The sequence below is a fragment of the Mesorhizobium sp. BR1-1-15 genome (genome assembly GCF_020165475.1).
Classification (GTDB): domain Bacteria; phylum Pseudomonadota; class Alphaproteobacteria; order Rhizobiales; family Rhizobiaceae; genus Mesorhizobium.
Genome location: NZ_JAIUIF010000025.1, coordinates 1 through 54,243 on the forward strand (window position 1 = coordinate 1; position 54,243 = coordinate 54,243).

At 61.4% G+C, this 54,243-nt stretch carries 54 protein-coding genes and 7 pseudogenes; 39 read left to right on the forward strand and 22 right to left on the reverse strand.

What is annotated here, in order from left to right:
* Nucleotides 1-360: 360 nt before the first annotated feature.
* From LB541_RS27075 to LB541_RS27115, 9 genes are all read left to right on the forward strand, one after another.
* A complete protein-coding gene (locus LB541_RS27075; protein WP_140671290.1) occupies nucleotides 361-642 on the forward strand; it encodes a helix-turn-helix transcriptional regulator in 282 nt (93 codons plus the stop codon).
* A 17-nt stretch (nucleotides 643-659) separates the two neighbouring features.
* Nucleotides 660-1,715 (forward strand): replication initiator protein A, encoded by a 1,056-nt coding sequence (locus tag LB541_RS27080; RefSeq protein WP_140671383.1) that lies wholly within the window; start codon nucleotides 660-662, stop codon nucleotides 1,713-1,715.
* The gene (locus LB541_RS27085) at nucleotides 1,712-2,203 is read left to right on the forward strand and encodes a DUF2840 domain-containing protein (protein ID WP_140671292.1); all 492 of its coding nucleotides are present in this window, start codon (nucleotides 1,712-1,714) and stop codon (nucleotides 2,201-2,203) included. The genes LB541_RS27080 and LB541_RS27085 overlap by 4 nt, the downstream gene beginning before the upstream one ends.
* Entirely contained in the window at nucleotides 2,200-2,745 is a 546-nt protein-coding gene (locus tag LB541_RS27090; RefSeq protein ID WP_140671294.1) for a S26 family signal peptidase, read from the forward strand. Before LB541_RS27085 ends, LB541_RS27090 begins: the two co-directional genes overlap by 4 nt.
* A 35-nt stretch (nucleotides 2,746-2,780) precedes the next feature.
* Entirely contained in the window at nucleotides 2,781-3,110 is a 330-nt protein-coding gene (locus tag LB541_RS27095) for a DUF736 domain-containing protein (RefSeq protein ID WP_140671295.1), read from the forward strand.
* An 89-nt stretch (nucleotides 3,111-3,199) separates the two neighbouring features.
* Nucleotides 3,200-3,883 carry a lytic transglycosylase domain-containing protein gene (locus tag LB541_RS27100; protein ID WP_411969822.1) on the forward strand — a complete coding sequence of 228 codons (684 nt, stop codon included), beginning with the start codon at nucleotides 3,200-3,202 and terminating at the stop codon, nucleotides 3,881-3,883.
* A gap of 243 nt (nucleotides 3,884-4,126) precedes the next feature.
* Nucleotides 4,127-5,866 carry a relaxase/mobilization nuclease domain-containing protein gene (locus LB541_RS27105; protein WP_140671299.1) on the forward strand — a complete coding sequence of 580 codons (1,740 nt, stop codon included), beginning with the start codon at nucleotides 4,127-4,129 and terminating at the stop codon, nucleotides 5,864-5,866.
* Between the two features lie 21 nt (nucleotides 5,867-5,887).
* On the forward strand, nucleotides 5,888-7,876 hold the full coding sequence (locus LB541_RS27110) for a conjugal transfer protein TraG (RefSeq protein ID WP_140671301.1): 1,989 nt from the start codon (nucleotides 5,888-5,890) through the stop codon (nucleotides 7,874-7,876).
* A 5-nt stretch (nucleotides 7,877-7,881) separates the two neighbouring features.
* A complete protein-coding gene (locus tag LB541_RS27115; protein ID WP_140671303.1) occupies nucleotides 7,882-8,325 on the forward strand; it encodes a CopG family transcriptional regulator in 444 nt (147 codons plus the stop codon).
* 186 nt (nucleotides 8,326-8,511) lie between these two features.
* On the opposite strand, the gene LB541_RS27120 is transcribed toward LB541_RS27115, so the two are convergent.
* The gene (locus tag LB541_RS27120; protein ID WP_140671305.1) at nucleotides 8,512-9,837 is read right to left on the reverse strand and encodes a type II toxin-antitoxin system HipA family toxin; all 1,326 of its coding nucleotides are present in this window, start codon (nucleotides 9,835-9,837) and stop codon (nucleotides 8,512-8,514) included.
* Nucleotides 9,837-10,091 carry a helix-turn-helix domain-containing protein gene (locus LB541_RS27125; protein WP_140671306.1) on the reverse strand — a complete coding sequence of 85 codons (255 nt, stop codon included), beginning with the start codon at nucleotides 10,089-10,091 and terminating at the stop codon, nucleotides 9,837-9,839. Before LB541_RS27125 ends, LB541_RS27120 begins: the two co-directional genes overlap by 1 nt.
* A 408-nt stretch (nucleotides 10,092-10,499) precedes the next feature.
* Between LB541_RS27125 and LB541_RS27130 the strand changes: the two are divergent.
* Nucleotides 10,500-10,781, forward strand: a pseudogene (locus LB541_RS27130) (type IV secretory system conjugative DNA transfer family protein); the annotation flags it as partial.
* A 61-nt stretch (nucleotides 10,782-10,842) separates the two neighbouring features.
* Here the strand turns inward: LB541_RS27130 and ehuB are convergent.
* Complete coding sequence (gene ehuB / locus LB541_RS27135) at nucleotides 10,843-11,715, reverse strand: ectoine/hydroxyectoine ABC transporter substrate-binding protein EhuB (RefSeq protein ID WP_140671308.1); 873 nt, start codon at nucleotides 11,713-11,715, stop codon at nucleotides 10,843-10,845.
* Between the two features lie 250 nt (nucleotides 11,716-11,965).
* A complete protein-coding gene (locus LB541_RS27140) occupies nucleotides 11,966-12,433 on the reverse strand; it encodes an Lrp/AsnC family transcriptional regulator (protein WP_140671310.1) in 468 nt (155 codons plus the stop codon).
* Between the two features lie 126 nt (nucleotides 12,434-12,559).
* Here LB541_RS27140 and LB541_RS27145 point away from each other — a divergent pair, with 126 nt between their 5' ends.
* The 3 genes from LB541_RS27145 (at nucleotide 12,560) to LB541_RS27155 (ending at nucleotide 17,076) form a co-directional block, all read left to right on the forward strand.
* On the forward strand, nucleotides 12,560-14,941 hold the full coding sequence (locus tag LB541_RS27145; protein WP_224619994.1) for a transketolase: 2,382 nt from the start codon (nucleotides 12,560-12,562) through the stop codon (nucleotides 14,939-14,941).
* A gap of 129 nt (nucleotides 14,942-15,070) precedes the next feature.
* Nucleotides 15,071-16,009, forward strand: a complete 939-nt coding sequence (locus tag LB541_RS27150; RefSeq protein ID WP_224619996.1) for a kinase — start codon at nucleotides 15,071-15,073, stop codon at nucleotides 16,007-16,009.
* A complete protein-coding gene (locus LB541_RS27155; protein WP_224619998.1) occupies nucleotides 16,003-17,076 on the forward strand; it encodes a PLP-dependent cysteine synthase family protein in 1,074 nt (357 codons plus the stop codon). The genes LB541_RS27150 and LB541_RS27155 overlap by 7 nt, the downstream gene beginning before the upstream one ends.
* Here LB541_RS27155 and LB541_RS27160 read toward each other — a convergent pair.
* Entirely contained in the window at nucleotides 17,071-18,333 is a 1,263-nt protein-coding gene (locus LB541_RS27160; protein WP_140671385.1) for a threonine synthase, read from the reverse strand. The genes LB541_RS27155 and LB541_RS27160 overlap by 6 nt on opposite strands.
* A gap of 201 nt (nucleotides 18,334-18,534) precedes the next feature.
* Between LB541_RS27160 and LB541_RS27165 the strand changes: the two genes are divergently transcribed.
* The 4 genes from LB541_RS27165 (at nucleotide 18,535) to LB541_RS27180 (ending at nucleotide 21,197) form a co-directional block, all read left to right on the forward strand.
* Nucleotides 18,535-18,801, forward strand: a complete 267-nt coding sequence (locus tag LB541_RS27165) for a helix-turn-helix domain-containing protein (protein ID WP_224620000.1) — start codon at nucleotides 18,535-18,537, stop codon at nucleotides 18,799-18,801.
* Between the two features lie 168 nt (nucleotides 18,802-18,969).
* Nucleotides 18,970-19,698, forward strand: coding sequence for a LuxR family transcriptional regulator (locus LB541_RS27170; RefSeq protein ID WP_224620002.1), 729 nt, complete (start codon nucleotides 18,970-18,972; stop codon nucleotides 19,696-19,698).
* Between the two features lie 66 nt (nucleotides 19,699-19,764).
* Nucleotides 19,765-20,379 (forward strand): acyl-homoserine-lactone synthase, encoded by a 615-nt coding sequence (locus tag LB541_RS27175; RefSeq protein ID WP_140671320.1) that lies wholly within the window; start codon nucleotides 19,765-19,767, stop codon nucleotides 20,377-20,379.
* Between the two features lie 119 nt (nucleotides 20,380-20,498).
* On the forward strand, nucleotides 20,499-21,197 hold the full coding sequence (locus LB541_RS27180; RefSeq protein WP_140671322.1) for a winged-helix domain-containing protein: 699 nt from the start codon (nucleotides 20,499-20,501) through the stop codon (nucleotides 21,195-21,197).
* Nucleotides 21,198-21,258: 61 nt separating this feature from the next.
* On the opposite strand, the gene LB541_RS27185 is transcribed toward LB541_RS27180, so the two are convergent.
* Genes LB541_RS27185 through LB541_RS27195 form a run of 3 tightly spaced genes read right to left on the reverse strand, consistent with a single transcriptional unit; the run spans nucleotide 21,259 to nucleotide 23,338 of the window.
* Nucleotides 21,259-22,035 carry an amino acid ABC transporter ATP-binding protein gene (locus LB541_RS27185; RefSeq protein ID WP_140671323.1) on the reverse strand — a complete coding sequence of 259 codons (777 nt, stop codon included), beginning with the start codon at nucleotides 22,033-22,035 and terminating at the stop codon, nucleotides 21,259-21,261.
* Complete coding sequence (ehuD, locus tag LB541_RS27190; RefSeq protein WP_140671325.1) at nucleotides 22,035-22,694, reverse strand: ectoine/hydroxyectoine ABC transporter permease subunit EhuD; 660 nt, start codon at nucleotides 22,692-22,694, stop codon at nucleotides 22,035-22,037. The genes LB541_RS27185 and ehuD overlap by 1 nt, the downstream gene beginning before the upstream one ends.
* Before the next feature lie 14 nt (nucleotides 22,695-22,708).
* On the reverse strand, nucleotides 22,709-23,338 hold the full coding sequence (locus LB541_RS27195; protein WP_210241281.1) for an amino acid ABC transporter permease: 630 nt from the start codon (nucleotides 23,336-23,338) through the stop codon (nucleotides 22,709-22,711).
* Between the two features lie 430 nt (nucleotides 23,339-23,768).
* Here LB541_RS27195 and trbB point away from each other — a divergent pair, with 430 nt between their 5' ends.
* The 11 genes from trbB to LB541_RS27250 are packed head-to-tail and all read left to right on the forward strand — an operon-like array spanning nucleotide 23,769 to nucleotide 33,399.
* Nucleotides 23,769-24,752: a P-type conjugative transfer ATPase TrbB gene (trbB, locus tag LB541_RS27200; protein WP_140671327.1), complete on the forward strand. Its 984-nt coding sequence runs from the start codon at nucleotides 23,769-23,771 to the stop codon at nucleotides 24,750-24,752.
* Entirely contained in the window at nucleotides 24,749-25,081 is a 333-nt protein-coding gene (locus LB541_RS27205) for a TrbC/VirB2 family protein (protein ID WP_140671329.1), read from the forward strand. Before trbB ends, LB541_RS27205 begins: the two co-directional genes overlap by 4 nt.
* Nucleotides 25,081-25,362 carry a VirB3 family type IV secretion system protein gene (locus LB541_RS27210; RefSeq protein WP_140671330.1) on the forward strand — a complete coding sequence of 94 codons (282 nt, stop codon included), beginning with the start codon at nucleotides 25,081-25,083 and terminating at the stop codon, nucleotides 25,360-25,362. Before LB541_RS27205 ends, LB541_RS27210 begins: the two co-directional genes overlap by 1 nt.
* A 10-nt stretch (nucleotides 25,363-25,372) precedes the next feature.
* Nucleotides 25,373-27,799 carry a conjugal transfer protein TrbE gene (gene trbE, locus LB541_RS27215; protein ID WP_224620004.1) on the forward strand — a complete coding sequence of 809 codons (2,427 nt, stop codon included), beginning with the start codon at nucleotides 25,373-25,375 and terminating at the stop codon, nucleotides 27,797-27,799.
* Between the two features lie 21 nt (nucleotides 27,800-27,820).
* The gene (gene trbJ / locus LB541_RS27220) at nucleotides 27,821-28,579 is read left to right on the forward strand and encodes a P-type conjugative transfer protein TrbJ (RefSeq protein ID WP_140671334.1); all 759 of its coding nucleotides are present in this window, start codon (nucleotides 27,821-27,823) and stop codon (nucleotides 28,577-28,579) included.
* A gap of 11 nt (nucleotides 28,580-28,590) precedes the next feature.
* A complete protein-coding gene (gene trbK-alt / locus LB541_RS27225; protein WP_140671335.1) occupies nucleotides 28,591-28,917 on the forward strand; it encodes a putative entry exclusion protein TrbK-alt in 327 nt (108 codons plus the stop codon).
* Between the two features lie 2 nt (nucleotides 28,918-28,919).
* Nucleotides 28,920-30,290: a P-type conjugative transfer protein TrbL gene (gene trbL / locus LB541_RS27230; RefSeq protein WP_140671337.1), complete on the forward strand. Its 1,371-nt coding sequence runs from the start codon at nucleotides 28,920-28,922 to the stop codon at nucleotides 30,288-30,290.
* A 2-nt stretch (nucleotides 30,291-30,292) separates the two neighbouring features.
* The gene (gene trbF / locus LB541_RS27235; RefSeq protein ID WP_140671339.1) at nucleotides 30,293-30,982 is read left to right on the forward strand and encodes a conjugal transfer protein TrbF; all 690 of its coding nucleotides are present in this window, start codon (nucleotides 30,293-30,295) and stop codon (nucleotides 30,980-30,982) included.
* Nucleotides 30,979-32,043 carry a P-type conjugative transfer protein TrbG gene (trbG, locus tag LB541_RS27240; protein WP_224620006.1) on the forward strand — a complete coding sequence of 355 codons (1,065 nt, stop codon included), beginning with the start codon at nucleotides 30,979-30,981 and terminating at the stop codon, nucleotides 32,041-32,043. The genes trbF and trbG overlap by 4 nt, the downstream gene beginning before the upstream one ends.
* Complete coding sequence (locus LB541_RS27245) at nucleotides 32,040-33,176, forward strand: TrbI/VirB10 family protein (RefSeq protein ID WP_140671341.1); 1,137 nt, start codon at nucleotides 32,040-32,042, stop codon at nucleotides 33,174-33,176. Before trbG ends, LB541_RS27245 begins: the two co-directional genes overlap by 4 nt.
* 1 nt (nucleotide 33,177) lies before the next feature.
* A complete protein-coding gene (locus tag LB541_RS27250; protein WP_140671343.1) occupies nucleotides 33,178-33,399 on the forward strand; it encodes a DUF2274 domain-containing protein in 222 nt (73 codons plus the stop codon).
* Nucleotides 33,400-33,592: 193 nt separating this feature from the next.
* Here the strand turns inward: LB541_RS27250 and LB541_RS28585 are convergent, their stop codons facing one another.
* The 3 genes and pseudogenes from LB541_RS28585 to LB541_RS28665 all read right to left on the reverse strand — a co-directional run bounded on the left by LB541_RS28585 (nucleotide 33,593) and on the right by LB541_RS28665 (nucleotide 34,909).
* Nucleotides 33,593-33,811 (reverse strand): DUF982 domain-containing protein, encoded by a 219-nt coding sequence (locus tag LB541_RS28585; protein ID WP_140897394.1) that lies wholly within the window; start codon nucleotides 33,809-33,811, stop codon nucleotides 33,593-33,595.
* A gap of 442 nt (nucleotides 33,812-34,253) precedes the next feature.
* Nucleotides 34,254-34,505, reverse strand: a pseudogene (locus LB541_RS27260) (type II toxin-antitoxin system HipA family toxin); the annotation flags it as partial.
* Between the two features lie 164 nt (nucleotides 34,506-34,669).
* A complete protein-coding gene (locus LB541_RS28665) occupies nucleotides 34,670-34,909 on the reverse strand; it encodes a DUF4142 domain-containing protein (protein WP_246675685.1) in 240 nt (79 codons plus the stop codon).
* On the opposite strand from LB541_RS28665, the gene LB541_RS28670 reads away from it, so the two are divergent.
* Nucleotides 34,835-34,990 carry a hypothetical protein gene (locus LB541_RS28670; RefSeq protein WP_246675686.1) on the forward strand — a complete coding sequence of 52 codons (156 nt, stop codon included), beginning with the start codon at nucleotides 34,835-34,837 and terminating at the stop codon, nucleotides 34,988-34,990. The two genes, LB541_RS28665 and LB541_RS28670, sit on opposite strands and share 75 nt — an antisense overlap.
* Before the next feature lie 216 nt (nucleotides 34,991-35,206).
* Here the strand turns inward: LB541_RS28670 and LB541_RS27270 are convergent, their stop codons facing one another.
* On the reverse strand, nucleotides 35,207-35,764 hold the full coding sequence (locus LB541_RS27270) for a DUF1003 domain-containing protein (RefSeq protein WP_140671349.1): 558 nt from the start codon (nucleotides 35,762-35,764) through the stop codon (nucleotides 35,207-35,209).
* 227 nt (nucleotides 35,765-35,991) lie between these two features.
* A complete protein-coding gene (locus LB541_RS27275) occupies nucleotides 35,992-37,002 on the reverse strand; it encodes an alpha/beta fold hydrolase (protein WP_140671351.1) in 1,011 nt (336 codons plus the stop codon).
* 515 nt (nucleotides 37,003-37,517) lie between these two features.
* On the opposite strand from LB541_RS27275, the gene LB541_RS27280 reads away from it, so the two are divergent.
* From LB541_RS27280 to LB541_RS27305, 6 genes and pseudogenes are all read left to right on the forward strand, one after another.
* Nucleotides 37,518-38,093: a hypothetical protein gene (locus tag LB541_RS27280; protein WP_140671352.1), complete on the forward strand. Its 576-nt coding sequence runs from the start codon at nucleotides 37,518-37,520 to the stop codon at nucleotides 38,091-38,093.
* A gap of 41 nt (nucleotides 38,094-38,134) precedes the next feature.
* Nucleotides 38,135-38,530, forward strand: a complete 396-nt coding sequence (locus LB541_RS27285; protein ID WP_140671354.1) for a phage holin family protein — start codon at nucleotides 38,135-38,137, stop codon at nucleotides 38,528-38,530.
* Entirely contained in the window at nucleotides 38,527-39,441 is a 915-nt protein-coding gene (locus LB541_RS27290; RefSeq protein WP_140671356.1) for a hypothetical protein, read from the forward strand. The genes LB541_RS27285 and LB541_RS27290 overlap by 4 nt, the downstream gene beginning before the upstream one ends.
* A 260-nt stretch (nucleotides 39,442-39,701) precedes the next feature.
* Nucleotides 39,702-40,046 (forward strand): SemiSWEET family sugar transporter, encoded by a 345-nt coding sequence (locus LB541_RS27295; protein WP_224620011.1) that lies wholly within the window; start codon nucleotides 39,702-39,704, stop codon nucleotides 40,044-40,046.
* 80 nt (nucleotides 40,047-40,126) lie between these two features.
* On the forward strand, nucleotides 40,127-41,041 hold the full coding sequence (locus LB541_RS27300) for an NAD(P)/FAD-dependent oxidoreductase (protein ID WP_224620013.1): 915 nt from the start codon (nucleotides 40,127-40,129) through the stop codon (nucleotides 41,039-41,041).
* A gap of 546 nt (nucleotides 41,042-41,587) precedes the next feature.
* A pseudogene (locus LB541_RS27305) lies at nucleotides 41,588-42,776 on the forward strand (IS3 family transposase).
* A 158-nt stretch (nucleotides 42,777-42,934) separates the two neighbouring features.
* Here LB541_RS27305 and LB541_RS27310 read toward each other — a convergent pair.
* Nucleotides 42,935-43,159 carry a hypothetical protein gene (locus LB541_RS27310; RefSeq protein ID WP_140516719.1) on the reverse strand — a complete coding sequence of 75 codons (225 nt, stop codon included), beginning with the start codon at nucleotides 43,157-43,159 and terminating at the stop codon, nucleotides 42,935-42,937.
* Nucleotides 43,160-43,932: 773 nt separating this feature from the next.
* Between LB541_RS27310 and LB541_RS27315 the strand changes: the two genes are divergently transcribed.
* The 3 genes and pseudogenes from LB541_RS27315 (at nucleotide 43,933) to LB541_RS27325 (ending at nucleotide 44,917) form a co-directional block, all read left to right on the forward strand.
* Nucleotides 43,933-44,103: a hypothetical protein gene (locus LB541_RS27315; RefSeq protein ID WP_224620015.1), complete on the forward strand. Its 171-nt coding sequence runs from the start codon at nucleotides 43,933-43,935 to the stop codon at nucleotides 44,101-44,103.
* An 18-nt stretch (nucleotides 44,104-44,121) separates the two neighbouring features.
* A complete protein-coding gene (locus tag LB541_RS27320) occupies nucleotides 44,122-44,316 on the forward strand; it encodes a Na+/H+ antiporter NhaA (protein ID WP_210239747.1) in 195 nt (64 codons plus the stop codon).
* Between the two features lie 197 nt (nucleotides 44,317-44,513).
* Nucleotides 44,514-44,917: pseudogene (locus LB541_RS27325) on the forward strand (host attachment protein).
* Nucleotides 44,918-45,675: 758 nt separating this feature from the next.
* Here LB541_RS27325 and LB541_RS27330 read toward each other — a convergent pair.
* The 8 genes and pseudogenes from LB541_RS27330 to LB541_RS27365 form a co-directional block, all read right to left on the reverse strand.
* Nucleotides 45,676-46,062, reverse strand: a complete 387-nt coding sequence (locus LB541_RS27330) for a hypothetical protein (protein ID WP_181175339.1) — start codon at nucleotides 46,060-46,062, stop codon at nucleotides 45,676-45,678.
* Nucleotides 46,063-46,128: 66 nt separating this feature from the next.
* Nucleotides 46,129-46,499, reverse strand: a pseudogene (locus tag LB541_RS27335) (acetyl-CoA C-acetyltransferase); the annotation flags it as partial.
* A 13-nt stretch (nucleotides 46,500-46,512) separates the two neighbouring features.
* Nucleotides 46,513-47,982: pseudogene (gene ctaD / locus LB541_RS27340) on the reverse strand (cytochrome c oxidase subunit I); the annotation flags it as partial.
* Nucleotides 47,983-48,031: 49 nt separating this feature from the next.
* Nucleotides 48,032-48,217, reverse strand: a pseudogene (locus LB541_RS27345) (GNAT family N-acetyltransferase); the annotation flags it as partial.
* 74 nt (nucleotides 48,218-48,291) lie between these two features.
* Nucleotides 48,292-48,657, reverse strand: coding sequence for a response regulator (locus tag LB541_RS27350; RefSeq protein WP_140518341.1), 366 nt, complete (start codon nucleotides 48,655-48,657; stop codon nucleotides 48,292-48,294).
* A 106-nt stretch (nucleotides 48,658-48,763) separates the two neighbouring features.
* Entirely contained in the window at nucleotides 48,764-51,466 is a 2,703-nt protein-coding gene (locus tag LB541_RS27355) for a PAS domain S-box protein (RefSeq protein WP_140672735.1), read from the reverse strand.
* 252 nt (nucleotides 51,467-51,718) lie between these two features.
* The gene (locus LB541_RS27360) at nucleotides 51,719-52,477 is read right to left on the reverse strand and encodes a Crp/Fnr family transcriptional regulator (RefSeq protein WP_140672736.1); all 759 of its coding nucleotides are present in this window, start codon (nucleotides 52,475-52,477) and stop codon (nucleotides 51,719-51,721) included.
* Nucleotides 52,478-53,181: 704 nt separating this feature from the next.
* Nucleotides 53,182-53,526, reverse strand: coding sequence for a hypothetical protein (locus tag LB541_RS27365; protein WP_224620017.1), 345 nt, complete (start codon nucleotides 53,524-53,526; stop codon nucleotides 53,182-53,184).
* A 273-nt stretch (nucleotides 53,527-53,799) separates the two neighbouring features.
* Here LB541_RS27365 and LB541_RS27370 point away from each other — a divergent pair, with 273 nt between their 5' ends.
* The gene (locus LB541_RS27370) at nucleotides 53,800-54,126 is read left to right on the forward strand and encodes a low affinity iron permease family protein (protein ID WP_140499798.1); all 327 of its coding nucleotides are present in this window, start codon (nucleotides 53,800-53,802) and stop codon (nucleotides 54,124-54,126) included.
* The last annotated feature ends 117 nt before the right edge of the window (nucleotides 54,127-54,243 follow it).

The window sequence follows — 54,243 nt, forward strand, 5'->3', positions numbered from 1 at the left end:
AAGGCGAGGGCCACAGCCTCATCTGGTCGCGCCCCAACCGCCGCAACGGCGAGTGAACTGGCCAACGCCTCGCCCGGTATCGGGCGAGGCGTCTTCTGCCGGTGACCCGCGGAGGCTTTCCGCACCGCCGGCCGCCATCACCGGCCTTCCTGTCATCGGATGCCTTGCTTGATACGCGATGGCGCGATGATGGTTGAGCACTGCTACCGCCCAGTGGTGCGCGTGCGATGGCGCCACTCCTGAATGCTCTTGGTGGTGCGAAATAGCGCCCCTCAATTGCGCACCTGATCACCGTCCCCACGCTCCTCCATCCTGGCCATCGATCGCCGTTCAATCGCGACGACGCCAAGGAGACACCCGATGAACACCGACGCAGCGCCATTGCCGCCGCGCTACCTGCGCACTTCGGAAGCAGCGCATTTCCTCAGTCTTTCCGCGCGTACGCTGGAGAAACACCGCACCTACGGCACCGGGCCTGCCTATCGAAAACTCGGCGGCCGCGTCGTCTACGCCGTCGACGACCTCCAGGCCTGGGTCCAGCGCGGCGCAATGACGTCGACATCGGACCCGCAAGGCTCTGTGCTGCCCGCCAAGCCTCAAGCCGCCCGCCTGATCGCCTATGCCGGGCGCGAAAGGCGTTGACCCGGCTGATCTCCCCTATGTCTGCAGGACCACGCCTGCCGTCGGAACGTGGACAGCTTGATCTGTTCCACGCTCTGCCCGGTGTCGTCGCGCCACGCGATGCGCAGGACCTCATGGCCTATCCCTTCTTCTCGCTTGCCAAATCCAGGCGCATCGCGCCGATCGATTTTCGCGCTAGCGATATCGCTATCCGTGTCGAAGCCATGCCCGACCACGGCATGGCGACGATCTGGGATGCCGATATCCTGATCTGGGCCGCAAGCCAGATCGTCAACGCGCGGGACGCTGGATTGCGCACGTCGCGCCTGATGGCCGCGACGCCATACGAAATGCTCACCTTCGTCGGCCGCGGTGTCTCGAAGCGAGACTATTTGCGCCTCAAGGCGGCGCTCGACCGCCTGCAGTCGACAAGCGTCGTCACCTCCATCCGCCAGCCCGCCGAAGGCCGGCGGCATCGCTTCTCGTGGATCAATGAATGGCAGGAGCGTTTCGATCGAAACGGCCGCCCGCTTGGCGTCGAATTGATTTTGCCGGATTGGTTCTATCGCGCCGTCATGGATGACGCGCTGATCCTGACAATAGACCGGGCTTATTTCGGGCTGACGGGCGGCCTGGATCGGTGGCTCTATCGGCTGGTGCGCAAGCATGGCGGACGCCAGCGCGCTGGTTGGCGTTTCGACATCCGGCACCTGCATCAGAAGTCCGGCAGCCTCTCGCCGCTCAAGCGCTTCGCCTTCGAGCTGCGCGATATCGTGCGCCGCCAACCTTTGCCTGGATATCTGCTGTTCACGGAGGTCGAAGCCAGCGGCCGTGTGCTGCTGGCGTTCGAGCCGGCGCCCGCGCCTGTTGATAGGGTCGTGCCATCGGGAACCCGCACTATCGTGCCATCGGGAACCGCATCCTCGTGCTTTCGGGAACCGCGATCGGCCTTAAGGGACGGGCCGGCAACGGAAAATCGCGCTCTTAACTTAGAGTCTAACTCTCAATCTAACAGTCTTGCGCGCAAGCCGCGGACTGACGGTTGGGAGCAGAAGCGGCGGTGGGTTGGCCGGCGCGCGGGAGACGACACATGACGTCGTCTGCCCAATCGACGCCACGCGGCGACCTCACGACGGTCGAGCTGATCTGGATCGAGAAGCGGATCGAGCATCGCATCCGCTTCGGACGTCCTGCCGATCAGACGATCATCGACAAGCGGCGCCGCGTCGTCGGATTTGCGCCAGGCCGTGTTTTTGCGATCGTGCGCTGGGCGGCGAATGACTTCGGCACTGTCATTTCGCGCATCGACATCGTGCGCGCGGTCTTGCCCGATCAAGGTTATCAGACGCTGCCTTACATCAGGCCAGGCGGCGAGATCCTGCTCAAGATCGCCGGTTGGGACAAGGTTGAGCGGGTTCTTCAACGGATCGACGCGATCGAGGCGATCGGTCTCGATCCGGCCGAAGCCGCACCGGACTATTGGCGTCAGACCCACAACCGTCTCATTGCCGGCGCAACGCCGCGTGCCTATTCGCTCGAGCAGCACCGCGCCTTTCTGCTGCGCAAGCGGGTGACCTCATGAACCGCGCCGCCTGCATAGCCGCGGCACTTGCGGCCGTCCTCGCGACCGTCGCTCCGGCTGTTGTGGAGATGCCGCCGCTGCTGCTGTGGAACGCGTCGGCCAGCGCGCCGCTTGGGCTCTATGCGATCAGGAAAATGACTGTTCCAACGGCTGGCGCGCTCGCTGTCATCGAACCGCCAGACAAGGTCGCTCGGCTCGCCGCCAAGCGTGGCTACCTTCCGCTCGGCGTGCCGATGCTGAAACACATCGAGGGACTGCCCGGGCAGCAAGTCTGCCGCGCCGGTCGCGTCATCGCGGTGGACGGGCTTGCGGTGGGCACCGCACTGGAGCGCGACCGCAAGGGACGCGCGCTGCCCAAATGGCAGGGCTGCCGCATCATCGCCGGCGCCGAAATCTTCGTCATGAACCGGAAGGTCGAGGACAGTCTCGACGGCCGCTATTTCGGCCCGTTCCCGGCGAGCTCGATCGTCGGAGCCGCGCTGCCGCTTTGGACCGACGAGCGGGGCGATGGCCACTACACCTGGCTCGCATCGACAAACTGAAATTCAGTCCAGCCAACAAGAGAAGGAGATCATCCATGGCCGAGATCGGCGTCTTCCACAAATCAGAATCGGGTTATTCCGGACGCATTCGAACGCTGCTCGTGGATGCCGAGCTGATGCTCGTGCCGACCAAACTATCTGACGGCAAAGCGCCGGATTTTCGCATCCACATCGGCGACCGCAGCGGCCCCGAGGTCGGCGCGGCCTGGAAGGAAACCGGGCAAACGGCTGGCGATTACCTGTCTTGTCGGCTCGACGACCCGCTGTTTGGCCGGCGCTTTCGCGCCGGTCTCTTCCGATCCGACAACGGCTCCTGGTCGCTGCGCTGGATCCGGCCGAAATCGCGGCCGGAGCGTGCTCGATGAGCGGGCCATCGGCGCCCAAATGTGCGAACGGAAGCCGCTCCGTCAGTCGGTTGCCTGGTCGGCGGGAAGCACTTTGCCTTATCGGTGGCATGCTGATCTTGTGTCACGCAACGACGGGGGCCTTCGCACAATCGGCGCCGGTCTCCCGCAAATCCGCGGACAATCCCTATGCCGCGCCTATTGCCGAGGCGTCGCATCGCTTCCGTGTTCCCGAGCGCTGGATACGGGCAATCATGCACCTCGAAAGCGCCCGCGACCCGCGCGCCGTGTCGCGAAAGGGGGCTCTGGGCCTGATGCAGATAATGCCTGCAACCTTTGCCGAGCTGCGCGTTCGTCACCAGCTCGGCCGCGATCCCTATGACCCGCGCGACAACATCCTTGCCGGCACCGCCTATCTTCGCGAGCTCTATGATCGATACGGTTCACCCGGCTTTCTCGCCGCCTACAATGCGGGGCCAGGGCGTTACGAAGCCTCCTTGAAGGGCCGTTCGCTGCCGGCTGAGACGCGAGCTTATGTGGCGATGCTTCGCCCTTTCTGGGGCGGCGGTGGTGCACCCGGCGCGCTCACCGCCGGTCATGCTGAGGCCGGCAGCTGGAAGGTTGCACCGCTGTTCATAGTGCCATCCAGGTCCATGGTCGCTTCCGGTCTTCCGGCCGGCGAAGACGCTTCCGTCGAGGTTTCGTCTTCACCGTTGGTCCGCAAACTTTTCGTGGCCGGCTCGCTGGCGCGCGAACTGTTCGCCAGGCCCGAAGCCGGAACCCCCGCACAATGACGGCGACTTGTCCAAATCGTGCCGGGGCGTCGTCCTGGACGTCAGGGCGTACGGAAAGGCGAGAGCACGAGGCAACAACCGAGGGATGGCAGGATAAAAGGGCGCACATTGCGCGCCGGTCGGGGGGGTGTTCTTGCTTGATTTTCTGGCGCGTTGCGCACATTGCCGGCCATCCGCGCAATGTGTATGGAGCAGCCAAGGTATTGTACTTATGTTTCTTTTTCCACATTGCGGTACCGCGCCATGGCTGATGAGCGCGAGTTTCGCATTCGACCCGGACGTATCCGCTCCACGCGCGCCCAGCAGGCCCGCCCCTTCATCGCGCAGGTGTTGGCCGCGGCGAAAAAGGCCGGCGGCGGTGTTTCGCGCTCGGGCCGGATTGTACAAGCAGGCCGCTCGCGCTTTGGCCGCGGTCAGCGCGCCAGCATCCAGGCCAACCGCCTCATCACCTCGCGGTCGCGCGGCGCCGTCGTCAAGGCTCGGGTCGTCCGTCATTCCGTGCGCGCCGCTCCACTTGGCACCCACCTCACCTATCTGCGCCGCGAGGGTGTCAGCCGGGACGGGGAGAAGGGGCGTCTGTTCGGGCCGGGGACGGAGAATGCCGATGGCGCGGAATTCGCTGCGCGCGCCAAGGACGATCGTCACCATTTCCGCTTCATCGTCTCGCCGGACGATGCTCTCGAAATGGCGGACCTCGAAGTCTTCACCCGCGATCTGGTGGGACAGATGGAGAAGGACCTCGATACGCGGCTTGACTGGGTGGCGGTCGATCACTGGAACACCGAGCATCCGCATATTCATCTGATCGTGCGTGGGGTTCGTGAAGACGGCCAGGATCTGGTCATCGCGCGCGACTACATCAAGGAAGGCATGCGCGACCGGGCTCGCGATCTGGTGACCCAGGAACTCGGTCCGCGCAGCGATCTCGATATCCGCCACGGGCTCGAAAGCCAGATCCAGTCCGAGCGGTGGACGCAACTCGATCGGCAGTTGCTTCGCGACAGCCGTGACAACGGGATCATCGATCTCGCGCCATCTCGCCTAAGGCAACCGGACGAGTATCACGCTCTGAAAATCGGTCGCCTGCGCAAGCTCGAGACCCTTGGTCTTGCCCAGCAGGCCGGGCCTGGCCAATGGGCAATCGATGAACGGGCCGAAGCAACACTGCGCGAGCTTGGTGAGCGCGGCGACGTCATCAAGCGCATCCACCGCGCGATGAGTGCGGCTGGCATCGAGCGTGGCTCAGCCAACTATGTCCTGGCCGCGGAGAGCCTGGAGACGCCGGTGATCGGCCGGCTGGTCGATCGTGGGCTCGATAACGAATTGATCGGCACGGCCTATGCCGTGGTTGACGGCGTCGACGGACGCACCCACCACATCAAGCTCTCCGATCTGGAGGCGGCCGGCGACAGCGTACCGGGATCGATTGTCGAGCTGCGAAAATTCGATGATGCGCGCGGTCAACGCCGGGCCGCGCTCGCCGTGCGCTCCGACCTTGGAGCGGATCAGCAGATCACGGCATCGGGTGCGACCTGGCTCGACCGTCAGGCAATCGCGCGCGAACCGGCCGCCCTGGCCGAGGCCGGTTTCGGCGCCGAGGTTCGCGAAGCCCTCGACCGGCGCGCTGAACATCTCGTCAAACAGGGGCTGGCGGAGCGGCAAGGCAGACGCATCATCTTCACCCGAAGCTTGCTCGATACACTGCGGCGGGCGGAACTGGAGACGCTTGGCGACAGGCTTGCGGCCGACACGGGTCAGCCCTTCAAGCGCGCCGCCAGCGGAGACTTTGTTGCCGGCGCCTATCGCCAGCGTTTGTCACTCGCCTCCGGCCGTTTCGCCATGATCGACGACGGGCTCGGCTTCCAGCTCGTCCCCTGGACGCCCTCACTTGAAAAGCATCTCGGCCAGCACGTCTCCGGTGTCGCACGTGGCGACGGCGGCATCGACTGGAGCTTTGGCCGCAAGAACGGTCTCGGCCTCTGACACTGGAAGAAAGGAACAACCATGTCCGCCACGAAAATCCTGTGGGGCCAGATCCTCACGGTCTTCCTGATCGTCCTGGCGACGACCTGGGCGGCGACACAATGGACCGCGTGGCAACTCGGTTTCCAGATGGGGCTCGGTCCGCCCTGGTTCGAGATCGCCGGGTTGCCTGTCTATTATCCGCCCGCTCTGTTCTGGTGGTGGTATTTCTACGACGCCTACGCGCCTTCTATCTTCGTGAAAGGCGGATTGATCGCCGTGTCCGGTGGCTTCCTTTCGATCATCGTTGCCATCGGCATGTCGGTGTGGCGGGCGCGCGAAGCCAAGACTGTCCAGACCTACGGGTCGGCGCGCTGGGCCGGAAGGCAAGAGGTGGAGGCAGCCGGCCTAATCGATAACGATGGTGTGGTGCTCGGGCGCTATGATCGCCATTATCTGCGTCACGACGGGCCAGAGCATGTGTTGTGCTTCGCCCCGACCCGATCCGGCAAAGGCGTCGGTCTGGTGGTGCCTTCGCTTCTGACCTGGCCGGGCTCGGCGATCGTCCACGACATCAAGGGCGAGAACTGGCAGCTCACCGCGGGCTTTCGCGCTCTGCACGGTCGCGTGCTGCTTTTCGATCCGACCAATTCGAGATCGTCGGCCTACAACCCGCTTCTGGAAGTTCGCCGTGGAGAATGGGAGGTCCGCGACGTGCAGAACATCGCCGACATTCTCGTCGATCCGGAAGGGAGCCTGGAGAAGCGCAACCATTGGGAGAAGACCAGTCACGCGCTGCTGGTCGGCGCGATCCTGCATGTTCTCTACGCCGAGCAGGACAAGACGCTCGCCGGCGTCGCGGCCTTCCTCTCCGATCCGAAGCGCCCGATAGAATCGACGCTTGCGGCGATGATGAAGACCGCGCACCTGGGTGATGCCGGCCCGCATCCGGTCATCGCCAGTGCGGCGCGCGAGCTGCTCAACAAATCCGACAATGAACGCTCGGGTGTGCTCTCCACCGCGATGTCCTTCCTCGGTCTTTATCGCGATCCGGTTGTCGCCGGCGTGACCCGGCGCTGTGACTGGCGAATTTCCGACATCGTCGGGGGGAGGCAACCAGCAACGCTCTATCTCGTCGTGCCGCCTTCGGACATCAACCGGACCAAACCGCTTATCCGCCTCATCCTCAATCAGATCGGTCGCCGCCTCACCGAGGACCTGACTACCAAGACAAGCCGCCACCGCTTACTTCTGATGTTGGACGAGTTCCCGGCGCTGGGCCGCCTCGATTTCTTCGAGAGCGCGCTGGCTTTCATGGCCGGCTATGGCCTGAAAAGCTTTCTCATCGCGCAGTCGCTCAACCAGATCGAGAAGGCTTATGGCCCCAACAACTCGGTCCTCGACAATTGCCATGTCCGCGTCAGCTTCGCCACAAACGACGAGAGAACCGCCAAGCGTGTCTCAGATGCACTCGGCACGGCAACCGAAATGCGGGCGATGAAGAACTATGCCGGTCACCGGCTTTCGCCCTGGCTCGGGCATCTCATGGTATCGCGGCAAGAGACTGCGCGGCAGTTGCTCACTCCTGGCGAGATCATGCAGCTTCCGCCGACTGACGAGATCGTCATGGTGGCGGGCGCGCCGCCGATCAGGGCCAAGAAGGCCCGGTATTACGAGGACGCCAGTTTTAAGGAGCGCGTGTTGCCGCCACCCGAACTGGCGCGGTCGCAAAAGGCCGAGCCTGACGACTGGAGCCACTTGCCGATCCTGGCTCACTCTGAGGCGACACAAGTCTCCGGAACGCTACAGCAGGGCGATGGCGATCCAACGGGATCGGAGCGCCGCCTGCAGGCAGAACTCAATCGGGTGCAGGCGGTCGAGAAGGCGGCGCCCATTGAGAATGAATTCGAGATGGAACCGGCTGACGATGCCGACGACGATGATGCCGTCCGCAACCGACGCCTGGCGCGCCTCGTGCAGGGCGTTGCGCGGCAGGTTTCCCTGGACCCCGATGACGGCATGGAGTTGTAGGCGTCATGACGGCTCGCAAAAAAAAGGTGCAGATCTCCGTCTATCTCGATCAGGCCATCATGACGATGCTTGGCGATTATGCGGCGCGGCGTGGTCAACCCCAATCCATGATTGCGGAAGCCGCACTGGCTTCGTTCCTGTCGCCGGATGCGGATGCACGCCGCGAGGCTGCTATCGCCAAACGCCTCGACCAGGTCGACCGCCGCCTGGCCAGGCAGGAGCGCGATATCGGCATTGCGGTCGAGACACTGGCGGTGTTCGTCCGTTTCTGGCTGGCGACAACGCCGGCGTTGCCCGAGCCCGCCGCCCAAGCCGCGCGCGCCAAGGCGGCCGAACGCTACGATGCCTTCGTCACGGCCCTGGGCAGGCGCCTGGCGAAGGGGCCGAAACTGCGACAGGAGATTTCCGAGGATATCAATCCGATGGACAACAGCGGAAACCAACCCTGACGCATTGCAGGGCCAATAAGCGGCTAGCGCGGAGCCTGATGGCCATGCTCTTCATGATGATGGGTATACTCGACGCCTCTGGCGGTCAGGCGACGACAATGTTGTTGCAGCGATGATGACGATGATGATCAGCCGCGGCAACAGGATGGGCGAGCAAGTCCCGGCAGCCGGTCCGTCGCACCTCGATCAATCGATGGCGTCAGCCTTGTTGTCGGCGAGGAGAGCCGCCCGCTTGCCGATAGCCGACTTAACCGAGTCGACCAGCTGTTCAGGAAAGCCACGGGGCAGCAAGATGAACACCTCGTCGGCCTGCTTCTCCACGTTTTCAGCAATGTCGTCGAAAATCCTGCGCATGACAGGGCTACCCACACCGGCAATGTCAGCGGTCTGCAGGAAGTGGCGTGGCATGATGTCAGGTATCGAATAGTGCCTGTTCTTGCCGACCGACATGGCCAGTTTGAATTTTTTGCGCGGAATCTGTCCGGTATCAAGGCTGGGCTGCGCGGTCAGCACGTCGTAAAGCGGCGTCATGCGGAATCGTCCGCCAGGGCTGAGGAAAATACTGAAATTCTTGGCGTGGCCGTCGGTCGCGCCAATCAGCCAAAACAAGATGCAGGTGCGCAAGAAGGTGGCGATGTCTTCATCTGGCGTATCGCTACCCTTCAAGAGCTCGACAATCTCGCGCATGCCGGGACCGCCATCCGACTGGTACTTGCGCGTCGGCGGCACTGACAGTGCTTGACAGATATCCTCCTGCGGCAGGCGCAGGAGGCGGCCGTCGCGGGCCCACAGCCGGTCAAAGCGTTCTACGATCAGCGTGCGGCGCTTGCCGAAGTCAGCCATCTGGGCCTGGGCGGCGGGAACGCCAAACGCTTGCAGCAGCTTAAGGCACAGATACTCGTTCTCGACGCTGTTGGAGAGATCGATGCCGTTCGGCAGCCGGCCGATCTGCGGCTTCAGGATATGGGTGGTCGCTGCCGTGCCGATCGGTTTGAACCAGCCTCCGTCCTTGCGCAGCAGTGCGGTCTTTTCCTGCGCGCCGGCAATCGAGATGCGAAAGTCCTCATCCTCGCCGAGGCCGAGCGGAGCGGCAGCAAGGTTCTCAAGGATTCCGGCGACGTCCTGGTTGCTGACCGGCTTGCCTTCGACACTGCCGGGAGGGCCTGGATCCATGCCATCAGGCAGGAATTGCAACGCGCCGACGCAGTCATGGCCGAGCGCAGCCAGCATGCTGTAGGCATCCGTGCCGTCGGCGCCGACGCGTTCGGCAACACGCCTGCGTATGGCGTCATTGTCCGGAAGCAGGTTGTCGAAGACGTTGGTCACCGGCGTGCCGATATAGCGGTCTTCCCGCAAAGGAAGCGAGAGTGAGATCGGGAAGGTGCCGCGCCAGTCCAGCCATTGGCGGGCGTATTGGAAGTCGATGGCGCCCGTCGATTCCCTGCGCAGTACGCCCACTAGGCGCCCGTTCAGGAAGACATTCAAGGGGATGTGAGCCCGTCGCCGTGCCATTAGAACAGGTCCTCAATATCAGCAGAGCTGCCTTTGCTGCGCGCGCGCACGACGAGTTCAAGGTCGAGAGCGGAGAGGGCGGCCATCAAGGTGCGGAGTTGCATCGCAGGCTCGCCGGCCTCGAGGCGGGAGACCGTACCCTGGCGCAGGTGGATCTGGTTGCCGAGCCTGCCTTGCGTGAGCCCGGCGTTCTTGCGGGCGCGGCGCAGGATGGCTCCTAGTTGTTTTTCGTTGCGAGCGATCTGGTCTGTCATGATGGGTCTCCACGCCCGTAATATACGCGATCGCGTATTAGCCGTCAATATACGAGGTTGCGTATAAATCGGTGATATACGCGATCAGGTATATAAGGAAGATATACGCGATCACGTATGATGTCGGTCAGCTGGCAGCGGCGGTCTTGGCCCCAGCTGAAACGAGACGAGACATTCTTGATGCTTTGTGAAGCACATTTCGCCGCTCAGTTGGGAACACATCAACCAAACTGGCATCTACACCTAGGATACGGAACTTCAGATGCCGGACCGCTACGACGAGACGCGTCCTGAAAACCGTGTATTCCTTGCTCACTCGCGATTCATTGCCCCTCGGCGAGGATCAAGATTCTTAAGCGACACGAGCGTCTGCCCGAGCGGCTACGCCTCGAGTTACTTTCTCGAGGTCGGCGTGGGGAATGGGAGGTCCGCGACGTACAAAACATCGCCGACATCCTGGTCGATCCCGAAGGCTCGCTTGAAAGGCGCAACCCTTGGGGAAACACGAGCCACGCGCTGCTGGTCGGTGCGATCCTGCATGTGCTCTATGCCGGACCGGACAAGACCCTGGCGACGTCGCGGCATTCCTGTCCGATCCGAAGCGCCCGATAGAATTGACATGGCGGCCATGATGACGACGCCGTACCTGGGGAGGGCGGTCCGCACCCGGTCATCGCCAGCGCGGGCCGCCGGCGCTAGCGCGGGGCCGCCCGCGCTGTTGATGCCAGCTGGGTACTGTTGCTGATGGCGTTCAGTTGGCGGCTCCGCACAATTGCGACGTCGTCAATCCAGGCGGCACGTTCTCCGTGGGGCCAAATCCGTACTTCGCCATGATGGTGGCGATCGTGCCATTCGACATGACCTTCGCCAGACCCTGATTGTAGAGGTCGCGCAGATCGCCATCGTCCTTCCTGAACGCGATCGCGATGTAGCTGATCGACTTCTCGTCCGTCGTAAACGGACTGGCGCGCTCCAGATCGGGGCTCTTGTTGCCGGCAAGCAGCCCGATCACCGTCGGGGAAGAAAACAGAGCCGCGTCGATGCGGCCGGCGCGCAGTGCCGCGATGTTGGTCTCGATGTCGGGGAACTGCAGGATGCGGTCCTCCGGCACACCCTCGGTGATGGCGTTCTTGATGACATTGCTGCCGCGGCCGCCGCCCATGATGGCGTCGGATTTCTTGGCAAGATCCGCATAGCTGTGGATCGCCTTGGGGTTGCCGGCGAGCACGATCCCCGCGTCGTCGGACCTCAGGTCGGGAGCGCCGAAGGCGACCTGCTGACATCGCTCCGGCGTTATCGACAGGCCCGATGCGACGGCATCGAAACGGCCGGCCATCAGGCCAGGGATCAACGCGCCGAACTCGGTGACCTTGAAGTCGACCTGTTTGACGCCGAGATCGGCAAAGGCGGCCCTGAGAAGATCCGGATGCCAGCCGAGCAGCTCGCCGGTTCCCTCCTTTTTGTAGCCCCATGGCGAGCGGTTGTGGATGCCGATGACGATCCGCCCTTCCTTCAAGACGCGTTCTTTCGTGGTCTGTGCCGTTGCCGGCAGCACTGATCCAACAAGCGCGGCATAGGCGATGCAGGCCAGGCCAATCGCAGCCGATCGGGCTCGAAATTTCATCGGTGGGGTCCTCCCATGAGTTTGAGTTGCGCGAAGGCGTCCCGCCTCAGCCGCTCAACGCTACGGTCGGATGCGGTGCTTCGTCAATCTATATGTACAAAATATGTACTATATTGCGGACGGATTGGAGGGTGGATCAGGCCTGGCCGCTCGAGGAGATACACGCCCGACGTGAATTGCGATCGGGTGACGTGGTGTCCCAACCTTGCTTCCGCCGCTGAAGCTTAACCGACGCCGAATGGCCGGTCGCCTAGACAGGCAAGACTTCCGAGCGCTTGACCTGGCCGAGCGCGAAGCTGCTTTCGATCGAGGCGATGTTTTCCAGCCGCGTCAGCTTGTCCTTGATGAACCGTTCGTAGGCCTCCAGGTCGCGCACCACGATGCGCATGAGGTAATCGCGCTGGCCTGTCATCAAATAGCAGTCGACAACCTCCGGCCAGCGCAGCACCGACTGAGAGAAGCGGTCGAGATCGTCCTCGCGTTGCCGTTCAAGCTTGATTGAGGCGAACGCGCTGATCGGCAGGCCAAGCTTTTTCTGATCGAGCACCACGGTGTAACCTTTGATGACGCCGGCCCTCTCCAGGAGCCTGACGCGCCGGGCGCAAGGTGAAGGCGAGAGACCGATGGCTTCAGCGAGGTCGTTCGTCGTCGCCTTTGCGTTCTTCTGCAATGCGGCGATGATTTTAAGGTCGATTGCATCGAGCGTCGGATTTGGCACGTTTCCCTCGTCTGGACGTCATTGTTGGCTGGATCAGCCAATATCATTGATTTTCTTGCGTAAGAATAGCCACTTCTGAGAGGCCTTGCCCGCTATCGTTGAGCCGCGATTTCACGGGAGCCGACGATGACGATCCTTTCCGAGCTTGAACGCAAGGTTCTGTGGCTGGCTGTCTGGATGATCCATCATGCCAATCATGTCCGCGGGTCGGAGGACGGCCTCAAGGTCGGCGGACACCAGGCGTCCTCGGCGTCCGCCTCGACCTTGATGACGGCGCTCTACTTCCAGATTCTCAGGCCTGAAGATCGCGTTGCCGTCAAGCCGCATGCGAGCCCCGTCTTCCATGCCATCCAGTATCTGTTCGGCAAGCAGACGCTTGAGCAGTTGCAGAATTTTCGCGGCTATCGCGGCGCACAGTCCTACCCGTCACGAACCAAGGATATCGACGATGTCGATTTCTCGACCGGGTCGGTCGGACTGGGCGTGGCGCAGACCCTGTTCTCCTCCCTGGTCCAGGATTACGTCAGGGCAAAAGGCTGGATTGCGGACCGGCCGAAAGGCCGGATGATCGCCCTTCTCGGCGACGCCGAAATGGATGAAGGCAATATCTTCGAGGCTCTTCTTGAAGGCTGGAAGCACGGCCTGCGCAACACCTGGTGGGTCGTCGACTACAACAGGCAAAGTCTTGATGCGGTGGTGCGCGAAGGACTGTGGCAGCGCTTCGAGTCCATTTTTCGCAACTTCGGCTGGGATGTGGTGATCCTGAAACATGGCACCTTGCAAAAGGCAGCCTTTGAGGAAGAGGGCGGCGAAAAGCTGCGGTCATGGATCGATGCATGCCCCAACCAGCTCTATTCGGCGCTGACCTTCCAGGGCGGCGCTGCATGGCGCCGGCGTCTTCTCGACGACCTCGGTGACCAGGGACCGGTGACCCGGCTGGTCGAGAAGCGCAGCGACGAAGACCTCGCCGCCTTGATGGCAAATCTCGGCGGCCACGATCTGGCGAGCATCGTCGATGCCTTCGAGCAGGCGCGCGGGCATGATCGTCCGACCTGTTTCATCGCCTATACGATCAAGGGCTTCGGCCTGCCGCTGGCAGGCCACAAAGACAATCACGCCGGATTGATGACACCGGCGCAAGTCGAGGCGCTGCGGCAAGCCATGGGTGTCCGCCAGGGGCGTGAATGGGACATGTTCGAGGGCCTTGCATGCGATGAGGCCGCGATCCGGTCCTATCTGGCGTCGTCGCCTTTCGCGCAGGCAGCTACCCGTCGCCATAAAGCCCCGGCCGTATCCGTGCCGGCACAAATACCCTGGCGCGCGCAGGTCTCCATGTCGACACAGCAGGGCTTCGGCCTTCTGATGCATGAGATCGCCAAGTCAGACAGCGAATTTGCAAAGCGTGTGGTCACCACGTCTCCGGACGTCACGGTCTCGACCAATCTCGGCGCCTGGGTGAACAGGCGAGGCCTGTTCGCGCGGGGCGGCCAGGCGGACCTCTTCCGTGAAGAACGCATACCCTCCACCTTCAATTGGACGTTTTCGCCGTCGGGACAGCATTTCGAACTGGGCATCTCGGAGATGAATCTCTTCACCATGCTGTCGGCGCTGGGTTTGTCGCACTCGCTTCACGGCGAGCGGCTGCTTCCGGTCGGCACGCTCTACGATCCTTTCATCGAGCGTGGCCTCGATGCGCTGAACTATGCCTGCTATCAGGACGCGCGCTTCATTCTGGCGGCCACGCCCTCCGGCGTGACGCTGGCGCCTGAGGGTGGAGCGCATCAGTCGATCGCCACGCCGCTGATCGGCATGGCGCAGGACGGCCTGGCGGCATTCGAGCCGGCCTATGTCGACGAGCTGGCAGTCATCCTGCGTTGGGCGTTCGACTACATGCAGCGCTCCGGCGAGGCCGAGCCCGACGACCAAACCTGGCTACGCGATCGCACTGGAGGTTCGGTCTACCTCAGGCTCTCAACGCGATCGGTCGAACAACCCTCTCGCCAGATGGAGGATATGCTGGCGCGCGCCATCGTCGACGGCGCCTACTGGTTGCGCGAGCCCGGGCCGAATGCCGCTGTGGTGATCGCCTATTCGGGAGCTGTCGCGCCGGAGGCGGTGCAGGCGTTGGGGCTGATGGCCGGAGACCGGCGCGATGTCGGGCTTCTGGCCGTGACCTCGGCCGATCGGCTGAACGCCGGCTGGTCGGCCGCGGCGCGGGCGCGCCAGTATGGCCATCCGCGCGCCACAAGCCATGTCGAGCGCCTGCTGGCTGGCCTCCCGGCCTCGTGCGCCCTCGTGACGGTGCTGGACGGACACCCCGCGACGCTCGCCTGGCTGGGATCGGTCCATGGCCACCGCACGCGCGCGCTCGGCGTCGAGCATTTCGGCCAGACCGGTACGATCGCGGATCTCTACCGGCATTACGGGATCGATGCGCAAGGTATCATGGCAGCAGCGCAATCGGTTTCGGCCGGCCGGCCGCTGCGGCACCTTGGCTCGGCCGCCTGACGATCCGCCAGCATCGCCTCGCGCCTGCTGGTACGGTAGGAGGCCGTCAATACCGGAATTCCTTGAGAGCCGCTGCCGATCGTCGGCGCCATCTTCCCGCATGGCGAGAAAAGCCTGGGGGAGATGAAAATGGCCGAGGCCGGCGATGTCATGAGCCGTGAAGCGCTGCGGTCGCCGGTGGGAACAGCGACGGCAATGGCGCATCACGGCGAGCTCATCCAGGGCGTCTTCAAGGATGATGGCGGGCGCCTTCATCGCGGGCTCGTGACGCTGCCGATTGCCGGCTTAAGATCCGAGGCAAGCTTCGCCAGGAGCGACGGCGATGCGGTCGTTGTCCACCCCGATCATAAGGTCAAGGCGGCGGCTGCCGCGCGCCTCACGCTCGATTTTCTGAACGTCACTGGCGGCGGCGAGCTGACACTTCAAAGCTCAATCCCTGTGGGGCACGGCTACGGCTCATCGACGGCTGACGTTGTCGCTTCCATTCGCGCTGTCGCCGCAGCCGTCAGCATCCAGCTGCGGGCGTCGAGCATCGGGCGTCTGGCCGTGGCTGCCGAGCGCGCCAGCGACGCGATCGCGTTCGATGAGCACGCAGTGCTCTTCGCGCAACGGGAAGGCACGGTGATCGAGAATTTTGGTGGCTCCCTGCCGCCGCTGCTCCTGGTCGGGTTCAAGGCAAATGGCGGGGTTCCGGTCGACACATTGCAGCTGCCGCCTGCACGCTACGACAGTACCGAGATCCAGGAATTCGGTGTGCTTAGGGCGCTGGTGGCGCGGGCGGTTTGCCTTCAGGATCCCTATCTTCTCGGACGTGCCGCCTCGGCCAGTGCGGTGATCAGTCAACGGCACTTGCCGAAACAGGGCTTCGGCGAGATCGCCGACATCGCCAGGCGAGCCGGGGCGTGCGGGGTGCAAGTCGCCCATAGCGGTTCGCTGTTTGGCCTGATTTTCGATCTTTTCACATCGAATCTGAAGCGACGGGCGGCCCTCGTCGCGCAACAGATAAGACGTGCCGGCTTCAAGGATGTCGAAGTTCACTTGGTCAACGCGGAGGGCTGGACATGGTGACCTTCGACGTGGACTATTTCAGGGACCTTGAGACCCCGCGCCTTGCTCTGCTGGCGCCCAATCTCGTGGCCGCTGCGTTCCCGCTGATGAAGCTGATGCCGGCCCGCTACATTCTGGATCGGGCAGCGTCGAATGGCGAACTGAAGGCCGGCTCCCATATCGTCGAGACGACGTCCGGCACATTTGGAATGGCGGTGGCGCTGCTGGCGGCGGCGCGTGACTATCGCCTTACGCTCGTCACCGCTTCAACGCTGATCGATGCCAAATACAAAGCCCGTCTGGAGCGAATCGGCGCGACGGTTATCGCCCTTGACGATCCGCGCGGCGATGGCAATCAGCCGGGCCGGCTGGAGCACCTCAAGGAAATCCTGGCGAAGGAGCCGGATGGCTTCTGGACCCGCCAATACGACAGCCCGGGCAATTGGCTTGCCTATGCGCGGCTGGCCGAACTCTTTGTCCGGGCCATGGGCAGGGTTGACTGCCTGGTCGGCTGCGTCGGCACGGGAGGCTCGCTATGCGGCACCGCCTCCTTTTTGCGAACTGTCTTTCCCCACCTGATGGTGTTTGCCGTCGATACCCATCGCAGCATTCTGTTCGGGCACCCTGTCGGCAAGCGCATGCTGCGGGGCTTGGGCAACAGCGTTCTGCCGAAAAATGTCAGACATGAGCTTGTCGACGAGATCCATTGGGTTGGCGCCTACCCAGCGTTTAGGAGCGCGCACCGCCTGCTGCGCGAGCATGGCATCTTCATGGGGCCGACCAGCGGCGCCGCCGCCTTGGTGGCGCAATGGGTTGCAACGACGCTTCCTGACGCGCAGGTGGCGGTCATCATGCCGGACGAAGGCCATCGCCATGCCGAGACCGTCTACAACGATGAGTGGCTTGCGGCGCTGCCTGGCTGGCCCTGCGACGAACCGTCGGAGCCGAGGACGCTGACGACAATCGCACCGGCCGAAGAGACGCAATGGACGCGCTTTCTTTGGCTGCGTCGCAGCCTCGGTGATGTGCTGAAAACGCAGGCGGCAGGCGAAGTGCCAGCGGCTGTTGGTGCCGCGGAAAATCTATGAAACGAGATCCAGCCCGTTTTTGTCGAGCCAGCGCCAGGCGTCGTGCGTCGTCTGGAAGATCTGGTCGTGTTCGTTCGATCCAACGGAGCGATCGAGGTCCTTGAGGCCGCTGGCTGTTACGACGGCAACGACACGGTCTGTGGCTGCGATGACACCTTGGTCCTTCAACGTCGATATCGCTATCAGCGGCGTGACCGAGGCCAGTTCGGCAAAGATACCTTCCTCCCGCGCAAGACGTTCCTGCATCGCGATCAGGCCGTGATTGCTGATGGGGACGGCGTTGCCGCCGGATTCACGCAGGGCCTTCAAGGCCTGAAAGGTGCTGCGTGGCGTGCCGATCGATACGGCAAGGCTGTCGAAGAGCATCTTGCGTTGACTCAACACATCGGCGCCGCTGGCCAGAGCGTGCGCCAGCGACCCATGCACCTCTGCTGCGACCAGACGAGGCAGGCGCGTGATCGACCCTGCCGCGAACAGCTCGCAAAAGCCAGCCCACACGCCGGACAACGCATCGCCATAGCAGACCGGCAGGACGCACCAGTCTGGCGCCGTGCCATGCGATTGCTCGACGATCTCATAGGCGATCGTCTTGTAGCCCTCGATGCCGAGTGGATGGCTGCCGACGACCGGACCGTGATAGGGCGATGCGATGAACCAGTCGTAACGGGCGGCCGCCTGTTCAAGCAGCGACCATCGGTCCATTTTGTTGACCAGGGGCAGGACCGTCGCGCCATATTTTCGGATCTGCGCCAGCATCGCGCCGGCCGACCCCGCGAAAGTGGTGACGACGCATTTCAGTCCAGCTCGAGCGGCGTAGGCCGCCAGCGAAGCGCCGGCGTTTCCCGATGAGGCGGTCGCGACAATTTTCGCGCCACGCGCGCGCGCCACGCTGACCGCGATGGTCGAGAAGCGGTCCTTGTGCGACCAGGTCGGGTTTCGGCCTTCGTCCTTGATTGCAAGGTCGGGCACGCCCAGAAACGCGCCGATGCGCGGCGCGGCAAGCAAAGGTGTCAGACCCTCGCCAAGGCTCACCGCCTCGGCTTCTGTGCAAGGCAGCATATGCGCAAAACGCCACAGCGAGCGCGAACTGGTGGCGCCGTCAAAAGGATGGAGGTGCGGGACCGCATAAACCGGACGAAGATTTGCCGGAGCGGTGTCTTGGCAGCGTGGGCATCCCCTGGAGTCGATGGTGACGTCCGCAGGGCAGGAAGCGCCGCATCGGATGCAGACGAACTCCAGGACCCGATCTGCGCCCATACCAGGTGGCTTTTGCTCGCCCGAGAGATGCACGGACATGTTGTGTGCGAGGTCGCGAAACGGCCGGCTCGCCATGGCTATTCCTTATTCAGGAAACGAGGAATTCGCTTGTTGTTTCAACAGCCCGCAGCACGGCTGTCAATGCGGAATGTGCACTATAGTGTGTCGCACCATAGTGCGCGTCGTAGCATCCGTTGTTGGATGAAACTTCGCGGCGTTTTTGGCCTGAACGTGCAGCGGCTTCGCAGAGAGCGAAAACTCTCTCAGGAGCAGTTGTCTTTCGTTTCGGGCCGCACGCGCGCCTATATCAGCAGCGTCGAAGCCGGACGGCGCAGCGCCACGCTTGATACAGTCGAAATTCTGGCCAAGGCGTTGAATGTCGAGCCGCAAGAGTTGGTTTCAGCAAACCCGGCAAATAAGCGCGCTGTTCGGGTGACGAATCCGGCCGCCTCTAAGTCGAATGAATGAAGCCGGACTTCCGCAATTCAGCGCTGGCCTGATTTTCACTTATCTCGTCTTTGTGATACGTGATTGACTCCTTTAGTGTACATTCGATGCAAGTCCCATTGAAGATGGTGTCTAGACAGCCATAGGTGGTTCTGCGGGGTAGGGCCTGACTTTGGTTGAGGTCTTCCAATGGAGAACGAAACTGTTGTCGACCTTTTTGCGGCGATCACGAAGATCGACACTGCGCGGTCGGCTGATGCAATCCTTCAAGAGTTCCGCTTAGCCATGGGGCGTTACGGATTGCGCAATTTTCTGATCACAGGACTGCCCGTGCCGCACGATACGGACTGGCAGCGTGAAATCCTGGGCGATGGCTGGCCTATCGATTGGTATCGGCGCTACGTCTCCGAGGATCACTTTTTGCACGATCCTTGCGTCGCGCAGTGCCGGCACTCGCCGGAGCCCTTCCTGTGGCGCGAGCTTCCGGCCGCAAGGCTGTGTGCACGCGCGAAGCTGGTCATGGACGAAGCTGCCGAGTTCGGGATGAAAGAAGGTATCTGTGTACCCATTCACGTGCCTCTGGCGGGCCCAAGTGTGGTCACTGCGGCGAGCGACCGGATGGACGTGCCGCCGAGCGCCATGCCCCTTATCGAGACGGTTTGCGTGCATACCTTTCGCAGCCTCTCAGGACTGGGAACACCCGGCGATGGCGAAGAGCCCACGCCCTTGACGGCGCGCGAGCGCGAGCTCCTGGAGTGGAGCGCGCAGGGCAAATCCACCGATGACATTGCTTGTATCCTTGGTGTCACCAGGAACACGGTTGAAAGCCATCAGCGCAACATTCGAGCAAAGCTCGACGCGATCAATGTCGCGCATGCCATCGTCAAGGCGCTGCGACGACAGGAAATCCAGATTTAGCAATACCTGAATACCGTCATACGTACCGCAAGTCCGTTTTCCTACGACCCTCCGCCTGGAGGCGTCATGGTTCGTATACATCTGGTCACTTGGGACAACAGGAAGCACTACAGGAAAGTTCTGGAGCGCTACTTTCGGATACGCTACGAGATTTACGTCAAGCAGAGGCGATGGCGCGCCGTCGCCCGTCCCATCAACATCGAGATCGACGCCTTCGACAACGAGCATACACTTTATGTTCTGGCGCTTGATATCAACGGCAAGATCGTAGGCGGTTCCCGTCTCGTCCCGACGCTGGAGCCGCATCTCATGAGCGAAGTGTTCCCGGTTCTCGCCGGCGGCAGGCCTCCGCGAGCGGCTGAAATTTTCGAGTGGACGCGTTTCTTCGTCGTTCCGTCGCTTCGTACGCACGGCACGCCGTCGCCGATCGCCGGCTTGGTTCTCTGCGGTCTGCTCGAGGTCGCTCAACGTCTGGGGATTCGACAGATCAGTGTGGTGTGCGAGACATTCTGGCCAAAACGGTTGCGCGCGCTCGGCTGGACGCTGACCGAGCTCGGTGACGTTCTCGGACATCCCGATGGCGATATCATCGGCTTGCTCATCGACGTCACGCCCGAGGCTGTTGAACAGACGCGCCGCGCTTACGGCATCAGCGGCGTCATACTTGCCGACAACATCTAGGCTCGTAACCAGGCACCTGCGGGAAGCCCGCGAGGACTCAATCGCGAGGGGTGTATTGTCATCGCGCCCATTTGCGCGGTAGTCAGCCCTATGATGTGTCGAAGCCGGTTGATGGACTCATGAAGCCGCTGGTCCTGATCGCCTCGAAGGACCCGGATTTTTTCCTGGTCTTCGGCCACATACTTTCGGTAGCGGGCTTCGAAACACAGCTGATCACGGGAGACCGGGAAATCGCACGTGCCATCGCGGCGACAGCCCCGCTTGCCATAATCATGGACTGCCATGCGGGCGACCGTGCAATCGTCAAGCAGTGCAGCTGGCTGAAGTCCACCGCCGCAACCAAAGCGACGCCGGTCGCGAGCCTGGTTGCCCCGCGCTCCGGCAGGCTGCATCTGGACTTGATCAAGGCTGGCGTCGACGAAATATTTTCCCGGCCGTTCGCCCCCGAGAAGCTGCTGACATGGCTGCACGGCAAGGCGGGGATGACGAAGCTTTCACGCGAAGCGGACGCGGGCGAGTTGGTGCAGGGCGATTTTCGGCTCGAGCGACAGACCCACCGGACATTCTTCAAGCAAACAGAGATCGTGATGCCACCGATCGAGTTCAAGCTTTTGCGCAGCCTTTTGGCGCAACCTGGCAAGGTCTGGAGCCGCGAGGAGCTGGTCGCGACGGCATGGCCTGAACATGCCGCTGCAACCGACGTGCGGGGCGTCGACGTCCATATAGCCAGGTTACGCAAAAGGCTTCGGGCGTCCGTGGGAAGCGATGTGATCCGGACCGTCCGCTCGGCAGGCTACGCCTTCGCGCCGGACTGGTGATCTGCCGGGCGTGCAGCGCTCCTGCGCGGGTGCCGGCACGCCGGTCGACAGGCGCCTCATCTCAATGGCTCAGGATGGTGTTCAGGAATAGCCGCGCGCGTGGGTGAGCGGCCGCTGAGAAAAACTCTTTGGAAGAGGCGCGCTCGATGATGCGGCCGTCGTCCATGAAAACGATCTCATCGGCGACTTCGCGTGCAAAACCCATTTCATGCGTCACGCAGACCATGGTCATGCCGGTTTTCGCGAGCGCGATCATGACGTCGAGGACTTCCTTGATCATCTCCGGGTCGAGCGCGGAGGTGGGTTCGTCGAACAGCATGATTCGCGGATTGAGGCAGAGCGCACGCGCGATCGCTACCCTTTGTTGTTGACCACCCGAGAGCTGGGCCGGGTAGGCTTGCGCTTTTTCGGGGATGCGCACCGCCGTCAGATGCTGCGTGGCGATCTCTTCGGCCTCCCGGCCGGATTTCAGGAGAACCCGTCGCAGCGCCAGCGTGCAGTTGGCAAGCACGGTGAGATGCGGAAAGAGGTTGAAGCTCTGGAACACCATGCCTGTCAGCTGGCGCGCCGTCGCCGTGTCCCGGGCATTTCTTCCCAGTGCTATCCCGTCGAGCTGGATCGTTCCCTTTTGAAAAGGCTCAAGACCGTTGCAGCAGCGGATCAGCGTCGATTTGCCCGAGCCGGAAGGCCCGCAAACGACGATGCGTGTGCCCGCGCGGATCGTCAGATCAATATCTTTCAACACGTGCAGGGCACCGAACCATTTGTTGAGGCCATTGACCCGGAGATGCGCGGTGGTTTGAAAGGAGGAGACTGGAAGCGGGACTTGAGCGCGCATCAGCGACGTCCGGATGCAAGCAGGCGCTGCTCGACACGCTTTACGCCATAAGCAACGATCAGCGCCAAGGCGAGAAACAGGATGCCGGCGACGGTGAGCGGCTCCGCGTATCGATAGGTTTCAGACGCGATATCGAAGGCGCGGCCGAGCATTTCGGGTACCGCCAGGATCGCGAGATAGGGCGTGGCCTTGAGGATCGAAACGAGATAGTTGCCCAACGGTGCGGCGACGTTGCGCAACATTTGCGGCGCGATAATGAAAACGACCGTGTCGCGGCGGCTGAGTGACAAGGCTCTGGCTGCTTCCTGTTGGCCCTTCGGGATCGCGTCGATGCCCGCCTTGAACACCTCCGCCAGATAGCCGCTGTAATACAGGCTCAGCCCCAGTATGCCGACCGTCATGGCGCCAAGCCGGATGCCATAGAAGGGCATGACGAAATACAGGAAATAGAGCCAGGCCAGAACCGGTGTCGAGCGGATGAAGTCGATCAGGAAGCGGACGGCGAGGCCAGGCGCACCGCCGCCGCGGCGGATCATCTCGAAGGTGAAACCAAGCGCCGAAGCGCCGAGGCAACTCAAGACCGTGGCCAGCAGAGTCGCTCTGATTGCCCCGATAATGGTCGGAATGGTCGAAAGGGCGAAGTCTAAGTTAAATCCCACCAGGCATTCCTCTTTCAGGATTTGACCCGCGCCTCGAGCCAGCGGCCGGCGAGTGCGATCGGGTAACACACGACGAAGAAGGCCAGCAGCAGCGCTGAGTAGATCGCCGCCGGATCATATTCGGTCTGCGCGATCTCCTTGGCCCGGAAGGTCATGTCCGTCAGCGTGACCAGCGAGACGAGGGACGTCGCCTTGATGAGCTGGATAAGGTTGTTGACGAAGGTGGGGCTCATGGCGACCAAGGCCTGCGGCAGCTCAATCAGAAACAGGATCGCCAGGCGCGAGAGGCCGAGCGCCATGCCCGCCTCGCGTTGGCCGACGGGAAGAGATTGCAGTCCGGCGCGCACCGCCTGGCTGGCGTAGCCGCCGGTGTTGAGGCCGAGCACCAATGCACTGACGGTCAGTGCCGATAAGGTGACCCCCATCACCGGCAGCACGTAGTAAAAGACGAAGAGCAGGACCACCACCGCGGAACTGCGCCAGAATTCAATCACCGCGGTGACCAGGAAGCGGGTCATGCCGGTGGTCAGAAACTGCGCGACGCCGAAGACAAGCGCGAAGGGGATCGCAAAGACCAGGCCATAGGCCGTGACCTCCAGGGTGATGCCCAGCCCCTGCAGAATGCCTAGCCAGATCTCGAACATGTTCACGAGGTGCCCCCTATCTTTGCTGGTAGGGGTGCCGACGATGTCATTATGGTTTCGGCGTGCCTCAGGTAGGCGGCTTTGTGCTCACAAATCGCGTCCTTCGGACCGGACCTCATGGCAATTCTCCGCGCGGTGGAAAGAACGATCGCCTTTCCGGAGAGGCTATCGGCGGCTTTCACATAAACCCGGCGAGAGTCGTCTGTCAATAAACATGAACATTTTGCTGCGAAAGTTCATATTCGAGCTGCGGCGAAGGCGCAAAGACGTCGGCTTGGAGCGCGATGACCGTCGGCGCCGCCGTTGGCCGGTCATTTTACGCTACGCTACGACGACCGCTGAAAGCCGTTGAATCGGACTGCTCCAAGGCTCTTTTGATCGTCCCCGACCGGGCGTTGTTCAACGCGTTCCCGGCCAGAACGGGGACAGTATGGCTATCTCGCACAATGATGCCGAAGGACGCGTGCGCAGCTCGCGCATGCTGCGCACCGCGCTTGGACCCGCCATCGGCCGGTTTCTCGACGATCCCGCGATCGTCGAGGTCATGCTCAACCCGGATGGCCGCATCTGGGTGGATCGGCTTTCGGACGGTCTGGCCGATACAGGGGAAATGCTGGCGCCGGCCGCTGGCGAACGCATTGTGCGTCTGGTCGCCCATCATGTCGGCGCCGAGGTCCATTCCCGTTCTCCACGCGTCTCGGCCGAGTTGCCGCGGACCGGCGAGCGTTTCGAGGGCCTGTTGCCGCCCGTGGTGGCCGCGCCGGCCTTCGCAATCCGCAAGCCCGCCGTTGCCGTGTTCACGCTCGATGACTATGTCGCGGCGGGCACAATGTCGGCCGGCCAGGCCGCGATATTGCGTGCCGCGGTTGCCGTGCGCGCGAACATCCTCGTCGCCGGCGGCACGTCGACTGGCAAGACGACGCTCACCAATGCGCTGCTTGCCGAAGTGGCGAAAGGGACGGACCGGGTCGTCCTCATCGAGGATATCCGTGAACTGCAATGCGCCGCGCCCAACCTTGTCGCAATGCGCACCAAGGACGGCGTCGCCACGCTTTCCGACCTGGTTCGCTCGTCTTTGCGCCTGCGGCCCGACCGCATCCCCATCGGCGAGGTGCGCGGCGCCGAGGCCCTGGATCTGTTGAAGGCGTGGGGCACCGGGCACCCTGGTGGCATAGGCACCCTTCATGCGGGCTCCGGTATAGGCGCGCTGCGCCGTCTTGAGCAGCTCATCCAGGAAGCCGTCGTCACCGTGCCGCGTGCGCTGATCGCCGATACGATCGGGCTTGTCGCTGTGCTCGCCGGACGCGGCAACGCGCGGCGGCTTGTCGAACTGGTCAGGGTCGAGGGTCTCGGCGCCGACGGCGATTACCGCATTGCTGAAGCCGCCCCGATCAACACAGGAGAAAATTCATGATCCGCCTGCTTTCGCGCTGCCGCACCGGCCTGGCCGCGGCCAGCGTCGCAATTGCCGTCAATCTCGTGGTCGCTCCGGTCGCCCATGCGTCCGGATCCTCGATGCCGTGGGAACAGCCGCTCGAAAAGATCCTGCAGTCGGTCGAAGGACCGGTCTCCAAGATCATGGCCGTCATCATTATCATCGTCACCGGCCTGACGCTGGCCTTCGGCGACAGCTCCGGCGGCTTCAGGCGGCTCATCCAGATCGTTTTTGGTCTCTCGATCGCCTTTGCGGCGTCTAGTTTCTTTCTGTCGTTCTTCTCGTTCGGCGGCGGGGCATTGATCTGATGGCGGCCGCTCTCGAACAACTCGACGCCGTGCCGGGGTGGACGGTGCCTGTCCACCGGGCGCTGACCGAGCAGATCCTGCTTGGCGGCGCGCCGCGCGGGATTGCGATCCTGAATGGCACGCTGGCGGGCGCCGTCGGTCTCGGACTGCGGCTGTGGCTTGCCGGTCTCCTCATCTGGGCAATCGGACATGCCGCGGCGGTATGGGCCGCCAGGCGCGACCCGCTCTTTTTCGAGGTTGGACGCAGGCACCTGCGGCTGCCCGGACATCTGTCGGTTTGAGGGCGCCGCAATGATGAGCCTTGCCGAATACCGCCGGACCGCTGCTCGCCTTGCCGACTATCTGCCTTGGGCCGCTCTCGTCGCGCCGGGCGTCGTGCTCAACAAGGATGGGAGTTTTCAGCGCACCGCGAGGTTTCGCGGGCCCGATCTCGATTCCGCCGTCGCGGCGGAGCTCGTTGCGGTGGCATCGCGCATCAACAACGCCTTTCGTCGCCTCGGCTCGGGCTGGAGCATCTTCGTCGAAGCGCAGCGGCACGAAGCCGCTTCCTATCCCGAAAGCCAGTTTCCCGACGCGGCCTCCCGTCTCATCGACGCCGAGCGCAAAGCCGACTTCGACGAGGAGGGAGTTCATTTCGTATCGAGCTACTTTCTAACCTTCCTGTTCCTGCCGCTGCCTGAAGAGGCCAAGCGCGCCGAAGGATGGCTCTACGAGGGTCGCGGACGGTCGGGCGCGGATCCGGGCGAGATCGTGCGCGCTTTTGTCGACCGGACAGAGCGCGTGCTGTCGCTGCTCGACGGGTTCATGCCTGAATGCCACTGGCTCGACGACGGCGAGACGCTAACCTACCTGCACTCCACGATCTCGACCAAACGCCATCAGGTGCGCGTCCCCGAGACGCCGATCTATCTTGATGCGCTGCTGGCCGACGAGCCGCTCGCCGGCGGGCTTGAGCCGCGGCTTGGCGACAAGCATCTTCGCATGCTCTCGATTGTCGGCTTCCCGACCGCCACGACACCCGGCCTGCTCGATGACCTCAACAGGCTGGCCTTTCCCTACCGCTGGTCGACCCGCGCGATCCTGCTCGACAAGGTCGACGCTGTCCGCCTGTTGACCAGGATAAGGCGGCAATGGTTCGCCAAGCGCAAGAGCGTCGCCTCGATCCTGAAGGAGGTGATGACCAACGAAGCGTCAGCCCTCCTAGACACCGACGCCGCCAACAAGGCGGCCGACGCCGACACGGCGTTGCAGGAGCTCGGTGCTGATATCGCGGGCCTGGCCTACGTCACCGCGAGCGTCGCCGTATGGGATCCTGACCCGCATGTGGCCGACGAGAAATTGCGGCTCGTCGAAAAGGTCATCCAGGGCCGCGACTTCACGGCAATTGCCGAGACCGTCAATGCGGTCGATGCCTGGCTCGGTTCCTTGCCTGGGCACGCCTATGCCAATGTCCGTCAGCCGCCCATCTCAACGCTCAATCTCGCCCACATGATGCCGCTGTCTGCCGTGTGGGCAGGGCCGGAACGGGACGAGCACCTGGCCAGTCCTCCCCTGCTTTACGGCAAGACCGAAGGCTCGACCCCGTTCCGGTTGGTCCTGCATGTCGGCGATGTCGGTCACACGCTGGTCGTCGGCCCCACTGGCGCCGGCAAGTCGGTGCTGCTGGCGTTGATGGCGCTGCAGTTCTGCCGTTACCGCCATGCCCAGATCTTCGCCTTCGACTTCGGCGGCTCGATCCGCGCGGCGGCGCTCGCCATGGGCGGCGACTGGCACGACCTCGGGGGGCACCTCACCGAAGGCGTGGACGTCTCCGTCTCGCTGCAGCCGCTCGCCCGGGTCCATGATCCGTATGAGCGCGCCTGGGCGACTGACTGGATCGTCGCGATCCTGATGCGCGAGGGGATCCAGATTACCCCGGACGCAAAGGAGCATATCTGGGCGGCGCTGACGTCGCTTGCCTCGGCGCCCGTCGAGGAGCGCACCCTCACCGGGCTCAGCGTGCTTCTGCAAGCCAATGACCTGAAGCAGGCATTGCGCTCGTACTGTATCGGAGGCGCTCACGGACGATTGCTCGACGCGGAGGCCGAACATCTCGGCCAGGCGGCCGTTCAGGCGTTCGAGACCGAAGGACTGGTGGGAACGCAAGCCGCGCCGGCCGTCCTGTCCTATCTGTTTCATCGCATCGGCGACCGGCTCGATGGGCGTCCAACTTTGCTCATCATCGACGAGGGCTGGCTTGCCCTCGACGACGAGGGGTTTGCGCGGCAGTTGCGCGAGTGGCTGAAGACGCTGCGCAAGAGGAACGCCAGCGTCGTCTTCGCCACGCAGTCGCTAGCCGATATCGACAATTCGACCATCGCGCCGGCGATCATCGAAAGCTGTCCAACACGGCTTCTGCTGCCCAACGAGCGCGCGATTGAGCCCCAAATTACCGCGATCTATCGACGCTTCGGCCTGAACGACCGCCAGATCGAAATCCTGGCACGAGCGACGCCGAAGCGCGATTACTACTGCCAGTCCCGTCGCGGCAACCGTCTCTTCGAGCTCGGCCTGTCCGAGGTCGGGCTGGCACTTTGCGCCGCGTCCTCCAAGAGCGATCAGGCCCTGATCAGCAGCATCATCGCCGAGCACGGCCGCGATGGCTTCCTGGCGGCCTGGTTGCATGCCCGCGATGTCGGCTGGGCTGCCGACCTCATTGCCAAATCTCACCGTGCCTGAACCTGGAAAGGATCCCAAACCATGACTGCTCGTCAAAGCCGCCCGCGCGCCCTTCTTCTGGTCGCGGCGGTGCTCGCCGCGCCAGTCGCGATCTCGCCGATGATGACTGCGCCAGCGCATGCTCTCATCGTGTTTGATCCATCCAACTATTCGCAGAATGTCCTGACGGCCGCGCGTTCGCTGCAGCAGATCACCAACCAGATCACGTCGCTTCAGAACCAGGCGCAGATGCTGATCAACCAGGCGCGCAACCTGGCGAGCCTGCCTTTGTCCTCGCTGCAGCAGTTGCAGCAGTCGGTTCAACACACGCAGCAGCTTCTTGGGCAAGCACAGAACATCGCCTTCGACGTCCAGCAGGTCGATAAGGCCTTTCAGCAGCTATACGGCAGCGTCTCGCTCTCTGCGTCCGACCAGCAGCTTGTCACGGACGCGCGCTCGCGCTGGCAGAACACGGTGGGCGGTCTTCAGGACGCCATGCGCGTTCAGGCCGGTGTGGTTGGAAATATCGAAACCGGTCGCGCTCAGATGTCGGCGCTGGTCGGCGCCAGCCAATCGGCGACCGGTGCGCTGCAGGCGGCGCAAGCTGGCAATCAGCTCCTCGCGCTGCAGGGCCAACAGCTCGCCGACCTGACCGCTGTTGTCGCCGCCAACGGCCGCGCCCAAACTCTGACTGAGGCCGAACGTGCCGCCGCTGTCGAACAGGGCCGCGAACAACGCCGCCGTTTCCTGGCGCCTGGCTCCGGCTACCAGGCCGGGCCGGTCCAGATGTTCAACCGCTGAGCTCCACGACGATGGATGGCAAAATTCTCGCTCGCACTGTGGCTGGAATCTTTGTTGCGGCCGCCTTCGCGGCGGCCGCGCTCGGTGTGAGCCGGAAAGGGGACATGCCGGCGGGCGAGGGCGCGCACACAACCGCCGGCTTGATGCCGGACCCGCTTCGCGAAGGTCTGCGCCGTTGCCAGCTCCTCGGCGAGGCTGCTTTGCGCGACGATGGGTGTGCGCGGCTGTGGGCCGAACAGCGCGACCGCTTCCTCGGCCTCGAGAAGCGGTCCAGGAGTTCGATAGGCGAGCCGGCCGCTTCGCGGCCGCCAGATGCTGTCATGCTCGGGGATCGATAGACATGGGCAATACCGGGGTCATCGACCAATTCCTGGCCACTTTCACCCACTACATCGACAGCGGGTTCGGCCTGCTCGGCGGCGAGGTCGCCTTCGTCGCCACCACGCTGATCGTCATCGACGTAACGCTCGCCGCGCTCTTCTGGAGCTGGGGCGGCGATGACGACATCCTCGCCCGGCTCGTCAAGAAGACGCTTTTCGTCGGTGTCTTCGCCTATCTGATTTCCAACTGGAACGGTCTCGCCCAGATCATATTCGAGAGTTTTTCCGGTCTCGGCCTCAAGGCGAGTGGAACCGGTTTCTCGCCGCAGGACCTGCTGCATCCCGGCAAGGTGGCGCAAACCGGCCTCGACGCGGGACGGCCATTGCTTGAGGCGATCTCCGGTTTGATGGGCTACGTCTCCTTCTTCGAAAACTTCATCCAGATCGCTTGCTTGCTCTTTGCCTGGGCGCTCGTCCTGCTCGCCTTCTTCGTCCTGGCGGTGCAGCTCTTTGTGACGCTGATCGAGTTCAAGCTGGCGACGCTGGCCGGCTTCGTGCTGATCCCCTTCGGTCTCTTCGGCAAGACGGCCTTCATGGCCGAACGTGTGCTCGGCAACGTCATCTCGTCCGGCATCAAGGTTCTGGTGCTTGCCGTCGTCATCGGTATCGGATCGACGCTCTTCGGCGAATTCACCCAAGGCTTCGGCGCAGACAACCCCACCATCGACCAGGCCATGGCGATCGTGCTGGCGGCGCTGTCGCTGCTGGGCCTCGGCATCTTCGGTCCCGGCATCGCCAACGGCCTCGTCGCAGGTGGACCGCAGCTTGGCGCCGGTGCGGCCGTCGGCACTGGCCTTGGCGCAGGCGGCATGGCGGTGGCGGGCTACGGCGCAGCCGGCCTGGCGGCGCGAGGGGGGACAGCCGCATTCTCGGGCGCGGTGTCAGCCGCGCGTGGCGGTACGTCACTCGCTGGCGGCGCCTCGGCCGCTTATATGCTTGGCGCCGCCGGCCAGGCTGGCGCCGCAGGCATCGCCTCCGGCTTGGGCGGCATTGCGCGCGCTGGGGCATCGGCGGCAACCTCTCCGCTCAGGCGCGCCGCCGCAATCACAGGTCAATCGCTTACGTCAAGTTTCGCATCCGGCGCCAGTTTGGCCGCTGAAATCACCGGTGGATCGTCGACCATGGGAACGGTCGGCGCCGATGCATTGTCAGCCGCGGCTCCTGCGTCCGGCACTGGCAGATCATCCGGCGCCGACGGACAGCCGGAATGGGCCAGACGGTTGCAGCGCTCTCAGCGCCTCGCACACGGCGCCCAGACCGCCGCCCACGCGGTGCGCGCTGGCGACAGCCATGGCGCAGGCGCATCGATCTCTCTTTCTGAAAGCGAATGACCATGAACATGTTTAGGCGACCCACCATCCATTATGGCAAGACCCCTCGACCGGAAACCCCCTATCAAAAGGCGGAGCAGATCTGGGATGAACGCATCGGCTCTGCTCGCGTGCAGGCACGCAACTGGCGCGCCATGGCCTTCGGGTCGCTCCTCTTGTCGGCAGGCCTCGCCACCTCACTGGTCTGGCAACTGGGCCGCGGCACCGTCGTGCCTTGGGTCGTGCAGGTCGATGCGCTGGGCCAGGCGCAAGCGACCGCGCCCGCGATCGCCGACTATAAGCCGACCGATCCGCAGATAGCATGGCATCTCGCCCGCTTCATCGAGCAGGTGCGCTCTGTCCCCGCGGACCCCATCATCCTGCGCCAGGATTGGTTGCGCGCCTATGATTGGACGACCGATCAGGGCGCTGCGGCGCTCAACGACTACGCTCGCGCCAGCGACCCGTTCTCCAGGGTCGGCAAGCAGCAGGTCGCCGTCGAGATTTCTTCGGTCATCCGGGCCTCGCCGAGTTCGTTTCGTGTCGCTTGGATCGAGCGCCACTATGAAAACGGCCAGCTTTCCGGCACCGAGCGCTGGACCGCGATCCTGACGATCGTGATGCAGATGCCAAGCGACGCCGAACGTCTTCGCGCCAATCCGCTCGGGATCTACGTCAATGCCATCAACTGGTCGCGAGAGATGAGCCAATGAGCCCGACATTGCGTCTTGCTGCCGGTACGATTGTCTCAAGCTACCTGCTACCGGCCATGCTGGTCTCGGGGACGGCGCTGCTTGCAGGTTGCGCCACGCCTTTGAAGAAGCCGCCGATGATCAGCTACGATAGTTATGTTGCGCCTTTGCCGCCGGCACCAGTCGCCGCCACAGACCAAGGGCCGAAACCTCTTCGCGTGCCACCAGGCTGGGCCCCCGCCCGGGGCGGCGCGATCGGCGAGACGCCGGCCGCGCGAATCGAGAATGCAAACGCTGCCGCGCGCGTGGAGCCGCGCCGGGAGGGCTACTACAACGCCATTCAGATCTATCCCTGGAGCGAAGGAGCGCTTTATCAGGTCTACGCCGCGCCTGGCCAGATAACGGACATCGCGCTTGAGCCGGGCGAGAGCCTGACCGGAGACGGTCCGATCGCGGCCGGCGATACCGCGCGCTGGATCATCGGCGACACCGAAAGCGGGTCGGGAATTGCCCGGCGCGTGCACGTCCTGGTCAAACCTTCGCGGGCGGACATCACAACGAACCTCGTCATCGCTACGGACCGGCGCAGCTATATGCTGGAGTTGCGGGCAGGCGCGAAGCCATACATGCCCGCCGTTGCATGGTCCTATCCGGCTCAGAAAGTGGGAACCCTTCAAGCCATCGCCACAACGCCGGTTATACCGGACGTTATGATGCGAAACTACCGCTACGGCCTGACCGGCGACAGCCCGCCCTGGAAGCCGGTGGGCGCCTATGATGACGGCCGCAGGGTCTATGTCGAGTTTCCGCGCGGCATCGTGCAGGGCGAGATGCCGCCGATTTTTGTCATCGGTCCGGACGGCGAGGCTGAAATCACCAACAGCCGCGTCTATCAAAACGTCCTGATTGTCGACCGCCTTTTCGGCGCGGCCGAACTGCGTCTTGGGGCAGGCAAGCGGCAGCAGAGGGTAAGGATCGTCCGCACGGACAGAGGAAGAACCGCTGGGTTATGGCGCAGGCTAGATGACAGCGCCGCGGCGAAGCTGCCGAACTCAATGCAGAAGGGAGCGCTGCAGCCATGAGCGAAAAGGATATGGCCGTCGAGCCCATGCAACTTCGCGCCGACCTGCCACGCGTGATGCGTCTGTCGCGTAAGATGCTCGCAGGCATCGGCTTCTTAGCCTCGCTCGCTGTTGGTTGCGCGCTGATATACGCTCTGCGGGACGCGAATACGATCAAGCATGACGAAGAGCTCTACCCTACCTCCAATCGCCCACCCGCTGACGGGCTGGCAAATCTGCCGCGCGACTATGCAGGTCCGATCCTTGGGCCGCCCCTGACTGGCGATCTTGGTAGGCCGATCCTCGATTCCCAAAACAAGGGACAGGCCGTTGTTCCTCCCTCAATCGCACGCCCCGCGATTGACGAAGCCGAGCAGCGCCGACGGGCTGAGGAGGAAGCGGCAAGAACCTCGCGCGTCTTCTTCCAGACAGGGCAAGAAGACGCCAGGACTGCCGAAGCGTCCGCACGTCCCACGAATGACCTTGCCAGTCAGATCGGCCAGCCAAATGCACAGGATCGCCAGCTTTCCTTCCTGTCAGGCGCCGCTGACCGGCGTACACTCGCGCCAGATCGCGTCACGCCTCCGGCGTCACCCTATGTGCTTCAGGCCGGTGCGGTGATTCCGGCCGCGCTCATTACGGGTATCCGGTCGGACCTGCCCGGCCAGATCAGCGCTCAGGTAACCGAAAACGTCTATGACAGTCCCACCGGCCGCTCGCTGCTCATCCCGCAAGGCACTCGTATAATCGGGCAGTACGACAATGGCATTGGTTCGGGTCAGAGTCGCGTGCTGCTTGTCTGGAACAGGCTGATCTTTCCCGACGGACGTTCCATCGTTTTGGAGCGTCAGCCAGGCGCGGATGCTCAGGGTTTTGCCGGCCTCGAGGACGAAGTCGACTATCACTGGGGCGACTTGTTCAAGGCTGCGGTATTGTCGACGGTTCTGAGCGTCGGCGCGCAGGCCGGTTCGTCAGATCAAGACAGCGACATCGTGCGTGCCCTGCGTAGCGGCGCTTCCGATAGTGTCAGCCAGGTAGGCCAGCAGGTGGTTCAGCGGCAACTCGGTATCGCGCCGACGCTTACGATCCGACCGGGGTTTCCCGTCCGCGTGCTCGTTACCCACGATCTTGCGCTCGAGCCATACGGAGGTTGACATGGCCAAGTTGAAGCTCGCCACGATCGCCGACGACAAACCGGTCAAGATTACGGTGGAGCTGCCAGCGCCGCTACATAGCGACCTGATCAGGTACGCGGAGATCCTTGGCAGGGAAATAGGGCAGTCATCTGTCGATCCGGCGCGCCTCATCGCGCCGATGGTTGCGCGGTTCATCGCGACCGACCGAGGCTTCGCGAAAGCAAAAAAGGAGAAGCTGTAGATAGCCGGCCACCTCATCGTGTGCGTTTAAGCCGGCGGGCAAAGATCGCGGCTATTGGTGCGCTTTTAGGATCCTGGCCTCACCCAGCAACGACGACCGGTCAGTTCCCATCATATTGATCAAGTTGCGGGCCTGCTTCTCGGTGATGCCCGTTTCGCGAGCCAGGAACCGAACCAAAAACTCTTCCTCTTCCTCAATCCGCGCCCGGTTCTTGCGCCTTGCATCTGCTGGGCGGGGTATCGCCTTCACCGCAGGTTGCGGCATCCAGAACGACCAAACCGGCCTCTTTCGCCGCAGCGAGAAAAGCTTGGCGTGCGATTTCAACCTGCTGCGGCATAGGGAGGCGGCCGGTACATGCTTGAAGTGCCGCCTTGTAGCGCTCGCCATGTTCCTCAGGCCAGCTGTCCATCATAAAAATTGCGCCTCGGATACGCTGATCAAAGTGCGATAAGCGCCTGGTCTTTTCGTCTCGATGATCACCGGCTCTTGAAAGAATGGATCCTGCAAATGGTCTGCCCGTGCGTTGCCAAAGCGAACGAGGGAAAGATGGTTTCGTTCCGAAGCGGCCTCGGCCGGGCAAAACGCAATGGTGTCTATAAGGGTGGCTACCCGCGCTTATGCCTGAGATTTCCACACTGTCTTCCCGGACGGCCACACGCCAGGCCAGGCGACTTCGCTGACTTGCGTGCACGGCGTGACAAGGTCGACGCGTCAATCTTCTTCCTCCAGGAGGTGACAAGCCCCGCCGGGCTGTGGCCATTCGACAGGCACTGGTAGAGTAGACCCGCCGCTCCATTTGCGAAGCGACGGGCTCTCGCCCACCCCATACCTGTCAGAGCAATTTAGATGCCAAGCAATAGCCGGCCGAGTTCGATGAGGGCAGGAACGCCGTCAGACGTCGGCGCCTGGTAAACCTTTGTGCCGACCAGCCGGAAACGTAGCGCGCCAAGCCTTGTCTGGTCGGCGACGCCGAGAAGGTAATGGCTCGGCAAGGGTGCGAACAGCACGTTTCTCACGATGCGCGAGATGCCGTTCGGACCGCTGCATGAGGCGTCGTCCCAGCTGTCGGGCGCGGAGTCGCCAATGGAGCCGAAGGTCGCAACCCCTTCCATTCAGCGTCAGGCATAGCTCAGAATAGGAACACATTCCTCCTTCAATCAATTCGCACTTGACAGTTTTGTTCTTTTTTTGTTCACTTTCCGTACAGGAAATTTGGGGGCGTTCAGATGGATCGCGTTGTGTCACTCGACAGCCGGCAAGAGGCTGCCCTTCAAGCCGTCGCCGACAAGTTCGTTGCCATCCACAAAGGGATGTGATGAAGGCCCTCAAGGAAATGATCGTCCTCAATGGTCACCTTCAGGATCGCCTTGACGCGCTCTCGGCACCACGCCGCGCGACACGCTAGGGCGGACCCGCAATGGATATCCGAGGCGAAATGCTGGACGTCCGGATCCTGGCCGGAGCCGATCTCCCCTTCAAGGAGTTGCACAGTCTTCTGATGGTCGACGATCTGGCCGCTGATGTAAGCGAGATCGAATTCGACGCCTGTAAGCTTCTGCCGGCAATGGCAGCGGCGAAGGGAGGCCACTGATAAAGGTGTGCCGTGTGGAATACCGAATGGATCCGACGAGACACATGCCGTCGCAGGTATAGCGTCTGCGACCCCGGGAGCCATGTCGGAGGGGGCAAGTGTTTGAAGGGATCGTCTTCGTCTGCGGCTACTTTGTACCCGCCAACCCTGCTGACAGGACAACGAGCGTTCATCGACACGTTTCGCCTATCGGTGAGATAGTGGCGACACTTCCCCCTACTTCTCTGCCTCCACAATCTTATCGAGAACAGCTTCAGGTGCCACGTCGCGCTTCAGTTCCTTCAATTCATCGTCCGCTTCCGTGGGAACATTCATGCACCTGGCAATCTCCTCGACCATTTTGATGAGCTTGGTCGTCTCGTGTTCGTTGAGCAGACTGACCTGAAGATCGAGGTCTGCTCTCGCATCGTCCTCAGCGGCCATCCGGTTCTGGTTGATGAGCACGAACGTGGACAAAAAGATCGCCTCCACGGATGCAATCATCGCCAGGATAACCAAGGATGGGTCCCAAGGCTGAACAAAGCCGACGGGCTTGATGTTGAGGACGATCCAGCCCCCAAAGAAAACAAGATGGATATAGACGAACATCATGCTGCCTGCGAACTGGCTGATTGCCCCCGCGGCGCGTTGCTCCGCAGTGGCAGCGTTCGCATCGCGCTTCCGTCGTTGAACGATTGCTTCGATGTTGCGGGCCAAGGCAGGAGCGAGGCCGTCCGCGGGTGGTGTGGTTGGGGTGGCGTATCCCATGTCATTGCCTGAGGTGTTCGGGCGCATAGCTCTCTCCGTGTCTGCACCTGACCCACTTAACTGGTCGGTTGGCGTTTCGATCCATGCAGCCTCAGGAGCGCTGACGGTCCTTCATCACGAATGGCTCACCCAATGAGACAGACCTATAAAGGCGGACGCAAATCGGCATAATCGCGGCATCTGGCTGTCTGCTTTCTTCGAACTATGACAAAACGACTCTGTGCCGGGATCCGAAAAGATGGCTTCCGCCCGAGTCATTCGCGCGGTGCAGGAGCATTGTAAGAAGCTTTTTCAGGTGAGGGGGGTCCGGCCGCCGCGATGCTGTCCACCATCTTCAGCACAAGGTGCGGCGCAGCATGATGCACCATGTGACCGGCGCCCGCGACGATGCGTATCATCGAGCCCGGTAGGACTGCGTGCAAACGTTGGGAATGATAGTTGGTATCGAGCAGGCTGTCCGCGTCCCCGGCCATGATACCTATCGGCGCGTTTGTCCTCCCTGCGGTCTTGGGAGCTAATGCGGCAACGGGGATCAGCAGACCAGATTCCGCAGCGGTCGTTCGCAAGTGCGACGGTGCGCTGACCAGATTTCGCAACGCATTTGAAAACTCTGGCGGGACAAGTTGCGGCCCGAACAGGCGGCGCATCAACACGGGCCAGATCAGCCTAACGACAGGCGGCAGGATGGTGTGGCAAAGGATGGTTCCCACGATCGGCAGTGCCGGCAGGGCGGCAAGCAGGGCATCGAGCCTTGGGGAAGGGAAATGATAGCCGGAGAGGAGAACCGCGCCACCAATCTCGTCAGGATACCGGGCCGCCCACTGGAGCGCGACCGATGCCCCCCAGGAATGGCCAAGAACGATAGGATTGTCTGCCCCGATCCTCTGCGTGGCGCTCTGGAGCAGATCTGCCTGGGCCGCGGCGGTCCATAGGCGACCGCGCGGTCGTGTACTGCCGCCAAACCCGGGACGGTCGAAGACAATAACGCGATAACGCTTGGCTGCTTTGTCGACTAGACCGCTGGTTTGGAAGTCCTCAGCGGCGGAACCGTTCCCGTGCAGGAGAACTAGGTCCCTGCCGCTTCCAGCCTCGATATATCGTAGGCGGACACCGTCGACCTCTATGGTCCTTCCTTTCGCGCGGACGGAAAGCGCTTGCTTGGTCGCTGCTCGATTGTTCAACGCTAGCAAGGCCACCGCCGCAATCAGGCCGCCGACCCAGACGCGTGATGATCGTTTCAGTGAGAATTGGAACCGGAAAGACATGCTGCCGTGCTCCTTGCGTAGGTTGAGGCGACTGGCGAATCGCCGCTGGGACGTCGCACCCCAAAGGCTCACCGTTTTTCGCCATCCGAACCGAGACGCCACATGGTTGTTCCGGCGCCTGATCGCCTGACCTTCGAACGAGGCTACGGGCTTACCTCGGCCCAGGGCTCCTCGAGATTGAGCCCGCGGAAGGTCAAATGACAGCCGGAAGATGCGTTAGTCTTACCAGCCGTTTCCATAGACTGGATAGCCAAAAGAGCGCCGGTGACGAGTAACCCTTGGGCTCCAAACATGGCGACGTGCTCGCGTTTAACTCGCACGGTCTACCCACGCAGGGGGTCTGTAAATCTAAGATAGCTAAAAAAGTTTTGGCTAATGGAACATCGCGCGGTTCAGCGTGTTTGCTTTCGACGAAAATGGAGAAATCAGGCCGTGAACAGCGTCATTTATCTCATAGGCCTCGTTGTCGTCGTGCTGGCAATTCTCTCCTTCCTCGGTTTTCACTAGGAGCCATCATGCAACGCGAAGGCGATCAGGGACGTCCAGCGCCCGATTTCGATAAAGCAAAGAGCGAGCTGTCCGAGCGGCTCCAGGAAGAGACCCAAAGTGCCACCCGATTGATTCACGACGCCAGTGACGAAGTCGTCAACAAAGCTCGCAAGTACGCGTCGGAAGCGCAGGAGGCGTTGTCAGGGAAGGCGCAGGAAACGCAGCGTGATATGAGCGCGAGCTTAGCCGCTTTTGGGGGCGCGCTGCGGGCAGCAAGTGAGCATCTGGCCAACTGCGATCAAGCCACCGTTTCGAAGGTCGTGCTTACTGCCGCTGGTGGGCTGGAGCGCCTCTCGTCCTCTTTGCGGGAAAAACCAGTCGAACAAGTCTTAGGCGAGGTCAGGTCCTTCGGGCGCGAAAACTCTGGAGTGCTTTTCGCCGGGTCGGTTCTCGCCGGTTTGGCTCTGGGACGTTTCATCAAAAGCTCGCCACCCGCTGATTCGAGCGAAGCGGACGGTCGGCTGAAAAGCAGTGGCGCCCCAAAGACTGTAAGGCGCCCGAAGACCACAGGCAGCTCTCCACGGGACGACCTCACGTCATAACGAATGCAGCCACTTTCTTGGCCGAGCACGGAGCATGACCGATGAACAACGATCAGGACGGCCGCAGTCTCGCGAGCCTTGTGAGCGACCTTACACAGCAAGTGACGACCCTGCTACAGACCGAAACAAGGCTTCTGCGGGCCGAGATATCCGAAAACGTCAGCAAAGCTGGGCGCGGCGCGGTCGAAGTCATAGGTGGTGCCGTGTGCTTGCTGGCATCGCTGGTGGTACTGCTCCAAGCCCTCGTGATCGCTTTGGCTAAGGCGGGTCTGGGGGCAGGGTGGTCCTCGCTGCTTGTCGGTGTCGTCGTGGCGGTCCTGGGAGTGATTCTCCTGCGCACGGGAATGGCCAGCATAGCGCCTTCGGAATTGGCTCCTGACCGCACACAAGAACAACTCAAGAGCGATGCGCGTGTAATCAAAGGACAAATGAGATGAGCGAGAAATCGGCAGCCGAACTCGAACGCGAAGCCGAGATTGCCCGCGCAGCGGTCGTCGATACCGCCGAATCCATCCGCAGCAAAATGACACCCGGTCAGTTGATCGATGAGTTCACCGGGTTGTTTGCCGGCGGCGCAGGGACCGCCGCCCTCGGCAGGCTCCAGACCCAAGTCAGCGACAACCCTTTGGCCCTGATGCTGGTTGGGACCGGCCTAGCTTGGCTGATGCTTGGCAGCGGTGCTTCGGCGGGTGAGTCTCCGGCAACACAGGCTGCAAACAATCAGCCAGAACCCGACAGGGGGGCGTTCGGGGGCAGCGATATGAAAGGGGCTGCGGAAGGGCTGAGTTCTGGGCGGGAGATCCCCGGCGGACGACCGTCAGCCGGAGAGATGCTCTCGGATGCCGGCGATGCCGTTGCCTCTGTTGCAAGCAACGCAAGCGAAGCGGCGTCAACAGCGGCTGGCGAGACCAAGGATAAGCTTGTAAACACCATGGGGCAGCTTGGCTCCAGTGCGGGTGATATGGCTGCGCAGGCGAGTCGAACCTGGCAGGAACTATTTGAGCGCGAACCACTGGCACTTGCCGTCCTCGGCCTGGCGGCGGGTACGGCTATCGGTGTGCTTCTGCCTCGCACAGCTTTGGAAGACGAGCAACTCGGCGGCTATCGCGACAAACTACTTGGCAGCGCCAACAGTGCTTTAGAGGAAAGCGTGGAGCAAGCGAAAGAGATCGCTGCCGAAGCTTACGAGACAGTCAAGAGCGAGGCGGACCGGCAGGGCTCGAGCGGCGCCGCCGACACGGTAGCCGGTAAGATCGGTCAGGTCGTCAACGCCACCGCAAAGACTACCGAAAAGGCTGTTCGACATCGACTTCCCGAATCGGATCAGTCCTCCACGACCAAGTCTTAAAGTGTCTGCACAGGCGAAACACCGGCTAGCTGCTCAGACAAGCTTTTCATGCGTCGGCATCGTCTAAGATTAAGATTCAGAAAATCGTCTTGAGGTTCTCATCCCACACCGGTTTCTCGTTTCTTTTCGTTGATCGTTTGCCAAGCCTCGACAGGGCTCAGTCAGCCTGCCGCCGCCAGGCGTATTCAGTTGCTGATTTCCTCGCAGGGAGTTGAATGGGACGTCAGTCAGCGGTCAAATTGAACTTGGAGTCGCCTGTCGTGAACAAAACCGCGCGCCGACGGTTTGATTGCATGGAAACTGAAACATTCGTCGGCTATGTCGCGGCACTATGCTCGATGGTGAGCTTTGCGCCGCAGGCCTGGAAGATCATAAAGACGCGGGACACGGGCAGTATCTCCGCGCCGATGTATGCGATTACTGTGGTGGGCTTCGCGTTTTGGCTCATCTTCGGATTCATGAAAGGCGAGTGGCCAATCAATATTACAAACGCCGCCTGCTTCTCTCTCTCGGCATTCATTCTTCTGATGACCGTCCTTCCCCGCGCAAAGAAGGACGCAGTCGCGGACGTGCTGGATGCCGCTGCCACAAGGAATGAGCGGTGATTTTCCTTTGGTTGCGTTGTGAGATTTGTGAGGCGCTCAGGTGGCAGCAGGAATAACGCCTTGATGTCGGGAGTTCTCTTGTGGTTCGAGACGAAATCCGTCCTGGCGAATTATACGACTGCCTGGTCATCGGCGCGGGACCGGCCGGCCTGACCGCCGCGACCTACCTGGGGCGGTTCCGGCGCCGCGTCATCGTTGTGGACGCCGGCCAAAGCCGCGCAAAGTTGATACCGACAACGCACAACTGTCCCGGTTTTCCTGACGGTATTTCCGGGGTGGAGTTGCTTGACCGTCTGCGGCAGCAGGCCCTGCTGAGCGAAGTCGAACTCCTGGACGATACGGTCCACGAAATAAGGCGGGGTGGGACCGATTTCATCGCCACGGCATCGGTTCCCATTCGGGCGCGCGCGGTGCTCATGGCCACCGGTATTGTCGATACGCTTCCAGACATGCCCGACGCCGCCGATATGATCAAGGCCGGGACGTTGCGGCTGTGCCCGATCTGTGACGCCTACGAGGTCATCGACGGACGGGTTGCGGTGATGGGCCCGGCAGATCACGCAATGAAGAAGGCTTTGTTCATGCGAAGCTACACAAGCGACGTTACCATGCTGGTCGAGACGGGAACTCGATCCGACCCCGCCGCGGACGCTTTGCTAAGAGAGGCGGGAATCAATGTCGAGGAGTGCATCCCAAACTCAATCAGCTCTGCCGGCAATCACGCGACCGTCAGGCTCGTTGCCGGGAACACAGTTTCTTTCGATACCATTTATCCCGCATTGGGCTGCACGATACGATCGAAGCTCGCGACCGATCTCGGCGCGGAATGTGACGAAGTCGGCAACCTTGTTGTGGATTCGCGCCAGCGCACCGCAATTGCAGGCCTCTATGCCGCAGGCGATGTGGTTGACGAGATCAATCAGATCGCGGTCGCGTTCGGACACGCGGCGATCGCCGCAACCGATATGCACAGCTATCTCGCGCATAACGAGTGAACATACATTCGGCCCGGTTTATGGCGGCGGGCACGTTCCCGCCGGCGAAGTCATAGGTACGGAAATCTTCCGCGTTCCGTATTGTTGATAGAGCGATTTAGGATCCGGTGAATGACAGACCACAATGGCGCGCATTGAGGGAGCTCGGTGAAAAGAAAGACGTTGGGCCCGCCGAGGGGCAGAAATGACAGAGATGGTCTTCGGGCAGCGAAAGCTGCGGACATAGCTGGCATCAGCTTGGATGAAATATCTGAAGAGGTCGGGAGTGTCTTCGAGGTGATTTCGGAGGCCATGCAGCATCGCGATGGCGGCTCGCCTGACTAATTTTAATTAGAGCAGTTCACCGTTTCACGGAAGCGGCGAACCGCTCCGACTCTTTGTTTGGGGTCGCTGGCTCCGTCGACGTTCACGACGCAGTAGGGCGAGGGCGCTGCGATTTCTCTCGTTGAACTAGGGCCCTGTGAGCCAGTCTCGATCTTTTGACCTGCCACTGAGTTTTTCCTCCATCTGAGATTAGAGTCCGGCCCTTGATCGAAGGACGGACTGATGAAGAGAAAGCTTTTTACGGAAGAACAGATCCTCGCGGTTTTGCGCGAGCATGAAGCAGGTGCGAAGGCGGGCGATCTGGCCCGCAAGCACGGGGTCTCGGAGGCGACGCTGTATAACTGGAAGGCCAAGTATGGCGGGATGGAGGTCTCCGACGCCAAGCGGCTGAAGGCTCTGGAAGACGAGAATGCCAAGCTGAAGAAGCTGCTCGCCGACCAGATGCTGGAAGCCTCGGCATTGCGCGAGCTTCTGTCAAAAAAATGGTAGGGCCCGCCGCCAAGCGCGAAGCCGTAGCGCATCTGCGGGCCGTTATGGGCCTATCGGAGCGTCGGGCCTGTTCCTTTGTGGGCGCTGATCGCAAGATGGTCCGTTACCGGTCTCGGCGTCCGCCCGAGACGGAGTTGCGCACCAGGTTGCGTGACCTTGCCAACGAGCGCCGGCGCTTCGGCTACCGGCGGCTGTTCATCTTGCTCAGGCGCGAGGGCGAGGCATCTGGGGTCAACCGCATCTACCGGCTCTACCGCGAGGAGAGCCTGACGGTGCGCAAGCGTCGGGCAAGACGGCGAGCGGTCGGCACGCGGGCGCCGATCCTGGTCGAGGCAAAGCCGAACGCGCGCTGGTCGGTGGATTTCGTCCATGACCAGTTCGCCAGCGGGCGGCGCTTCCGCGTGCTCAACATCGTCGACGACGTGACGCGCGAATGCCTGGCGGCGATCCCCGACACATCGATCTCCGGCCGCCGCGTCGCTCGCGAACTGACCGATCTGTCGGCCGACGCGGCAAGCCGGCAATGATCGTTTCCGACCACGGCACGGAGTTCACCTCGAACGCCATCCTCGCATGGTCGAAGGATCATCGGGTGGAATGGCACTACATCGCCCCGGGCAAGCCGATGCAGAACGGTTATGTCGAGAGTTTCAACGGCCGGATGCGCGACGAGCTGTTCAACGAGAGCCTGTTCTTCGGCCTCGACCACGCCCGAAACGCCATCGCCGAATAGCGGGAGGACTTCAACACCGCGAGGCCGCATTCCTCGCTCGGCTACCAGACCCCGGCGGCCTATGCCGGGGTCATCACCGCAACCGGCTCCGACGCTGCGCTGATCGAAGGCTCCGCGCCTCCGCCGGTTGCTTCCCCCGCGCCCCATGGCGTAACAGAAACTGCCGAGGCTCTAATCGCCGCTGGATGACAGTTCAGTGGCAGGTCACTTTTCCTTGGTGTCAGGATCACGGATCGGCGCAATGATAGCTTCGACTTTGTTGTCCCAAAGCCTAAACCTTTCGCACACCCTGCCTGGCGTACACCGGCCCGCGAAGATGCCCATTATGTGGGGGCAGAAAAGGGGACCTAACCCACCATTTGAAGCGGCATAGTGCGACGAGAAATGATGCGTTCGAGTTCGCCTTCGTCCTCGATGCCGGCCTGGAACAGTGCCATCAGCTCACATGCTGCGTCATGGGCCGTGTTGGAATCAAGGCTGCACCGCCTGTCTGAGCAATATCGGATAAGAACCCGCTGCAGCATTTCGAGATCGTTTGGGTAAATGGCGATGTCGGCCGGATGCAACCGCATGCTGTAGTCCCTTTCAAGCCAATGCTTTCATTGAGCAGCTCAGGGAGCCGCTGACGACCTTCAATCGCACTTCGCTCCGGCTCCGTCATTTAACAATGATATCCCCGCCCCAGTCTGCCGCAGCCAGCCACGCCGTGGCCCCCCTTTACCGATTTTGCTCGTTGGAACCAATAACTCGGCTAGAACGCATGGAAGACAGCTGACGCGGGCTCGTCCATTGACAACAACAGCCCCGTGAGTTGGACGTCATTTGTGTCGACAAATCGAGAGGTAGTCTGGTCAAGTGCTATGATCGTTACAAACAACAAAGGGAGGCAAATCAAAATGAATATTCCTGGATTTGCTGCAGAAGCCGCTCGCTTACAAGAAAGAACCGGGCGCTGCCTCATGCGATTTCCGGTTCAAGCAAGGCCAATGGCGCCGAGTCATGAAGGACGTTGGAGCAAGCTGGTGAATCCCCAAGCGCTGAGTTGGGGAGGAAGTCGACCGGGGAGCTGTGTGGACGGTTGTTTGGCGTCGTGCCCAAGGCACTCCGTTGGTGGAATTGCGGCCGCGTGTGCCCTCAACTGCCTTTGGATCTGCTTCGGATCTCGAGTTCTTGGGTGTGCTTGCCACCTAAGTGCCCGTGCTCATAAACTCAGTCCCGAAATGTAGGTCATTCGATCTCGTCAGTGGCATTCAGCACTGCAAGCACGGGAACAACCTGGTGCGTCCGAAGTGGCGCACGCGCTTCGCCCGGGAATCTCGAGCACGGCTTCTCAAACGATATTGACGTGCCGCATTACCTGGCCATTGCTCTCCAGTATGTGTGCTTTTTTGCAATCAAAGGATCGTCCATAGCCGGTTGGTTGACCTGGCGACCCGTGGTGGCGATCTTCTTGATGAACTCGCCGATCGGGCCGGCGTTCGAGGCGCTCTGGCGCCAGGAGCTCGGCATGAGCTAGGGCAACGCATCCTTTCGGATGTCCATCCTCCATTGGGTCGATGACGGCCTGCTGACGGTGTTCTTCCTCGTCGTGGGAATGGAAGTGAAGCGCGAGATGACAGTCGGTCACCTCGCAAGCCGCCGCTCCGCCGCGCCTCCGATCGCGGCTGCGCTCGGCGGCATGGTCGTGCCCGCGCTTCTCTATGCGCTCGTCGTCCCGGCGGGACCGTAGTCGCGCGGGTGGGGCGTTCCGATGGCGACCAACACTGCGTTTGCAATTGCTTGATCGCCGTGATGGGTGCTCGCGTCCCCGTCGAGCTGCGCATCTTCCTCACAGCAGCCGCTATCGTCGAGGCGCCGCAAAGCGCTGGCACGCAAATATCATAGCCCGCTGACGTTTATGTGGGGTCTTGAACATGAGGTTTTTGGATGGTTCTACCTACCGGCACGACAGTAGCAGTTGCTGACGGCGAGAGGGTCCGCCTGTTCCACAATACGGGCGTGAAATCTGGGGCGCATTTGGCCGAGATCACGGCGGCTTCGCCAACGTCCGCCCATCCGGGTTCCGGCGTGCGCCACCACACCGGCTCCGCCAACCCGGACAGTAGACAACTCGTGGAGGACGACTTCGCGGCAGCGACGGCGGCGTTCCTCAACAAGCTCAGTCTGGACGGGACCATAGAGCACCTGGTCCTTGTCTCCGACCCCGGACCTTGGGGGAGATGCGCAAGCATTTTGACCGCGACCTGAAGGGCAAGATCATTGGCGAGCTCGCGGAGGACTTCACCCGGCGTCCGCTCGAGGACATCGCCTGTTTGATCGCCGATGCCTGACGCACCTCTGGAAACGGCTGCTCATGCAACTCCGTGCAGGCATAACCTGCGCGAAGTCAAAGTTGCCGACGACGACTGCTCTTGGAGGTCCGACAGGTCTTCTCCATCCGCCGCCAGTTCTCTCCGGCGGTAGCGCACTTCGCCGAATTCCTGCGCCAGAGGCAACGACAATATCGCCACGCTTCCAAACAATCCGCTTGCGCCTTCTGGTGATCGTAACCTGACAGATGGCGGCCCTAAGGAGAGGCGGCTCAACTCGCAACCCGGCGGCGCAGCACTCAAAGTGTCTAAAAGCCTGCTGCCATGATTATTGAATTTGCAACAAAAAATGCCTAGTGGGGCGATGACGGTACCTTCACGTTGGTGTGGTCACGCCGTCGAATGCCGCAAAATATGAAAAATCGTCCGATTGGTCCCGATAGTTAGTGAAACCTCGAAATTTTTTTCGCAATAGTTTTCCTTTTAAAATCAATAGCGTAACTTTTTGACGGTTCTTGAGTCGGATTCTATGCGGTTGCAGGAAATATTTGACAGCAATTTCAATGGGTTAAATGTTGTTTAAACAATCGGGTGGGAAATCATGCCCGCGAAGGGCATTTATCTCACACCGAGTGGCAGCTTTGCGCCCAAACTCCGTCCTAGAGTTGCGCTTTGCCGTTGACCCAAAGCTGCCGTTCGTCGGATCATGAAATTAGAAGGCGGCGTGGCCAAGACCGTGCCCTGTTCTTCTCACGCTAAAACTGCGCAGAGGTTCAGCCTCATCGTTCGAGGCAGATCGCCACGCCCTGGCCGCCGCCGATGCAGAGTGAGGCCAGGCCTTTGCGGGCGTTGCGCCTCGTCATCTCGTGGAGCAGCGTCACCACGATGCGGCAGCCGGATCCGGCCAGCGAATGGCCGAGCGCGATGGCGCCGCCACTGATGTTGATGATCTCCTCGTTCCAGCCCATCTCGCGGTTGACCGCGATCGCCTGCGCGGCGAAGGCTTCGTTGATCTCCATAACGTCGAGGGCGGACGGCCGCCAGCCGGCCTTCTGCAGCGCAAGGCGTGACGCCGCGACGGGACCCAGCCCCATATCCATCGGCTCGACACCCGCCGAAGCATAGGACGCGATCCGGGCGAGGGGCTTCAGCCCGAGTTCGTTCATCCGTGTCTCCGCCATCACCAGCACGGCGGCGGCACCATCGTTGAGGCCGGAGGAGTTGCCGGCGGTGATTGTCCCCGCCGGGTTGAAGACCGCTTAAGCCGGCCAAGCCCTTCGAGGGTGGTCGAGGGGTTTGGATGCTCGTCCCGGTCGACGACGGCATCGCCTTGCCTGGTCTTTACGGAGACAGGCACAACCTCATCGTCGAACCTTGCCGAGCGGATGGCTGCGCCGGCTTTCTCCTGTGACCGAAGCGCGAAACGGTCCTGCTCATCGCGCGTGATCTGGTAGCGCAGCGCCAGCGACTCGACCGTGACGCCCATGTGGACTTGATGGAATGCATCCCACAGCCCGTCGGTGATCATCGAATCCTTGACGGCCTGGTCGCCCATGCGCACGCCGCCGCGAACGCCTGGAAGGAAGTGCGGCGCCGATGTCATCGAGTCCTGTCCGCCGGATGCGCGGCAGCTTCTCCCATTGATGGAAGGGCGGCGGCGATGACAGTTGCCATTCCAGCGTGGTCGCCCCTTCGCCCCAAGGATTGGCGCTTGCTGGGCGTCTTCGGCTGAAGGCCTCGGCAACCGCGATGAAGAAGACGACGAGCCCGGCCGTTGAGATGTAGGAACCGATCGACGAGACGAAATTCCAGCCGGCGAAAGCATCGGGATAGTCGGCGTAACGTCGCGGCATGCCCGCCATGCCCAGAAAATGCTGCGGGAAAAAGACGAGGTTGACGCCGATGAACATCAGCCAGAAATGCAGCTTGCCGAGCGTTTCGCTGTACATATAGCCGGTCATCTTCGGGAACCAGTAGTAGAAGCCGGCGAAGATCGCGAAGACTGCCCCCAAAGACAGCACATAGTGGAAGTGAGCGATCACGAAATAAGTGTCGTGGTACACGCGGTCGATGCCGGGGTTCGCAACCATGATGCCAGTGACGCCACCGATGGTGAACAGCAGGACGAAACCGAGAGCCCACATCATGGGTGTCTTGAACTCTATCGATCCTCCCCACATGGTCGCCAGCCACGAAAACACCTTCACGCCGGTTGGAACGGCGATGACCATCGATGCGAAGGCGAAGTAGCGCTGCGTGTCGACCGACAGGCCGGTCGTATACATATGATGTGCCCAGACGACAAAGCCGATCGCGCCGATTGCCACCATTGCATAGGCCATGCCGAGATAGCCGAAGATCGGCTTCTTGGCGAAGGTGGAGATGACGTGGCTGATGATGCCGAAGCCAGGCAGGATCATGATGTAGACTTCGGGATGGCCGAAGAACCAGAACAGATGCTGGTAGAGGATCGGATCACCACCGCCGGACGGCGAAAAGAAGGTCGTCCCGAAATTGCGATCGGTCAACAGCATGGTGACCGCGCCGGCGAGCACCGGCAGCGACATGAGAAGCATGAAGGCGGTGACCAGCATCGACCAGGCGAACAGAGGCATCTTGTGCATGGTCATGCCGGGTGCGCGCATGTTGAAGATGGTGGTGATGAAGTTGATCGCGCCCAGGATCGAGGAGGCCCCCGAAAGGTGGATGGACAGAATAACGAGGTCGACGGCGGGACCTGGCTGGCCATCCGTCGAATAAGGCGGATAGAGCGTCCAGCCGCCGCCATGGCCGAGCGTACCGGGCGCTCCCGGAACGAACATCGAGGTGATGAAGAGGATGAATGACACCACCAGCAGCCAGAACGAGATGTTGTTCAAGCGGGGGAAAGCCATGTCGGGTGCGCCAATCATGATCGGCACCATCCAGTTGCCGAAGCCACCAATCAGCGCCGGCATGAGGACGAAAAAAATCATGACCAGTCCATGGGCACTGACGACGACGTTGTAGACACCCGGATCGCCAAAAATCTGCAAACCTGGTTCTTGCAACTCCACACGGATCAACACGGAAAGCGCGGTACCGAGGCACCACTGTAAGGGAGCTATTTTTGGCTGAAGCTTCTTTGCATGCGCGTCAGCTCAATGCGTGGCCGGCCAATCCATAAACCCACGGTCCGTTTTCTTCCCGGTTCAGGAATCGGCCCCCTTTGGACATGGTCGGAACGGTCTCGGCAATGCCAAGGCGGCACTGCTCGAGAAATGCGGCAAACATGCCATCCTTCTCCCGGGTATCGACTCGGGCGAAGCGCCCAGCAAGATTTACATCCGGTTGTCGATTAATTCACAGCGATGCCAACCAGGGATCCGCCAGCCTTGACGTGGCGGTTGTGACGCTCAGCCCTCGTTGTCGAGCTCCTGCAAACCATTCTGGATGGCTTCGATGAGCATCGGCGTAGAGTAGGGTTTCTGAACCCAGCCGAGTGGTCTTGCCGCTTCGGCCCGAAGCTTTACATCGCGGTCAGCGTGCGCAGTTGCAAAGATGCACCGGATACCGAAGGCCCGGTAAAGTTCCAACGCTGCGTCGATTCCGTCGCGCTTGCCAAGCAAACGGATATCCATCAAGGCAATCGTGGGCTGAGCCGAGCGCGCAATTATGATGGCCTCCTCGGCTGTGCTGGCTATCCCAGCCAACACGAAACCTGCATCGCTAAGACTGGCCTCGATATCAAGTGCAATCAGGTAGTCGTCTTCGACGATCATGACGGATGGTTTGCCGGAAACTCTCGCTTCTGCACCAGTCCCATCGTCTCTGGAGAAAACTAGCTGAGGTCTGGATGGTCGGCTCGAAACCCCCGTCCGGCTTGTCTCAACTATTGCCGTTTTTAACGTCAAAGCCGTTCTCCCCGGGAGCCTGAGAAAAAATCACGATGCAGCGAGACGGATCTCGCTCAACTTCGAAAATCCCACCAATCTGGCGCGCCAATCCCTCAACCAACCGCAAACCTGACGAGGAATGACGCTCTGCCCGCAAATCGAAACCTGGACCTTCATCCTCGACCGTCAACACCTGCTTTTGACCGTTTTGCTTGATCTCAACCCGAATGGTGCTGCTTCCCTTGGCCGCTGATCCATGTTTGACCGCATTGACCAAAAGCTCATTGACTATGAGCGCAAGCGGCATTGCGATATCGTTGGGCAATTGGATGGGATCGGCGTCGCAAACTAGTTGGACATTCGCTGGAAACATCTGCTTTGTGGTTTCGCAAATGGCCCCGACAAAAAGTGGCGCGCTGAAATTGGATGCATCTGGCGTGTCGTAGAGGACACGTTGAGCCGCAGCCATGGTCGCCACTCGTTTGCTTGCCTCACCAATTGTCTTGCGAGCCTCGGGATTTTGACTGGTCCTGGCCGCTACCGAAAGCAAGGACGTCAACATCATCATGTTGTTCTTAACGCGATGGTTGAGTTCGTTAAGCAGGATCCGCTGTTGTGTCTCAGCTTGCTTGCGCTCACTTACGTCGACCAGCATGTTGATGCCGCCGACAATTTCTCCAGCTGCATCCCGCATCGGCGTCGGATAGGGAATGAATGGGATCCGGGTGCCGTCCGGCCGCTCGGCAATCGCCTCAACTCCCCGGACCGGTCGCCCTTCACGAAGCGAAACAGCCATTGGACACTGGTCGTGAGGAAGTGGCGTTCCATCTGGCCAATAGAGCTTCCAGGTAACGCACCATTCATCACTGCCGATCACCGGCGTTCGGCCGGCGAGTTCGACCGCTGCCTCATTGAAATAGGTGATCTTGCCCTGCTGATCGGTTGTGTAGATTGCTGCAGGGATGGCGGCAAGCAAATCCTGAAGGTGACGTTCACTGTCGCGCACCTTTGCCTCCGCGACTTTCTGCTCGGTTATGTCCCGGGCAATTTTGGAGGCGCCCACGATACGGCCCGCTGCGTCTCGGACAGGCGATATTGTCAGAGAAATGTCGACTAGCGACCCATCCTTGCGGCGCCGGATTGTTTCGAAATGATCGACAATTTCGCCATTGCGTATCCGACCCAGGATGAGCGGCTCCTCCCCCAGCCGATCCGGAGGGATGATGATCGTGATGGACTTGCCGAGCACTTCCGAGGCCGAATAGCCGAACAGCCGCTCAGCCCCCCGGTTCCACGTTAAAATGACCCCATTCAAATCCTTGCTGACGATCGCGTCATGGGAAGACTCCACGATTGCTGCCAGCCTCTGAGCAGCATTTTCGCCCTTTATGCGCTGAATGCCGAAACCGAGCTGACGAGCGATGGTCCGACCCAATTCAATCTGCTCTTCCGAATACTCCTGAGGCTGGTCGAAGTAGGCCATGAACTTACCAAGGAGCCGTCCACCTTGTGTGATCGGAATGAAGTAGACCGCACCGATTCCCTCGCTGCGGATCGCCTGTTTTAATTGTTCCGGCAAGTCCGCATGCTTTGCATCGCCGACACAGATAGGCTGCGGATCTTGGCTCTCCGTCGACCAAGGCGAGTGTCCTTCCACCGCTAAGCGGTAAGTATCGGACAGGCCACGCCAAGCCACAAACTTCATGCGCCCATCTTTATCCAACAGCAATATCGAAGCACGCTGGCATTGGAGCGCACGTTGGATCGCATCGAGCGCCGGCTCATACACATCCTCTTGCGTGCGCGCATGCTGCAGCATTTCAGTGAATCGATGTATCGCACCCTGTTCCTCGGCACGTTTGGCAAGCGCCGCCTCAACCCGCTTGCGCTCGCTGATATCGTGCTGAACCCGTACAGCGTATCGAAACGACCCCTCGCAGTCATGAACACTCGACGAAGTCACAACAGCCCAAAAAACTGATCCATTCTTGCGAACAAATCGCTTCTCAAGTGTGTAGCTGTCGATTTCACCGGCCATTTGCCGTCGATACTGCTCTCGATCTGCTTCAACATCGGCCGGAAAGGTGCGGTCAAAAATCGACCGTCCAATCAGCTCATCCTGCGTGTATCCCAAAAGGGCACACAGATGGGAATTCACCCGCAGCAGTTGCCCTTCGACATTCGCTTCTACGATACCTGCGGCAGCGTTCTCATAGGTGATGGCAAGGCGCCGCTCCTGTTCGCGTATAAGCTCCTGCGCCTTGATCATTTCAGTCACATCGATGGTGATGCAGCGGGTGTTGAGGAAGCGGTCAGCCACTAGGCGAACGTTGGACGTTATTTCTACCCAGCGGATCGACCCATCTTTGGCCCGCAGCCGGGCCCGGTAGTTTTTAAGTTCCTCCCGCCGGGACAGGCGGTCCAATATGTCTCCAATAGCAACCTGATCTGCGTGAAATTCGCGAATATTGCGGCCTATATATTCCTCGGCCGTGAATCCCAACATTTCCAATTCTGCGCGATTGGCACGCAGAATCGTGCCGTCTTTTCCGACGAAGTGAAGTGCGATGGCGGCATTCTCGAAAAAATCCTCAAACTCATCAGTGAGGATCGGATCGGGAAGCTGACGCTCGCGACTCCTCTCCGAGAAAGATGCCACCTCATCGACTCGAGCAGGAAGACCCCCTTGTTTCATTTGGTACCCCCGTCTCCTAAGAAGCAGTTGGAAATGCGTGAGAGGACCAAAGGTTCCACATTGCCCCTTCAGTCGGCGCCAGGCGCATCAGATCCGTCAATGCCAGGTGCATCGACACCGTGGATCGCGGGCTCCGTGGGTCGCCTGGATAGGTGCAAATTCAGCAGAGGAGCTCAAAAGAAAATCGCTTGCCGCGCGCCGTTGCTAGGCCTCATTGCTGCCTCTGGGGGAAGAAGCAGGCGAATAACCTTTCTATCGTGGCTCTTTGCGAAGGTTGAGATAAGTCGCATCGAACTCAGCGGCTCGCGCCAAGCGATCCCAGTTCGTGATGGTCACCACCTTACGCTGCCAGGTGATAAGGCCAGCACGGCGCAATGCCATGAGCGTCCGATTGAGATGGACAACAGACAGTCCGATCGTATCCGCCAGCATGTTTTGCGTGACAGGGAATTCGAATGACCATTCCCGGGTCAAGCCGACGACCTCCATCCGCAGGAACATCTCGCAAATGATGTGCGCCAGGTGGGCTTCAGCGGACCGGCGCCCCAGGCAGGCAATCCATACCCTCTGAATGGCGGCATCCACCGCCAATATCGTCATCAGCACGCGGAACAGATGCTGGTGGGTCTCAGTGATCCGACGCAGCGGATCATGGCCGATGAACGCCATGCGAGCCGGTGCCAAAGCAACGACGTTGTGGTCCATTACGTGCAACAGGAATGCATGCAGATCAACGAAGTCGCCGGGAATGTGGAGGGCCGTTATCTGGCGCCTGCCGTCGGCGAAGGTGACAGTTCTTCCCGTGATCCCCGAGACGATAACGCAGCTCTCCTTGGGTTCGGCGTGCTCCGCGACGATTTCGTCACCGACTTCGTAGTCACGTACCCGCCAGGGACCGTCCTGAAGTACTGCCCGGTCTTGATCCGTGAGAACGTCCCGTCGCTCCAGCACTTTGAACAACACCGATACGTCGACAACTGATCGGTTCGGCAGTATCGTCTCACTTGGCAAGAGTTACCTCCTCAATGTCGAGCGCCGCTCAAAAGCTCAGATCAGGCCGGATGGCGTGCCGTGCCTCGCCGCTATGCTTGGGAACTGATCACGTCGACAGCCATCAAAATCGTAGCATCATGGATAGTACCGCTGTCTAAGGGGTCGAGAGCGGCAAGCCAGACCATCCATTTCTTCGTGTGGCCGATAGCTCTGGCGTTGCCGAGCGCTCGCTCGCGATGCCCAGCACCCATTCCGGCAAGCTGCATCTCCCCTCATTCACCTAATGAACGTAAGGCTGCACGAGGCCGAAGGTTCCGCTCCACAGGAAGAAGAACGCTTCATATCTTCCCCTGGAGCGACACCTTCGCCCCAACGGCCGGACCACGATATGCATGTAAGGGACTTGGCCGGAGACCGGGGCTGCCCTCACCCCGACCGCATTACGCCTGGCTCGTCGGTATCGTCGATCGCGCCCATCGCCTTCTGGAGTGGATACCAGATCCTGAAATCCGCTCGTGGCAACGAGATAGCCGGGTTCCTCGTAAACTTCCCAAGATGTCGATCCAGACCTGAGGCGAATCCGGCAAGCATTGCTTCTTTGCTGCTCGTTTCGCCTGCCCGTCGGCCGCAGCAAGGTTCGCGAGCTCGGCGTGAATTGCCGGGTCCGCCGTGCTTTCTATGGACTCAAAACGGAATTTCGGCATTCACATCTCTCATTCTAGTTAGGGCGAAGCGCCGGCAGCCGGTTGTTGGCGGCTGTCGCTGTTCGAGCCATCGTCCGCGAGCACGGTCTTGGCGATGTATTCCTTGAGGTCGCCGACTTCCTCGCTGATCTCGTCCGCCAGTATCCCTTCGCTTTCAGCATCGGAGATACATTGATCGGCTAGCTTCTCGGCGACTATTTCGGCCGCCATTGCCGAAGGGGCATCGCTGATATGTTCATCGATCCATTCTCCGACGAAATGTGCCGTTTTGTTCACCAGGAGGTCCGCGTCGCCGGCAGCAGCGGTCTTGGGATTGGCAAAAGCGGGTTTGGAATCCATTTGAGCACCACCTTCAATGTGCACCTACCAACGCGGATTTCGCACGAAGGATGCAAACACCTTGTCGAAAGTGCCGTGGGCTCGGCGATCGACCCGAGTGACTTCTTGCGCCGATTTGAACGGTGATCATTGCTGCCGAAATGGTGAGATGGAGAATGCTCGCAGCTGCTCCTAAAACGGTCATCGAACGCCGCTTGGAATGGAACATGCGCTCCCACCACTGCTTGGCGCTCCGCCGGCATGCATTGTAGAGCTTGGCACAACGGGAACCTGCGTTGCAGTCGAAAGTTCTTGATGATGGCAAATCGCCCGATCACGAGCGTGCTCACCTCAATTGGCACGTTGACCTCTCGGCCGGCAGCATTCCTGGTGCTGCTGGCTTACGCGGCCCTTTGGCTATTTCTCGACAGGGCGAGTTTGAACTGGCACGGCGCGGCGACCCTGTTCACCTGGGCCATGACACTGTTCATTCAACGCGCAGAACATCGCGACACGCAGGCGATCCATGCCAAGCTGGATGAGATGTTGCGAACGAATAGCTCGGCATCGAACATCACCAGAATCGATGATGAGGAACCAGAGGAAATCGAAAAGCATCGCACTCGCAAACAGCAGGGCGATTGAGATGTGCCATGCGGACTCGCGGCGCTACGGGCGGGTGCGCACCCAGTGAGGTTTGGCGTAAACCGGGGAAGGCTGCTTAAGAGCCTCAAATACGTGGCCGTTGCCGTCATCGCCAGC

Bases quoted from the DNA above. Each gene is read 5' to 3' on its own strand.
- LB541_RS27075 (WP_140671290.1), top strand. From the start codon at position 361: ATGAACACCGACGCAGCGCCATTGCCGCCGCGCTACCTGCGCACTTCG.
- LB541_RS27080 (WP_140671383.1), top strand. From the start codon at position 660: ATGTCTGCAGGACCACGCCTGCCGTCGGAACGTGGACAGCTTGATCTG.
- LB541_RS27085 (WP_140671292.1), top strand. From the start codon at position 1,712: ATGACGTCGTCTGCCCAATCGACGCCACGCGGCGACCTCACGACGGTC.
- LB541_RS27090 (WP_140671294.1), top strand. From the start codon at position 2,200: ATGAACCGCGCCGCCTGCATAGCCGCGGCACTTGCGGCCGTCCTCGCG.
- LB541_RS27095 (WP_140671295.1), top strand. From the start codon at position 2,781: ATGGCCGAGATCGGCGTCTTCCACAAATCAGAATCGGGTTATTCCGGA.
- LB541_RS27100 (WP_411969822.1), top strand. From the start codon at position 3,200: ATGCTGATCTTGTGTCACGCAACGACGGGGGCCTTCGCACAATCGGCG.
- LB541_RS27105 (WP_140671299.1), top strand. From the start codon at position 4,127: ATGGCTGATGAGCGCGAGTTTCGCATTCGACCCGGACGTATCCGCTCC.
- LB541_RS27110 (WP_140671301.1), top strand. From the start codon at position 5,888: ATGTCCGCCACGAAAATCCTGTGGGGCCAGATCCTCACGGTCTTCCTG.
- LB541_RS27115 (WP_140671303.1), top strand. From the start codon at position 7,882: ATGACGGCTCGCAAAAAAAAGGTGCAGATCTCCGTCTATCTCGATCAG.
- LB541_RS27120 (WP_140671305.1), bottom strand. From the start codon at position 9,837: ATGGCACGGCGACGGGCTCACATCCCCTTGAATGTCTTCCTGAACGGG.
- LB541_RS27125 (WP_140671306.1), bottom strand. From the start codon at position 10,091: ATGACAGACCAGATCGCTCGCAACGAAAAACAACTAGGAGCCATCCTG.
- ehuB (WP_140671308.1), bottom strand. From the start codon at position 11,715: ATGAAATTTCGAGCCCGATCGGCTGCGATTGGCCTGGCCTGCATCGCC.
- LB541_RS27145 (WP_224619994.1), top strand. From the start codon at position 12,560: ATGACGATCCTTTCCGAGCTTGAACGCAAGGTTCTGTGGCTGGCTGTC.
- LB541_RS27150 (WP_224619996.1), top strand. From the start codon at position 15,071: ATGGCCGAGGCCGGCGATGTCATGAGCCGTGAAGCGCTGCGGTCGCCG.
- LB541_RS27155 (WP_224619998.1), top strand. From the start codon at position 16,003: ATGGTGACCTTCGACGTGGACTATTTCAGGGACCTTGAGACCCCGCGC.
- LB541_RS27160 (WP_140671385.1), bottom strand. From the start codon at position 18,333: ATGGGCGCAGATCGGGTCCTGGAGTTCGTCTGCATCCGATGCGGCGCT.
- LB541_RS27165 (WP_224620000.1), top strand. From the start codon at position 18,535: ATGAAACTTCGCGGCGTTTTTGGCCTGAACGTGCAGCGGCTTCGCAGA.
- LB541_RS27170 (WP_224620002.1), top strand. From the start codon at position 18,970: ATGGAGAACGAAACTGTTGTCGACCTTTTTGCGGCGATCACGAAGATC.
- LB541_RS27175 (WP_140671320.1), top strand. From the start codon at position 19,765: ATGGTTCGTATACATCTGGTCACTTGGGACAACAGGAAGCACTACAGG.
- LB541_RS27180 (WP_140671322.1), top strand. From the start codon at position 20,499: ATGAAGCCGCTGGTCCTGATCGCCTCGAAGGACCCGGATTTTTTCCTG.
- LB541_RS27185 (WP_140671323.1), bottom strand. From the start codon at position 22,035: ATGCGCGCTCAAGTCCCGCTTCCAGTCTCCTCCTTTCAAACCACCGCG.
- LB541_RS27195 (WP_210241281.1), bottom strand. From the start codon at position 23,338: ATGTTCGAGATCTGGCTAGGCATTCTGCAGGGGCTGGGCATCACCCTG.
- trbB (WP_140671327.1), top strand. From the start codon at position 23,769: ATGGCTATCTCGCACAATGATGCCGAAGGACGCGTGCGCAGCTCGCGC.
- LB541_RS27205 (WP_140671329.1), top strand. From the start codon at position 24,749: ATGATCCGCCTGCTTTCGCGCTGCCGCACCGGCCTGGCCGCGGCCAGC.
- LB541_RS27210 (WP_140671330.1), top strand. From the start codon at position 25,081: ATGGCGGCCGCTCTCGAACAACTCGACGCCGTGCCGGGGTGGACGGTG.
- trbE (WP_224620004.1), top strand. From the start codon at position 25,373: ATGATGAGCCTTGCCGAATACCGCCGGACCGCTGCTCGCCTTGCCGAC.
- trbJ (WP_140671334.1), top strand. From the start codon at position 27,821: ATGACTGCTCGTCAAAGCCGCCCGCGCGCCCTTCTTCTGGTCGCGGCG.
- trbK-alt (WP_140671335.1), top strand. From the start codon at position 28,591: ATGGATGGCAAAATTCTCGCTCGCACTGTGGCTGGAATCTTTGTTGCG.
- trbL (WP_140671337.1), top strand. From the start codon at position 28,920: ATGGGCAATACCGGGGTCATCGACCAATTCCTGGCCACTTTCACCCAC.
- trbF (WP_140671339.1), top strand. From the start codon at position 30,293: ATGAACATGTTTAGGCGACCCACCATCCATTATGGCAAGACCCCTCGA.
- trbG (WP_224620006.1), top strand. From the start codon at position 30,979: ATGAGCCCGACATTGCGTCTTGCTGCCGGTACGATTGTCTCAAGCTAC.
- LB541_RS27245 (WP_140671341.1), top strand. From the start codon at position 32,040: ATGAGCGAAAAGGATATGGCCGTCGAGCCCATGCAACTTCGCGCCGAC.
- LB541_RS27250 (WP_140671343.1), top strand. From the start codon at position 33,178: ATGGCCAAGTTGAAGCTCGCCACGATCGCCGACGACAAACCGGTCAAG.
- LB541_RS28585 (WP_140897394.1), bottom strand. From the start codon at position 33,811: ATGATGGACAGCTGGCCTGAGGAACATGGCGAGCGCTACAAGGCGGCA.
- LB541_RS28670 (WP_246675686.1), top strand. From the start codon at position 34,835: ATGCTGGACGTCCGGATCCTGGCCGGAGCCGATCTCCCCTTCAAGGAG.
- LB541_RS27270 (WP_140671349.1), bottom strand. From the start codon at position 35,764: ATGCGCCCGAACACCTCAGGCAATGACATGGGATACGCCACCCCAACC.
- LB541_RS27275 (WP_140671351.1), bottom strand. From the start codon at position 37,002: ATGTCTTTCCGGTTCCAATTCTCACTGAAACGATCATCACGCGTCTGG.
- LB541_RS27280 (WP_140671352.1), top strand. From the start codon at position 37,518: ATGCAACGCGAAGGCGATCAGGGACGTCCAGCGCCCGATTTCGATAAA.
- LB541_RS27285 (WP_140671354.1), top strand. From the start codon at position 38,135: ATGAACAACGATCAGGACGGCCGCAGTCTCGCGAGCCTTGTGAGCGAC.
- LB541_RS27290 (WP_140671356.1), top strand. From the start codon at position 38,527: ATGAGCGAGAAATCGGCAGCCGAACTCGAACGCGAAGCCGAGATTGCC.
- LB541_RS27310 (WP_140516719.1), bottom strand. From the start codon at position 43,159: ATGCGGTTGCATCCGGCCGACATCGCCATTTACCCAAACGATCTCGAA.
- LB541_RS27320 (WP_210239747.1), top strand. From the start codon at position 44,122: ATGTCCATCCTCCATTGGGTCGATGACGGCCTGCTGACGGTGTTCTTC.
- LB541_RS27330 (WP_181175339.1), bottom strand. From the start codon at position 46,062: ATGAACGAACTCGGGCTGAAGCCCCTCGCCCGGATCGCGTCCTATGCT.
- LB541_RS27350 (WP_140518341.1), bottom strand. From the start codon at position 48,657: ATGATCGTCGAAGACGACTACCTGATTGCACTTGATATCGAGGCCAGT.
- LB541_RS27355 (WP_140672735.1), bottom strand. From the start codon at position 51,466: ATGAAACAAGGGGGTCTTCCTGCTCGAGTCGATGAGGTGGCATCTTTC.
- LB541_RS27370 (WP_140499798.1), top strand. From the start codon at position 53,800: ATGGCAAATCGCCCGATCACGAGCGTGCTCACCTCAATTGGCACGTTG.